The sequence below is a fragment of the Collinsella sp. CLA-ER-H3 genome (genome assembly GCF_040092425.1).
GTDB lineage: Bacteria > Actinomycetota > Coriobacteriia > Coriobacteriales > Coriobacteriaceae > Collinsella.
In genome coordinates this window covers 1-57,671 of sequence record NZ_JBBNLP010000010.1, presented here as the reverse complement: position 1 = coordinate 57,671, position 57,671 = coordinate 1, and the positions used below count along the sequence as shown (strand labels likewise).

Below are 57,671 nucleotides of genomic sequence, written 5' to 3'. Positions count from 1 at the left end.
GTCATGGGCATCACCTCCCATCGGATGGAGGGCTCTGCCCGGCACGAGGGCTGCCGACAGCGAAGACGATTCTAGCAGAGCGATTGATCCTCCCCGGTTCTCTATGTTTCTTACAAGATTGGCGATTCAAGATGGGCTGCAGACGCGACGCCCTGGCGCGTTGCCATTTCTCAAGCTGATACAATCTCTACAGCATCGATGACGCGCTCCATCACGTCGCCCAAGTCGTCGGTCAACGTGAACCGCTCGACCACGGTCACGTCGCGTTTGCGGCCCGTCTCCGTCTTCACCGTCTTGGTCCTGTTGGTGATCTGGATGGCGATGCCGTTGGGATGGCCGCTCCCCCCTCGTGCCACGGGATCTCCTCGCCGCGGGGCTGCAGGAACCCCTCGGGGAAGATGGTCCGCCAAAAATCGTACGGGCTGACCCATTCCCAGGACGGATGGTCGGATAGAAGGATGTCGTTCTCCTCGATGTAGGCATGGCGCTGGGCTGCCCACCAGGCATCGTCGTGCTCTGGTTTCTTCCCGCGATCGGCCGCTGAACACCACCCCACATACCAGCCGCCCCCGAGGGCTAAGGCCCTGCCTTTACACGACGTATATTGTCAATATAGGTATTGTTGGACACCCCTGCGGCAAGCGAAGTGCTAGAATGTAGGACATGTAATACAAGTGATTGAGAGGTGCGTCATGGCAACTGCTACCGCGGCATTGAGGCTGCCTGAGGACTTAGCAATCAGGTACGAGCGTTTGGCGAAATCAACGGGACGCACGAAGACTTTCTACATGACAGAAGCGCTCGCTGCCGAGATTGACAGGCTTGAGTACGAGTACGGCTTAATGAAGAAGGCCGAGGATTATAGGGCCGGCAGGCTTGAGACCGTGACGCTCGACGAGCTGGAGGAAAGCCTTGGCCTGGCGGATTGAAGTCGATAAGGATGTCCAGCGATCAATGAGAAAGCTGGACAAGCAGATCGCCAAAAGAATTGTGGCAAAGCTCCATGAGATTTCACAGCTCGAAGACCCGAGGAGCATGGAAAAGGGCTTGACTGAAAATAAGTCTGGTCTATGGCGCTACAGGGTCGGAGACCATCGGATAGTTGTCGATATCGAGGACGATGTTCTCGTCATCCTCGTTGTCGATGTAGACCACCGAAGCAGGGTTTACAGGACTCGCAGGTAGGCTGGACGACACCGTCAGCGCAACGGGCCCTAGCGCGTTGCCATCTATCAAGCTGTTACAATTAGTTTCACTTGCTGGTTGAGGCGGCAACCGCCCTAGCGCGTTGGCATCTATCAAGCTGTTACAATGAACCGGGAAGTGCGTTCAAATCAAAACCTGCCCTAGCGCGTTGCCATCTATCAAGCTGTTACAATCAGCAGGACGATGAGGGAGCGCACCCGAAAGCCCTAGCGCGTTGCCATCTATCAAGCTGTTACAATAACTGCGCGGCATCAACAAGGGTAAACCAGGCCCTAGCGCGTTGCCATCTATCAAGCTGTTACAATCAGAGCATCAAGGAAGACAAGGAGGCCTACGCCCTAGCGCGTTGCCATCTATCAAGTTGTTACAATCGCAGACCACGCCGCCCCGTAGTCACCGATGCCCTAGCGCGTTGCCATCTATCAAGCTGTTACAATAGATATCGCCGATATACTTTTTTCCAACGGGCCCTAGCGCGTTGCCATCTATCAAGCTGTTACAATATCCACCCATGAAAAAAGCCCCCTAGCTGGGGGCTTTCTGTTTTCAAATTGTAGAAAAGGTCGAAAATCAATCAATTTATTGTCGCTCCGGTGCGCTTTTCTGAAAAAGGAAGAAGAAGGAGATCACCCGCAGAGCGCGAAGAGCGCCCTGCGGGATATACTCCGCGAGTGACCCGTCTTTGACGGGCCCTCTTGCCCAAACGTTACTCGTTGCCACCTATCAAGCTGTTACAGATACACAGGGTAACGTTGATGGTGCCTATCATAACCGATAGACTAGGTGGGAGAACGGACGGCCCTCCTGTCATAGTTTCAACAGATAGGACCGCTTATGAAGCAAACGGTCACGATACGGAACCCTAGGCACTTAAGCCTAAGGGACAACAGACTGATTATCCGTGAGAAGGATCCCGTATCGCACGGCGATACCATGTTGGCCCAGATCCCACTATCCGATATCTGGGTGGTGATTATCGACAGCCCGCAGATAACTATGACATCGGCACTGATTTCCGAGATGAATGACGCAGGGATAGTCGTGATGTACTGCGGGAGGGACCATATGCCAAACGGCCTGTGCCTGCCCCTCGGCGCCCACTCGCGCCATGCGGAAATTGTCGAACATCAGCTTGCCATTCCGAAACCGTTGCGCAACCAGCTGTGGAAAAGAATCGTCGTCTCAAAAATCCTGAACCAGGCCAGGGCCCTCGAACTGAGCGGAGGCAATGCTACGGTCGTTGCAAGGATCAGGGGCTATGCCGCAGGGGTACACAGCGACGACAGGACACGCCGCGAGGCGCCTGCAGCAGCCGACTATTTCGCCGCGATGCTCCCATATGGGACGAGAAGGGAGGGGCCGATGGCCGCCCCACTCGATTACGGATACGCCGTCATAAGGGCAGGGATCGCCCAGTGCGCGGTATCGCACGGATGGCTCGTCTCGCGCGGTATCCACCATCACAGTGCCGACAACGCCTTCAACTTGGTCGATGACATGATAGAACCCTTCCGCGCGGCAGTTGACCTCCTGGTGGTCACAGAGAATATCCTTGACCCGCTGACCCCGGCCGACAAGGCGAAATTGACGGCGGTGACCTCGGTGATCATGCACATTGACGGGAAGGAGTGCCCAATCCAGGTGGCAGTGGACGTCTTCTGCGAGTCACTGCATCGCGCTATAGAGCTAAGAGATGCCGACATGCTGCTGACACCCGAGCTCATCGGGCTCGAGATGGAATCTGAAGACAGAATGAGGGCAAGGGGAAGGATATGAGGATCATGCGCTTGCTCGTTATGTTCGACCTGCCGACGAAGACAAAGCGAGACAAGGATCGCTATATCAAGTTCAAGAGGTTTCTCGAGGACGACGGCTACATGCGCGAGCAAAACAGCATCTACACGAGGTGCCTACTGTCGAGGTCTTCTGCGGCGGCACACAGGGATCGCCTGCGCGACCATATCCCGCCCGCAGGCAGCGTCGTGGCAATAGAGTTAACGGAGAAACAATACGTCGACCGCGAAATCTTGGTCGAGACACGCCCGCAAAATCAAACCGGGCCGAATTGCTCTGGTCAGCTCTTCCTGGAGTTCTAGCCGATAGAAATAGGGGAGGTCGTGACCTCCCCTCGCTATGGCTAATCCATCTGCGCGATCGCCCGATTTGAAAGGAATGAGAGCCAGCAGAGCCCAAGGCAGTCCTCCTGCATGACCCTAATATCATCACCCCACTTCGAAGGAGGCGGGAATGCCTCGGAGGAAAGGGGTCCGGTTGTCTGGAGCTGTTTCCCACCGCGCTGCGAATACAACCTAATAGCATTGACGGAGATATCGAAGCAATAGAATCTTGCTGCTTTCCCGTCGCATACGAGCACATCGCCACGTCGGATTCTCATCCGCTGCGCGTCCTCGGGAACCTTGATAGAATCCCACAGGTCGATCGCCCTCTCCTTCGAAAACGCCCTTATGGTTCGAATCTCATCCTCGCGGTGCGGGATATCGATACAGTAGACCGGGTCAAATGACCACTTGCCGCGCTTGCCGACCGAGGCATCGAACACGGCATCCAAGGCACACATAGACCCATAGGCCCGGCAGCCGCCCTGTCCGTCCTTCCACATCGTGGTGGCCTTGTTGACCTTCCTATCGACGATCCTGCCGTCCTTGTCCCTCTTTACGGTGAGATAGAGATCCTTGCCGGCATCGTCGCGTCCAAGATAGGGGTAGACCGTATCCTTGAGCACGCTGCCCGTGACGGTATTCGGAAGCGTGAGCGTCGGCACGATGCACGGGATCCAGGCGTTCACCTGCTCCTTGAACTCCGGATAGGGCAGCGAGTCGCGAAAGAGCCGCTGACGCACGTCGGCGCGAGCATGACCTTCGTTGACCAGCGCCACGTTCTTCACGATACCAGGGGTGCAACAGGCGATTACCGCCGCATCGACGGCATGGTGCCGATCGTCGTCGCGGTTCTTCTTGCCGTCCGGCCCGGTGATGCTGATGTCCCAGACGCTGCGCATGAGGGCGGTCGCGCCGCCGGCGACGCAGAACACATGCTCGTGCCCGTCCCTCGCAAATGGCAGGCACTCCCTCAGCCACTTGGCGAGCGCTACGGACATGTATCGCGTGTCGTTGAGGTTGCGGTCAATAAAGCCGCCGGCTCGCTCGGCAAGGTTCTCGCAGGTTAGGTTGGCGAGTTTCTTTCGGGCGTACCGCCTGGGCTCGCACATCTTCGCCCAGCGCTCCATCCGGCCGCAAAACTCGTCCCAATCAGGCGCCGTGGCCTCTCCCGAGGTCATCCATTCGTAGGGAGAGCGGTTCGACTTGTCCCTATTCGATTTGGTAAGGCATAGGACCTTGTTGGCTTGTGAGTTGTCACAGGTGCGCGATATTGGCAGGATATGGTCGATTTCGACATATCCGCGCTCCTCGAGCATACGCCCGAAGTCGATGCCAGTACCCGTATACGGATCTTTGCCGCCCTGCTCGCGATAGAGCTTGACCATGTCAAGGTCTCGCCCGCGCACGTGGTCGTCGTCGTGAAGCCCCAGAAACTCGACAATATCCCTCTTGGCCTGCTCGTTGAGCTCATGCCTCGCCCTGTTGCTCTCCGCAACAATCTCGCGCTCGTGCTTGGAACGCTTGAGGTCACGGGCGACCTCGACACGGATAACGTCCGGCAATCCATAATGTCTGATGACTGAGTTGACCATGCGCCGCACCTGCGCCGTCGCACGGAGCACGACGGGGTTCTTACACGTCGGGTCGTAACCGGAGAAGGCGCAGAGCAGCCCGTCCGCCGCCTCCCCGCGCTCCTCAGCGAGCATGGCGCGCGCCTGCGCGAGGCCGGAATCCTCCTCGGCCTGCCTGAGCGATGTGACGCAGGGGTCTTCGAGTGTGCCTCGGAGCATCTGGAGGGCCTCCAGGCTCGCGCTCGCATAGCCCGAGAACAGGCGCGCCGAATAGGGCAGGTCGATGATGGCCTCGACCTCATCATCGGTGAGGGCCAGCGGGGCGAGCCGTCCGGCGAGCGATGCCGCCGACGATGCGTAGGTGAGCGCCGAGCAAACTGCGTCGGCGTCCTCAATATGGTCATGCAGCCGCTCGAGCAGGTCGCGGTGGTCCTCATACAGCCCAGAGCACAGTACGGCCCAGGCCGGCAGGGCGATGCAGTCGCGCTTCTCCTCCTCGAGGGGACGCCCCTTGAACGAATCGCCATCGGAAAGCCCCAGCCTGCGGCGCAGCCCCGACCATTTCAGCGGCTTCACCGACTTCTTCACGGCGAAGAGCTCCCTCACGATCTCGATACGGGTGTTCCCGGGGATAGTGGACGAAGTGCCGTCTTCATGCAGGATAACCGTGTTGGCGAGCGTCTGGTGGGCGCGCACCATCTCGAACGAGGTTGTGGAGGTGGCCCCGCGCCTGTACGGCGCACCGCGGTAGGTGCAGAAGCCAACCTTGAGATAGGTCGACATGTCGCGCTTGCTCGTGTCGGTGAGCCATGTCAGCTCGGCGATATAGCGTTCCTCGAGCGCTTCGGTGGCGATCTCGCTGCCCATCTCGCGCTGCCGTAAGAAGATCGTGCGCACTTCATCGACCGTCATGCCGATATCGGAGGTAAAGCTGTAGTCACCGGCCCTGTTGCGCGAGCGCGGCTGCCCGGCGAGGTATTGCCCGAAGGTCTCGCAGCCGCCGCAGGCGAGCGCTGCATGGTTCGCGGCGAGCGCCTTCTTGACCTTGCCGGCATCGTCATCCTTATCCGACTTGCCGTGGTCGATATAACCGCGATGGCTCGCGAACGAGTACAGCACACGGGCGAGTTCGCGGGAGTTCAGCAGATGTCCGAGAGCCTTGGACCTCAGCTTGACGACCGTGCGCTCGTCGCGGCGCGCGGCGAACCACTCGCCGTCAGCATCGGCGGGAATGAGATCGGAATCGGCTAAAACGGCCCTGATGGCCTTCTTGCGCCGCCCCTCACGCATGATGTTCCTGCGGACCGAGCGGGCCCCTCGCCTCACAGACGCCAGGCTCTCGGGTGCCGCGGTCGCCTTCTTCTTGTCGACGACGGGCGACTTGAAGAGATGGCTTGCCATCAACACGATCTCATGGTTTCGGACATCGACGAGACACAGCCCCGTGCTGGCCACTCCGATATCGATACCCGCCCAAATCACCCTGTCCTTCGACCTGAACTCCTCTAGCGTCATGAGCGCCGTGGCGAAGGTTCCTGGGTCAAACCCGAGCTCCCCGATATCCGCTCCTTGGGCTTTATCCATACCGGTTTCCAATCTATCCGCGCAAGATCTTTTTCCTCTCGCGCATATCCAAAGTATTTATCCTGAATACCCAAAGCATGCGCCCGTAGAAACGGACGGCACTTCATCGGCGGCCCAAGATATGAAATCCCTTGGGTACGAAAGTGCAGTCCGCACGGTGAGCCCGCAAGATCCCTGACCTAATCGTAGTTGACCGTGGGGACATCCCACCGCGGCGTCGCTCGCCTTGAAAGTGTTGCCTTTCTTCCAGGGGCTGTCATGAGATTAGAATCCCTCAGCAGACGCTCTCGCGCAGGATCATCTGGTGCCAGCTGGTGACATATCAATCCATAGAAACAGCCGAGCCGCCTGATTAACGTAGCCTCTCAATAGCGCAATTACTTAATGAGATTGCTACGCGACAACGTAACTTCCCGATAACGTAACTACGGCATAACGTGACTACGTGATAACGAAATTGCGCAATAACGTAACTATGTAATATCCGACTACATGATTTAACGAACTGATGAATAGCGAAAAGCCCCTGGTCAGAACAGGGGCTCTTCAACTGGCGACCAGTTTAATGCCGCGTCGAACGCTCTCTCATCTCGAGGGATTTCGTAAGGCTTTTCGTGCCGGCGGTGCCATGGACCAAAAGGCCATCGAGTCCCGATCTCAGTGCCGCGACATCTGCCGGCGAAGCCGCGTCACGCAGGATCTTCGAGTCGAGCATCGATCTCATGAAGCGTTCCGGGGTCTTTTCCGAGATGATCGCCTCGACCTCCTTGGAGATTCGGTTCGGATCGCGGTCAATGGGAACCGTCGGCATCTCCTTGGATGAGACGGGGTGCGCCCCGTTGTTCCTGAGCCAATACCTGAACTCGATATCGACATCCTCGGGAACCTCGACCTTGATCTCGTTAGTTTTCCCATCGATCACGAGGGCGCCGTAAAGCGAGTCGCGCTCGGCGTTTTCGACCAGCCCCTCCAGTTCGAGAATGCCCATTAGAATCGGGAGCTCCATCAGCTTTTCGTGCCCGGCACTGTAACTCCCGATTCCCTTGGCCTCATCGTAACTGCCGGTAAATTCGACGGTATACCCGTTGGACGTAAGCTCCGGCCATCCGAGCGCAAGCGAGGCCTCTACCTCATGCGAGACATGGGCCACGGGAGAGATGCCGCCATATGAGAAGGGCTGAACGAAAACGCCGTCGCGGCCTTTCGGGTCCCTAGTGAGTTTGAAACAGACGTCATGGGGCCTCCTTGGATAGTCGCTGTACCGGGGCGTGTACTGCACGCTAAATAAGGCGACGTAAGGTTTCCCGCTGTCATCCACAAGGTACATATCAGCTCCTCCTAATATTCATTCGCTTGACCGCAGCGTTTTCGTCTAGCTCGATGCCGCGGGCGGTCTTCTGAGCGCGTTCCGCATCGAAGGCCCTGACAAGCGCAGGCGCATACTCTTCCGCTAGCGATGCGGCCTGTAGCTTAAACATACGGGAGATGACCCCGGCATCCTGCTTCGCTTGCTTGCCTGCGAGCGCGATGGCGGCCTCGCAGATCTCATTGGTCGTCGGCTCCCTTCCACCGAACTCCGCGAGCTCATTTTTCACGTTATCCAGGGATCCGCCGTCATTTCTGGCATAGGCGGCGATATAGGCCTGTTTGAGCGCCTCGACCAGCCTTTCGTCAGCCGCAATCCCGGTCTCGGTGCCACCGCCATCTCGATAGTAGGCCGTCGTGGCCCCTCAATCGATTCGGCGAGACTTTTCCCTACGTTCATCCCGTCTCCGTTCTCATTCAACCTCAATGGGCTCCATAGCATCCAAACGGCTAGCGCCTTTGGAGGCCGACTGTGACTGTCGTTTAAAATCCATGACCGCTCGTGTGGGGATGTGCGCCCCCATCGTGTCCCCCAACACTGACGGGAGACTCCGCAATGGCAGGGCCGTCCTCGTCCTGGTCACCATCTACGCCTGACTCGTGATGGCCTTTTTCAAGCTCCTTCTGCTCCAGCTCGGCAAGCTCGCCCTGCAGCTTATCGAGATTCTCCTCACCGTCCCAGGGCTCGACAACGATTCTCCTGGCATCCTCAAGCTGCTTGTCGGAGCGCTCCATAAGGGCCCTTGCCTGGTCTAGACCGCCCGCCTCTTTCTCGATAATGCCGTCCATCTGCTGCAGCACCGTATGTGAACCGGAAGTGGCCGACGGCAGCATATGATTCGACCAGTGCGCGTCGGCCGCACCCTTGACCCTAAGGCCGATGAAAGGGTCGTAACGGAAGGTGCCGTCTCGCTCGAGCAGCGTCTGCTCCTTCTTCACGACAATCTCAAGACCGCGAAACTCTCCGATTGCCCTGACGGGGCCGATGGGACAATCTCCGGCGGCCGCTTGAATCATGCCGATTGCGCCAGCTCGATCTAGCGCCGACACGCCTCCGACCGAGACCCTTACGATATCTGCGCCCTTGTCGAGCTCCCTTTGCCTGTTCGCGCGCTCGAGGACATCGTGGTCACGTTCGAGCAACTCGAATCGCCGGCGGTTGCAAGCGGCTGAAGGCTCATAACGAGATTCGATCTGGTGGCGCATGTTTGCCACCATCTCGTCATGAGACTGCTTGAGCATGGACTGTGCCATAATCTCGCTTCTCAGCTCCTGGATCCTCTTGATATCGGGGTTACCCGACGCCACGGCGGCAAGGTCTGAGTAGGAGATTCTCGTCTCATCGATGTCATCCATGCTGCGCACAGAAGGCTTATTCGAGAAGACCTGACCGATGAAGCGCTGTTTGTGCTCGACGGTGGAGTAGAGGAAGGAGTCGAACGTTCCCTGGGCGACGTACTTGAAGTCCCTGACGCTCTCGAAAAGGTTTCCCTGGCGCCTGATTCGACCAAGGCGCTGCTCGAAATCGGAAGGCCTCCATGGGCAATCAAGGTTATGGATGGCCGCGAGTCTCGTCTGGACGTTTGTGCCCGTGCCCAGCTTCTCAGTCGAACCCATGAGGACGCGCACCTCGCCCGAACGAACCTTCTCGAAGAGTGTTTCCTTCTTCTCCGGATCGTTGCCGGCATCGCTGACGCAAGCAACCTGCTCTGAGGGGATTCCCGCCTCGATGAGGCGTCTCCTCATATCGTCTTGGATATTCCATTTTCCCGAGGCCGGGGTCGAACGGTCGCAAAAGACGAGCTGCGCGCCGCGCATGTCGGCCGTCTCCTCCCAGATTTTAAATACCTCGCGTGCGCATACCTCACATTTGCCGCCCTCCATCGGCTCAAACTCGGGGTGCATCAGTTTCGGGTCGAGCGCGACCTTCATGCCGTCGCCCGTGATCGCAAGCAGGTTATCGTTGCCCTCTGCATTTCCGGCACGGACGCGTTCGCCGCGGATTCCGAGCTTTTTGACTTCCTCGAGCTGCTCAGGCGTGGCGGGCACGGTGATATGGATCTCCTCGCAATCGGGGACCTTGAGGTTCACGGTCTCCTGCGTGACGATGTCCGTAAAGGTCCGGTAGGCGCTCATGAGCTCGGGGAGGTTATGGAACTTCGTGAAGCGCTGTTTCAGCTGGAAGCCGTTGCCCTCAGGCTTGATCTCCATCGAGTCCTCTATCGTGCCGAACGTGAACGCCCAGGACGGGAACGATGACAGGCCCTGCCTCTCGAGGAGCTCGGGGGCGAGATAGCGCTGCATGTTGTACAGCTCGCCCATCGTATTGGTGACAGGCGTGCCCGTGGCGAACACGATGTTGCGTCCATGGCCGATCTCACGAAGGTAGGTGCACTTTTCAAGCAGGCTCTCGCTGCGGTTGGACTTCGAGGAAGTCATTCCCGCAATAGCGAGGCCATACGTAGGGAGATTCTTATAGTTGTGCGCCTCGTCCACAAACAGATAGTCGAAGCCGATCTCCTCGAACGAAAGCCCTTCGGTCTTCGGAGAAGAATGGAGCTTCGAGAGCTTCTCATTGATTTTCTTGACTTCTTCCTCGAGCTTTTTAACCGAGAAGGTTCCACCGTTTTCTTGCGCATCTTCTTTGGCCCGCAGGAATTCCATCCTCCGGCGTTTGAGATAGACCTCCTTTCGCTCCTGCGAAAGGTCGAGCATATCGAAGCGCGAACCCGATACGATCACGGCGTCCCAGTCACCGTTTGCCGCGCGGCCGAAGAACTCCCTCGCCGCATCCGCGGAATCCGACTCAGATTTACCCATATAGAGCACCCTCGACCCTGGATAGAGGTAGGCAAAATCCGATGCCCACTGTTCGGTTAGGTGCTTCGGCACGACGACAAGCGGCTTGTTGGCCCGACCGAGACGCCTGGCCTCCATGCACATGGCGATACCCGTATAGGTTTTTCCGGCGCCGACGACATGTGCCACAAGCGTGCCCTCATCTGCCTGCCCAGCTCGCGCGACGGCGGCACGCTGATGCGGCCTCATCTCCACGTCGGGATTCATACCGGGAAAAGTGAGGTATGAGCCGTCATACGTCCTGGGCGCCAATCGGTTGTACCTATCGTTGTAGATTTTGCACAGCACATCTGCCCGATCCGGGTCTGCCCACACCCATTTCTCGAAAGCCGACGAAATCAAGCGCCTCCTGTCCCATGCGGCCTTAGTCCCCTGGGGGTCGGGAATCTTCTTGCCCGTGGACAGGTCGGTCTTGTTCAGCTTCGTCTCGCTGCCGTTGAGGACGGCCGAGATGACCTTGAGCGGCGAATAGCTGCTGATCCCGTATCTGGTCAGCACCTCAAGCGAAAGCTCGGTCGCGTTTCCCGTCAGGCGCCATTTTCCGGTACGGGGCTCATGGGCAACCTCAAATTTCCTCTGCTTTGCCGCAGTCATCTCGCCATCAGTTAACTCGAGCTCCTCCTCGATGAAGCTCATGACGAAGGAGGGGGGAATCCAGGGAGAACCCAGGGTCGCCGCGATCTCTCCGGGACCCAGTTCGCGTGGAAGCACGGCTTTCAGTTTCTCTTCGCAGGTGCGCAGCGCGGCGAGCCTCTCGACATCCGACTCGGTTAGGCCGAAGGCTGCCATATGTCTCTCGCGTCTAGCCCTGTACTCGGCAAGGTCATCTGAGTTGACGAGCTCCTCGTGGGGAATGGGCTGTTCGACGTCGCCCATCCAGTCAACATGGGTAGTCCTCATCACGGCCTTCTCACCAGCCTGGCGATAGCCGAGCGAGATAAGGAATTCGGCCGGCACGGTGTCTGCCTTCATCGCAGCCGCCAAAACACTCGATAGGGGCTCCTGCTCCGACTTCCGAGCAACAGGGATCCCATACGCGCGCGCCAGGTTTTTGATCGGTTCGGGGGTCTGATATGTGTTGTCAGCATCGGCACGCCCAAGCGCGACGGCAAGGACATCGGGCCCCACGCGGGGATCGGTGGACAATCGCCAGAGAACCTCCTCCGTGTTCATCCCATCGGTCGCGAAATCTCGTTTACTTGCCAGATATCCGAGCGATCTCTCGACAAGCGTTGCAATGAGGGGGTTCGTTATGGCCGCATAGCCGTTCCTGCGCTCGGTGGAGATGCGAACCCCCTCATCGAGCTCTCCCAGGGCGGCGATTAACGCCTCTCCGGTCCACGTACTGAATGACCTGTCGCGCCAGCTGTCGGGGAGGCTGCCGACATGCGCCGAGGCAATAACGGCACGGTCGGCCGTCAAGGGATGGACGCATGTATCCCACAGGCCGCTTTTCATGAGAACGTTAACGGCTCTCGCCACCTCCGCACTCGTCTCGGGAGTACGGACAGGGGGAATCGATACCGACTCGAGCCAAGAGCTTTCCCCGGCGTCGACCCGATCGCTCTCTATCTTCTTTTGCATCGAATGGATCGCATCGAGCTTCTCGCCGATATCGCCGGAAAGATATGCCTCGGCGCTCTCGATCCTCGACGTGATCGGATCGCGGACGATGAGGTCGCCGAGCCTTTGCTCAGCCTCGTCGACACCGCAGCCGAGTAGTCGCCCGATGAGCGCCAGATCGACGCCGCCCGTCCGGTCATATGAGACGGCCAGGGCATCGGCAGGGGTCTCCGAACGGTCGGGGAGGGGTGCCTGGGGGCGCACCGTGCGCTTTGAGAGGATGTCGGCCTTGCGGACGAAGTTCTTCTTGGTGTCCAGCACCTCGAGACTGAAGAGGTTGATGCCGAGCGAGCAGTCGTGATAGCCCTTCATTGTGAGGACTCTGCGGTTCTTCGGATCATTCAGGCGACCGTAGCGCTCAGCGAAGCGGTCGTAGCGGTCGCTGAGGGCCTTAATTCCAGATTCGATTGCGGCATCGGTCGATTTGGGGTCGTGCTCGAGCGAGACAAGCGCTCGAGCGGCATCCCTGAGCTCAAGCATTGCATGCGCTCGGTTCTCTGCCTCGCGATCCGCGAGCCGGAAGCGCTCGACCGTGTCGCCGTTGCCGTACCAGATCGACCCGCCGTCGCCCAGCGTGAACTCATAGAGCGCCGGATCGGTGGGAACCTGCGCGACCTCGGGCGCGGCAGACCTGTCGGGCATCCCCTCAAATGTATGAGAAATCGCACCGATGGCCTGATTTGCCAGGGACTTCCTAGCGCTATCGGCGATTCCCGTGGCGTCCAGGCCACTTATCAATGCATATCCGGGGCCGTATGCGGTCATCTCCGAGCACTGTTCGCCGACGGCCATGGACGGGTTGGAGGCAAGCAGCGCGTTCACACGGAAGCCGTCCGCGTTCGTCTCCGTGCGGACCCAGTCCGGCGCGTTGTCGTGCGTGATCTCTCGCGCCTCGGCGAGCTTCCTCAGGATAACGAGGTCGCACAGCGCGCTCGTTCCCGCCTGGCTCTCGAAAGTCTCCTTGGGGAGCCGTGCCATGCCGACAAGATCGCACTCGCGAGCAAGACTTTCACGTGTGGCCTCTCGGGCCTTGTCCATGGTATAGCGGCTCGTCAGCACAGCGACGATACCGCCGGGGCGCACGGCGGCCACGGCCCTCTTGATCATGTAGTCGTGGAGCGGCACTCCGTCGATTTTTATCGCGTCTGAGTAGGGGACGTTACCTATGGCGGCATCAAACGACCCCTCGGGGATCTCGCATTTGGCGATATCGGCGGCGACGATCGTATGGTCGGGGCAAAGCACGCGTGCAAGTCCCGCGCTCACGGGGTCGATTTCCACGCCGGTCACATGGACGTCCATACCCGCGGGGACGCAGCGCATGAAGTTGCCCGTTCCGCAGCCCGGCTCCAGAATCTCGGCTGTGCCCTCGTCACAGATACCGGCATCCCTCAACGTCTCCCAGATAAGTTCCACGACAGGGCGGGGGGTGTAGAAGGCGGTGAGGACCGTCGCGCGCTGATCGGCGAACTCATCTTCACTCAAAAGCTCTTTCAGATCCCGTGATACCTCGGCCCAGCCACCGGTTGGGTTTTCGGCAAAGGCGTTCGCGGCACCGCCCCAACCGGAATAGGCCGAAATGGCATGTGCCTCCTCGAGAGTGGCGTCTCGCCCCTCGTCCATGATCGCCTTGAGGGCGCGTAGCGCGGCGACATTGAGCCTGGCGCGCTCCAGTGGCGAATGGCCGGCCTGGATATCAGGGTTCAGGTATTCGGTGTTGTGGTGAGCGGCTAGAGTGTGAACACCGTCTCGTTGAGGGCGATCTCCTCGGCCATCTTCTGGGCGCTGTTGGCCTTGCGGATGTAGTCGTCGTACCGGCACTCGGCCATCGTGATCTGCGCGAACTCCGGTGACGCCCCGCAGCTCTCCATGCAGCTGTCCTGCAGCTCCGCGAGTCTCGTCAGGTAGTTGTGCTCCACCGCCTTGAGATACTCCTCCGTCTCGCCGGCCGCCTCCATCCTGGCCAGATCCTCCGGAGCGTTCTGCTCCATGAAGGAATACCGGAGACCCCTCACGCCCTTGTACGGGTTTTTCAGCACCGACATGCGCTTCCTCCTCGAAATCATCCTTGTGGGCGAACTTGTCGCCTCCCGCTTGGCTTACATAAGATTCCTCTTGCGCCCCAAAGTCAAGGGCCAGGCTTTGCTGCGCTTTTACGTTATCGATTTGTTCTTCGGCGGGCGCCTCATAGATCGATGAATCATCCATCGCGAAAAGGGAGATTTGCCCCTCTGCCGCAACAAAGCGCCTCGACGCTCTCCTGGCCATGGCGCTACGCCCCCTTTCGAGAGTTATTGGAGGTTCCGCGCGCACCGGAATCGAAGGAGGCGAGCATGCTCTTTAATCGCTTGGTCGTCATGGTTGCTGACTGGCCGCGCTCGGCCCGGTCACCCTGCGAGGACCGCGTTCTCGGTTTGCACTCGAATCCCGCCTTCTTGAGGGCGCGGTCGATTCTGCCCGTGGCGCCTCTCACCTGGGCACAAACGCGCTCGATACGCGCGAGAAGCAGCTCGGTATCCTCCATCGGGACACGAACCTCCAGGCCGTCATCGATCCCGTAGCGGCGAAGCGTCACGTGGGAAGCCATCGGATCCATGCCCTCAAGGTCGACGTCTTCGGAGGCCTTCGAGACCGCATCGAGCGCGACCGCATCCCCCTCGACAACACTGATTGGTGCGGCGCCGGGGCACGAGGTGAGCCCTAAATAAGCGGAGGCAGGGTAGACCGTCTCGGGAACGAGTTCGCAATCGAGAGTCAGCTCATCGTCCACTCGTCTGGCGAAGGGAACGAGAATCTCGAATCCGGCCGGGTGCTCCATGATCTTTCCGCCCAGCATATCGGCGCGCTGCCTGCTGAGGACAGACGATGTATCGGCCTCGGGATGGTCGAGCTTGAATGCCGCAAGAGCGAGAATTCCCCTCGGGCCCAGTTCGGAGTGCTCGGCCATGGCGTCGAGAATCGTGTCCCAGCCGTGCGGATGACCCATAACCGTCGCGAGCATCTCGGCAGGCGCTTCAATGTGGCTCTGTTGCATTAATTCCTCCCCGTCTCAGTCAACTACCCATCGATGATGGGGGAGTGCGCCCATGCCATCAGGTGCGGGAACAAGTGTTCATCATGACGAGACTGCTGAGGTGCACCCAATCACTGCTGACAACGGTGCACCGATGCTCCGCAAGGGGCATCTAGTCCCCGTCCCTCATAGAAAGACGCATCTTGAAGCTCGTAGAAGCATATGACAGGTGCGCCCTTATAGACACATGATTTAGCTGATTTGCTATTCCACCTTCCGACACATGGGTCATGGGCGAGGTCAAATAGGGGAGGCCATTTCTGAATAGCAAGGTCGAGGACATCCTCCTCGTTATACTCGCCGTTATGAAGGAAGGAGAAGTGAGGCGCACCTTGTTTTGCGCCTCCGCAGATTTCGACAACTGAAACCTGGCTGAAAGATTCTGAGCTTTCGCCGTCGCCAAGCAATATCCAAGACGATGGGACGACAGCGAAATCATTGTCGGCAAGATCAATCCGCCGCATGTCGCGAGACTTATTCTCTGCCACGTCCATGTAGTAAAGGGAAAAGTGTTCGTGAAGGCGCAGGAGCTGATCATAGTCACGCTCAAGTTCCGCTACGGACAGTTCCTCTGACCCATCAAATGAGAGGTGTCTCATTTCCTGCGCAGTAAGTTGAAGCTCTTTTTGGCAGGCTTTATCCATGGCCTCTGCAACTCGAGGCGTAAGACCGGTAAACATAACGCTCAGATAATCAATCGCCTCACCAGTACTTCGGATTGATTCAGGGTTCTTGCTGCGTAGCTCCTTGATTCTATCCGGCGTGGTCACCTCAACGGTCGTACCGATTTTAATCTTATTCATCTTTGAGCCCTGCAACGGTAGTCTTGCCATGTCCTGTCCATTCTCAATCGGTATTTTCGTTGACCTCGCGCCCAACGATAGAAAGGCCGCCCGGGCCTTTAGTCCGATGCCTTATCTGCGTCCGTGCCCGCGGTCTTCGGCCCCGAGGCGATCTCCGCGAGTCTCGTGAGCCCCGAGGCTATCTCGACCGCGTCCGTGCCCAACAGCCAGTCTGCAGGTACGCCGAACGTCCTCGAGAGGGCCTTGAGTGAGACTGCCGAAGGCAGCCTGACACCCGTCAACCAAAGGGCGATCGAGCGCGGCGATTGGCCGATCGTTGCCGCAAGCTCATCCTGGCCGATTCCCGTCACCCTCATGAGGGCGGCCAGGCGTCGGCGAAAGAGCAGCAGGGATGGTTCTGTTGTGTACGGCCCGGGCGCGTTCTTCATTTAGATCAGTACGTCCCGACGTTAAAGCCCTCGCCCTTGGTGTAATCGACGGTCACAGGGATCTCCGTCTCATTGGGGAAGTAGACGCGGATGACCCAGTAGGGGATGTCTGAGCCCTCGGGGCCCATTCCATGATTGACATCGCTTGACTCGATGAGCGTCTTCTCGGGAATACCGTATTCGGGGGTCAGGGACGTGAGATATCTTGCAACCACATCCTGGAAGCCCGTCTGGGTCATTTCCTCGGGCAGGTTATCAGGGACGGCAACAATCGAGGGGTCGACCTGCGTAGTTTCACCCTTGTCATCCGTGGTGCCACCTTCCGATTCATCACCCGTGCCGTAGCCATCGGCACCGACTTCACCGTCGGAGGCAGCCGAGGATTCCACCGCCGAGCTGTCATCCGTCCTGCCTGTGGGCGGAAAGAGTGCGAACGCGACGTTGATTGCAATGCAGACTATGATGATGCCTACGCAAGCGAGGATAATCCCTTTCGAATCCAGCTTCTTTCCCTTTTTGTACATGGCGAACGTTCCTTTCCCTTGTTGGCTATTTGAGTTCGACTCCACCTATCCATCCCCAATAGACTCCTGAGCCCTTACCGTAGAAGGCAATGAACTCATCGAGCGTCTTGGTGGTGATTGCACCTTCGTTGCTCATGACCTTGCCGTCACCGATGTAAATGCCGACGTGGCCATAGAGAAGTCCTGGGGTGCCGGTGCCCGGGTGGCTCGCGTCGCCGACGATCATGCCGACTTTGAGGTCGGCGGGGTTGTTGCTGTGACACCATGCCTTGACCATGTCGCAGGCGTTTCCACCGAAGGAGCCGACACCAGCCGCCTTGAATACGTTTGTCACCCACGCGGCACACCAGTTCAGGCCGGGTGAGGGCGTTGACTTACAGGCGTTGACGACGGCGAGCTGGCTTCCCGTGGCGCCCGCCAGACCCTGGCCTGGGCCGCCGAGGGTGCCGGACGTGATGGCGTTGTAGAAGTACTGCGCGTTGGTGTATCTCGATTCCCAACCGGAAGGCTTGCCTCCCACCATGGCGCACCGCTCCCAGCCCATGGCGTAGATCTTCGTCGCGGCCTCGAGATCGGTCGCATCCATGAAGGTCTGATAGGTGTAGCTACCGTCGGCACTGGAAAACGACCCCCATTCGTCGTGATCAGACCAGAACTCGAGCTGGACATCGAGGTCGTACCAGTTCTTGCCTTTCTCCTTTGCGAATTGAGCCAGGCGAAGGCGGCGCCCTCCGTCCCATTGACCTATACCGGTCGCCTTGTTATATACAGAGCCTCTCGAAACGATCTCGTCGTTTGTTTTCGGGTTCTTTCCGTCCAGCCAATAGGCATGCGAACCCATTGCCTGGTCAGCCATCGGATATATCTTATGATTTGAGGATCCAGCGGACTCATGACAGTAGTTGCCCATGATGGCGGCGGCGTGGATGTCGTCGCAACCGTGGTCTTTGAGGTACAGGTAGATGGTGAGCTCGTCGCCGTCCAGGCTGCCGCCGTTGCTCGCCCCTCCCGCCTGCTGGCCGAACTGCACGAGCCCGAGCGACGAGGCGAGGATCGCCCCCATGAGCAGAAGGCCGCCGAGGGAGAGCAGCGAGGCGAATATGGCGATCCTGTTCTTCCATTCCCTGAGGGAGAGAAGCTGCTTTCTTCCCTTACGGCCCTTGAATAGCTTTCGGGAGAGCTTGCCGCCGGCGGCGCGCCCCGCCTTCTTGCTAAGGGAGGCCTGCTTGAGGGCGACCTTCCTCTTCCTATGCAAAACCATCTTGCGATGGTCCTTGAGCTTTTTGACGGCGGCCGGGTCCTTCTTGAATGAACCCGGACTGCGCCTCATAAGGATGTCGAGCTCGACCGCATTGGCGCGCTTAAGTGTCTTGGAGGCGCTACCGGCAATCGGGGCGACGGGGACCGTAGCCACCTTTTTCGCGAGCGATGAGGATGCCAGGAGCTGGGCCGAGGGCGTTGCGCCCGACACAGCGGCCCCGCGTCGGGAAGACGAGGCCATGCCGGAGGGGGAGAAACCCGATCCCTCCGAGGTATCTGTGTCGGGCGCATCGGCTTCGGATGCCCCTGCTATGGATGATTTCGCGACCGACGCGAAGGTGCCGCCGTAAGAGGCGGCGCCCGCGGCGGCGGATGCCGCACGCGAGCGCGTCGATTTCTGGGCGCTGAGACGGGAAAAGTCCGAGGAGCCGGATCGCGGCCTGTTCGGACGCGGCGAGGACCCTTCCCATGCGGAAGCGCGCCGCGACTCGGCTTCGAGCACGGCGGGCACGGTGCCCGTACGCCGGCTGGCGGCGGTACGGGAATCCGCATGGGCAAGGTTTGAGCTATATCTCGTCGAGCGCGGTTTCATCTACTAGCCTACGAAACCGGAGCCGTCGGCATATTCGTTGAGGCCCTCAGGGCTGATCTCGTCGGGGCTGGCGAACATGCCGCCGACGTCCTCACCGCTGTCATTCTGATATTTCAGCAGGGTAGACATAGCGCCTGCGACCGATGCGCTACCAAATTGCTGGTCCGCCTGCGGCTGGGGAGCGGCAGCTACCTGAGAAGCAACCTGGGCACGATGGCGCTGCGCTGCACGCTGGTTCGGATACATGCCGTTGGGCTGCGCGAAGCTCGTCGCGGGGTCCTGATGGGCAGGTGAGGAAGGAGCCGGCTGTGAAGGGGCCTGGGTCTGGGTGCGCGGACGAGGTGCCGAGTCCATCTGCTGCTGACGGGTGCCGTTTGACCAGGAACCCGGCTGCGCATTGAGGTCTTCAGCAGGTCGAGCTTGCTCGGGAGCGGGCGCGGGCTGAGGCTTCACCTCGGCCTCGAGCCCGTTAGCGCGCTCCGACATTGCCACGAGCGCCGGCAGCGTGTAGCCGACCTCGGAGCCGGAGAGGGCCACTGTGCCGTTCGAGAAGGCGATGTCGCCGGAGGGCTCGCTTCCGAGCGTGACCCCGACAGAGGACAGCGCAAGCGCGAAGTCGTCAAAATGGGTGTCGCTCTCGCGGGTGAAGACCTGATCGATTGCGTTCAGGACGAGGTCCTTGAGCTCAGATTCGGCCTGTGCGCGCAGCTCCTCCTCGGTCGGGAGTCGGCGAGTGTTGAAGCGCGAGAAGTCCGCGCCCTCCTGGAAGTCACGAATATCCATTTCTTCCATCCTTTCCTTATTGGCGGTAACCGCATTCCGGTTGCCGCCGCCGTTGAAACCAAATTGGCCACTCGCGGGCCGAGTACCGGGTCGTGGACGCGACGGGGGAGCCATGTGCGCAGGTGACGGAACGTTACGGCCGATCTCCTCACGCGTGGATCGCGGAGTCGAAGACGGGGCGTCCTCAGGCTCGTCGAGCGCGGCGACGTCTGGGTTTGCCGCCGTCGACTTGACTGCACGGCGCTTGATATCGGCGGGACGGGTCGTGCAGATGTCGTAGAGCGTCGGGCAGATCTTCGAATCAATCTGGAAGTCGAAATGCACCACGCGATTCTTGAACACATAGAGACCCTCGCCGGGATGGGCGGTTGCCAGGACCTTCGTTTGGCTCTCGGAGAGGTTGAACAGCTCCTGGAAGTCGGGGAGGAGGTCGCTTGTCTGCTGCAGAATCGTCACGAAGGGACTGTTCTGGAACATGTAGCGCGTCTCCTCACTGTTGAGGACGCGCGAGAGGTTCTGCGTGATGGCATTGATGTAGAAGTCCCATTTACCGCCGCGCGTGAAGAAGCGGTCGATCTGGCTGCGGGCGTAGGGGCTGTCGAGCAGGAGCTGGAACTCGTCGATGATGAGCCAGGTTCGCCTGCCGGCACGGCGGTTCGCCGAGACGCGAACCCAGATGTGGTCGAGGATGATGAGCAGTGCCAGCGGCTTGAGCTCGCTGGACAGCTCGTGCAGGTCGAAACACACGAGATTCGATTGGAGGTTCACGTTCGTCGGATGGTTGAACAGCGACAGCGTACCCGTGACGTAGCGGCGAATGAGCTTAGCCAAGTCGCGGGCGTCGCGCATGTCAGAGCCCTGCTCGGACATCAGGAAGTCGTAGATATCCTGGAGCGTCGGAAGGTTCTCGGGTCTCGGGTCGTCCAAGTACCGGTTGTATGCGTATGCGGCGGCGGCGTCGAGGACGTTTGCCTGGGCATCGTTGACGCTGCTTGCCATCATGCGGACGAGCGACTGGATGAAGGACACCTTCGCGGGCACGGGGGAGGACTTCGTCTCCGGATCGTCCGAGCCGTATGCAAGGGAGATGTCGAGGGGGTTGATGAAGTCGCCGGAATTCTCGGCGATGCGGATGACCTGGCCGCCCAGATACTCGGTGGGCGTGACGTACTCGCCCTCGGGGTCAATCGTGATCACGTCGTCGTCCGGATGCTTCAGGTGCACAGGGATAATGCGCGTGATCTTCGAATTGAATGACTTGCCGGATCGGGGCTGTGCCAGCGTGAAGCTGTTCGTGTGCTCATGGGACACGGGGTCGTAGACGATGAACGAGCGGGTCTCGGCGTTGAGGCCCATGATGTTACCGCCCGGATCGTTCATCTCGGCGGCAACGAACATCAGCATGTGTGACAGGGGGTCCGTGGTCAGCGTTCGCTCATACGGAATGTAGGGGGCGCCGATCGGCAGGGCGGTCGAGAAGGACTCCTCGCGAAGGGCCCGCCATGAATCGGGATAGGGCTTCCTGTGAGTGGAGAACACCTTCTCCACCTCGCGGCAGGCCTCCTCGAGTTCAGTCTCCGTGCGCCCCTGGACGGTCACGACGGTCGTGACGCCAAAGGCGTGCATCTCCGCGCTCTCAAGGTCGTCTCGGAACGCCTCGGCGTCCTCCTGGGCCTCGCGCATCGCGGGCGGCATGTTGTTCTGGTCGACGAAGTAGCCGACCTCGGGACGGCTCGTATTGAACTGATAGGTGTTGTTCTCCTCGGTAATCTCGTGCAGATGGTTCTCGGCGGCTGAAATTGCCGCGGAGAACTCCCAGGGACGGATATGCCATGCGACGGTGAGGTCGTAGGGCAGGCCCGTCAGATCCGAGATAAAGGAGTCCTTCATGGTCTTACCGTAACCGTCGAGGGTTACGTCGTAGGTCTTAACCCAGCGACGGCCGACGATCATACGGGGATCGCCACGGTAGCCGTCTGCGGTGAGGACGGAGGAGGGTGCCACGAGCTCGCGAGTCGTCAGGCCGACGGTCCCGGACAGGCGCTCGAAGTTCGCCGTGCCCGGAGTGTCATCCTGGCGCGTCATGGTCTGGATGATGTCAAGGCGCTGCTGGCCGTCGAGGACGTGTGCGTCGGAACCGAGGTCGCGCATGAAGCGCAGGAAGGAATCCGCCTCCTGGGACAGCCGAGGCACCGCACGCTCCAGCGTGTCGGCGGTAACGGCAATCGTGATGATGCGGTCGCGGCGCACCGAGCGGGATGACTTGGCGAGCATGGAGCGGGTCCACGCGTTGTACTCACGGCGCAGGACGTTGCCGCGCTCGTCACCTGGAACCTCGCGGAACAGCAGGTCAGAAGCGAACTCCTCCGGGCTCACACGCTTGTTCATGATGAAGATGCCGAGACGAACCGTATGGTCGAGCGAGTCGAGGTATCCCGCCCACGCCTCGCGAACGAGATACTGGTCCTCGGGTCGCGCCCCCTGATAGTTGACGTCATCGACGCGAAGGGCGATGGAGTAGGTCTCGCTGTCGATGCGCATGACGCCGTCAACCGTGAGCAACTCGTAGGGGACGAGTTTCGTGGTCGACCACTTAGGCTGGACGAGCTTCACATCGGTCGAGAGCGCAGTGTTGACGCCCAGCTCCATCTGTTCCTCGTCAGTCGCCCAAGAGGATCCGAGGGGGATGGATGGCACATCGGCACCGTATTTCGCGACATACTTGTCACGCTTCTTCTTCAGCTTTTTCAGGCGTTTGTCCATCTGACGCACGCCCTTCTGCCAACCGGCCTCGAGAGCGTTCGCGCGGCGCTGCTCGGCCTCGGCAATCTCTCGTTCGAGATCGTCAATAGTCAGTTTGCTCATCTAGGGTTTCTCCCATCGTTTCTCACGGAGGCCTCAGCCATCGCCTGGGCGATTCCCGCCGGCACGGCCTCCTGTTCCAACTTCCTCGCCTTCCTTGCTGCCTTATCGCGGCGTTTCTGATCGCGCACTTCGGCCTTCGTCTTCTTCGGAACAGCCACCTCGAAAGTCGGAACTGCGAGCGTGAGCTGATCGGGCTCGGCGCGGTCCTTCAGCATAAGAGGAAGCCATTTCTCGGACTTGAGGCCGTGGTGCGAATGGAGGCCAATGACGCCGATTGCCACGCAAATCGGTATCACCGTGTAGGTGACAATATCGAGGCTCCAGCCCCATGCGTAGACGCCGTATATGCCGACCGACACGACAGCGACGGCGCCGAGCGCGGCTATGGCTGAACGCTTGGAAAAGCGCCCGAAGATGTTTCTCGCGACGTAGTTGTTGATGTCGTCGCGTACGAATGTCTCAGCCATTTCACTACCTTCCCTAGACAAGGCCAAACAGGCTGTTGGCAACGACCTTTGACTTGTTCACGATTTCCATAATGCAAAGAACCGAACACATCGACGGAATGAGCGCGGCCGCGGCGCCCCCGAAACCATTTAGGGTGCTCGTATCGGACGTGATGGGGGCAATAAGTTCGGTTGCGACCGTATTGATGAGGGGAATCATGCCAATCGCGATGACAATCATCACTGCCTGGAAACAGACCGCAGCGAAACGCTTGAGATAGCCGACGCCCATGGGCCTTGATTTGTCGTCAGCAAAGAACGATAGGCAAAGGGGGCTTGCCGCGGCCCTTAAATAGATTTCACCTATACGTACGAAGATGGTCGTCAGCACGGTGAATAGACAGGCTACGCAGGCAACAAGTGAGACGATGGCGAGGATGAGAAGGATAAACGAAGTTCCAGCCTGTGCGTAAGTCAGGGCGTCGAATGATTTGATCACCTGGTCTTTTATGCCAATAGAGTTGGTAGTATCGATCCCCATTGATGCAAGCGTACTATTCACGATGCCCACAAGGTGTTGGGCGAGAACGTATACGGCTGCACAGATGTCCATCGCGTGGATGATGAGGGTGTAGCTCACCGCGAACATCATGACTACGAAGGCGAGGCTTGCCATGATATCGACGCCGGCCATCTTGCGGCGAACATCCAGCTGGTGCATGAGGGCGACGCCGAAGGTCAGGCCGAGAAACGCCATGGCATAGGGCTGGAAAGCGCCTTTCGAAAGCTTCGACGCCATAGTGTAGAACTGGGCGAAAGGACCATTGGTAAAGTCGGATGTGAATGCAGTATTCGCCGTAGAGGACACTAGCGAAATGCACCATTCGGCAAGGCTCGTTGCGCTTTCCGCAAGCCCACGGCAGAAGGTCCACACCAGATTTTCAGCCGCATATTTAAAGAAATTAAACGACAAGGCGAATTTTGGAGGGTTTTTACTAATTAGCTTATCGTCTAAATCGTCTTCTTCCTTTGCTACCGAGTCATTAGAGCCGCTGGGCTTGTTATTATCATTTCGGTTAACGCTGGTTGAGGCGGACGCAGCCTTTTCCCAACCATCGGGCGCCCATGAAGGCTCGAAGTTTTTCTTTAGGTCTTCCTTCTGTAAGCCACCGGTGTACTTCTTGCTTTTGCTATGTGACTTATCGACAACCTTGCCGTTTTTATCGTAGTAGACGGGCCCCTCGACGGTGTTTCCGTTAATGCCGATCGTTACGGTGTAGCCGATCTTGTAGGCCTTGATACCGCCATGCTCGAAGGTCACATACTTGTTCTTGTCGATGTCGCTCCACTTGATGGTAATTTGCTGACACTCGGGGGCCATGTTGTCAAAGCCGACGTTGACGTTCCACTGCCCCTTTTGCGCAGCATAAGCAATTGTCGCAATGGCGCAGGCCACAACAAGCGTCAAGACGCTGACGGTAGCAAAACGCAAGACGCGATCACCAAACGAAGTCGGCCTCTCGTCATATTCAAATTCGCCATACGGGTCTGTCGGCCTAGGCGACGTAGCACCACCGATGGGGGAGCCGGCCGCGAGGGCGAGCAGCCTCTCTTGGATATCCATTATCCGAGGATGCCGTTGAACAGCTGGGAGATGATGTGGGAGACACCACAGCCGGCAATAAAGACGCCGGCGAGAACCTGCCACCACTCGGTACCGTGGCCGGGGCGGCCCTTGGTCTTCTCCTCGAGTAGGTTGTAGACGCCCCACAGGGCAAACAGGGAGCCGCCAGCGATCATGACGTTCTCGAATTTGGTGACAAGGTCAGCAAGCTGTTCCATTGAAGTTTTCCTTCCCTTAAGGATAGTTGATGCCTATTCACGCGCCCTCAGGCGTCGATGACGATGGTTTTGGGGTTAGTGCGGTCTATGAGCACGACACCCTCCGGTGTTGACACGTCAGGGCTATCCGCGTGCCGCCTGGCGCGCGCCCACTCGAGCATGTCGGTCTTGCCGGCGCTGAGATACTCCTTGCGCCTAGGGTGAATCTCGGGATCGGCCTTGAGGTCGCGAAACCACATACCCTGCTTGTAATGGGTCACGCACTCGTCAGGGGACAGGCCGTCCTCCTCGTTGAAGCTGTAGAGCTCCTCGGGGCTCATAAGCGGGACCTTGACGTATCTCGTACTCTCCTGAATGGATTTGCCGCTCGCGGAGTTCGAGACGGAGTAATCCGTGAACTTCTTCGTGGTGTTGCCCATCTCGCGCGATATCTGCTCGCAATCGGAAAAGAGGGAGGAACCCATGTACATAAAAATGGCCGAGTTTGCTCGGATGGATTCCGACTGCTTGCCGTACCGGGCCTCGAGCTGCTTGCCGTCCTGCACGATCGCGCAGAGGTTGATCCAGAATTTGCGGCTCTCGGCGAAAAGCTTCTCGAGGTCGGGGATCTTGCCTATCTGGGCCAGCTCGTCGAGGTAGCAATAAAGGGGAATCTCGAGATGGCCGATTCCGTTCGTTGACCCGATATCCTTCGAGATATCGAACAACTGGTTCAGGGCCATCGCGGCGACGAAGTCATAGGGGCCGCCGCCGGACTTGATGCAGAAGAAGATTGCGCGCTTGCGCTTGTCGATAGACTGGAGATCGAGCTCGTCACGCCCCAGCATCTTCCTGATTGCGGGGTTGTTGAGCCTTTGCAGGCGTGCGGCACACGAGGACACGACCGCCGCCATCTGCTCGGGAGCGCCGGCGTTGGCCTTGAAAGTGCGGTAGTTGGTGAGGACCGAGTTCTCGGGGAGCGACTCGTCGTCCAGCGCGTCCTCACCGTAGGTATCGATGATGTACTGCGCGAACCCGTCGAAGCCGTCGCGTTCCCGTGTCCCCTCGAATACGAGGTCGAGCTTGTTGATGCCCTCGGCGCCGTCGGCCTTTGCCATCGCGAGATAGTCGATGATGCCGGGAAGGGTGCAGTCGGCGGTATTGCCGTTGGCCTTGAACCAGAAGACGAACATGCCGCAAACGCAGGTGTAGAAGTTCTTCTCCATATCGATGAAGAATTGCTGGTCCCCATGCGTATCCTCGCCCTTGGTGTTCGAGATAAACATATTGACCAGGGAGTTGATAGACGTGACGTCGCGGCAGTTGATGAGCGGGTTGTAAGGGGTCGAGGCCAGGATGTGCTCCTCATCGCGCAAGTCGATTACCTGCACGTCATAGCCATTGTTCTCCAAAAACGCCGCCGATGCACGGAACAGCTCGCCCGAAGGGTCGGTGAAGACCATGTTGCCGTTCATTTGCATAATCTGGTTGGTCACGAAACGGTATGACTTTCCGGCGCCCGATCCGGCCATGATGAACATGTTGCGGTTCGGCACCTGGCTCTCGCGCCTGATCGGGTCCTTCCTATCGTTGACGATGGATGTGCCGGCGACCTTGCTGTTGAGCGAGAGGATGATATTGTCGTCCTCGACCGTCTCACACCATTCGGGAACCGGCCACTCGGCTGTCGCCTTGTTGTGCGAGTACAGCAGACGCTCCTGGGCGGTCGAGAAACGCTGAGATCCATATTGCTTTGCAGGAGAGATGTCCTCGCCGGGCGCCTCATGCTTAAGGAAAACGGCAAGGGCGATTACGATGGCAGCGACGACTGAGGCCAGCAACGGAACACCACCGAAGTAGATACCAAGGGGCCGACGGGATGCCGCCCACGCGACGAACGCCACGACGTCATCGGACGTCTCGATACCGTTTGTTCCGAGCATGACCTTCTGGACCGTGAGGTTCACGATCCAGAAGGCGGCAGATCCCAGCACGACGGCTCCGACGGCTTTCGTTATGTCTATCCTTGGCGGCTTCATCGGCTACCTCTTGACCCGCTTGTTGAGGGTTCGGGAGTGCGTGGCCGGACGGTTCTGGTTTCCGATTTGGTGACGGTTGGCCTTGCGGTCGGCTGCGTCGCGCATATTGACGGCGCGGATGACCTCATGCGAGCCCATCTGCTTGGTTCGTCCCTGGCGCTGCTGGAGTCTGACTGACCCCTCAAAGGCCTCGCGGTCCTTCAGTGTCTCGATTTGGGTGTGGCACCGGACGATGGCATCGGCACGGTCCTCCCGAAGCACGCCCTTGTCATCGCCCTCGCAGATTTGGTTCCCGATTTTTGCCGTGCGACCGTCGGGATCGGTAATCCTGAAGGCTCCGGCCGTGGAGACGGCGGCGGTGTAGACGGTACCGTCCCAACCGGTGAACTTACGCTTGTACATACCATCGTTCTGGTCGAACTTCCAAGACTCCCCCAGATATTCGATATTCTCCGGTGCAGGCGGGAGCCCTACCGGGGGAAGGCCCACGGCGGGTAGCCCGATTGCCGGAAGGGCGGGGTACTCTTTTGGCTGCGAAGGCGACTGGATATCGTTTGGATTGGCGGGCGTCTGGACGCCGCTCTCGGCTGGGCCCCTCATCGCGTTGTCCACGTCGGCATTCGAGATCAGCTTCCTCTCGATTGCCGTCTCGATGCAGGCGGCGAGAGCCTCCTGGTCCTTCATCTTGTATTCGATTGCGAAATAGCCGGTCGCCGGGTCTTCAAAAACGGCGAACCCGATGCGGTGCTTTCGGCAGATATCGGAAAGAAGCGATAGGTCGCCACGGTCAAGCGCGCCCTCCTTGCCAAGGTTCACGAGCTTGATGACGTCGTTGCGGTCGCGCCTGAGCGTGTGCTCAGTAACGAGACCATAGCGGCCGAGCCCATTCACATGGCTGATCGCGTGGTTCGCGCCGCGACCGGCGATTCTGCCGGTACCCCCAGCAACCTTGCCGGTACCACGCGCGAGCGCTCTCATCGTGATGATGAGAACTTCGCGCGCCGGCGGCAGGACAGCCTGGCCGAGCATCAGCAGAACACGCATGGCCTCTTCATTCTCTCCGGGCATTACTGCTACCTCCCTCCGGCGACGTGTAGTTGGGGCCGCACATAAGCGGCCCAAACTACAGTTTTCGCCATATAGGCCACCCGTGCCGACCGGTTTGGTGCCACAAGGTGACAATTTCTCTATTTAGCTATGTCTGTGTACACCGGGGCGCTTGACATGCGTGCCTGGTTGCTTCTGGCCCTCGGTAACTGCAGTCGTGTGTCGATATAGACGCCTTGTAGCCAAGGCATCGGCGAGCGCATCGTGCGGAGCGCCCTCGAAGCAGTACCCCATGGCATCTGCCGCAGAGGTGAGTCTCCATCTGGTATGGGACTCCGAGAACGGGCCGTGCACGCGCCCGAATTCCTCCATCGCATCGACAATTTCCGCAGTCTGCGGAATGACGATGCCCTCATGCTCGAGGAATCCAAGGTCGAATCCGACATTCCATCCGACAATCTTTTCCGTGCGGTCGAATAGCGACTGGACGGCCTCGAGATAGCTCTTAAAAGGCTTATAGTTCACCACCGAATCGGGTGAGATGTGGTTCACGCGCTCCGCGGCAGGCCACTCGGTCTTATGCTGCGGCTTGACGCGCAAATGAACCGACGAAGGAGACTCCCGATGCTCGATGTCGAGAACCATAGCCAGTGTCAAGATCTCATCGCCGTCAAAGGGGTCGAGCCCCGTCGTCTCGGTGTCGATCGTCATGCACTCGATTGGAGAGTCGAAAGGCACTAAGGTAATGCTCATCTTGTCGCCCCCTATGCCTGTCCGTAATGGAAATAGCCGGTGCGATTGGGAACCGTGGTATGGAGTGCGCCCTCGGCACCGCCACCCAACTTACGGCTGATCTGCGCGATGAGGCTTTTCGTGCCGGGCATCTCGTGGGCGCGCTCGGTCTTGATATCGCTCTTTTGGACATAGCCCCCGTCGACAGACTCATCCCACTCGTCCTGGGTCGCCTCGGTGTAATAGACGGGCGCATCGGGATCGTTCTCGATAGCCTGGGAAGCAAGCGAATCGATGTGGTCGGAGTTTCCCATCACGGCGGCATGGACAACATCATCGGTGAGTGCACCGCCGTTCGAGATGTACTCATAGAGGCTCTGGTCGGCCGGGTCGGGAATCACTCGGCCGAACTGCTCGTCCGTCACATAACCCTCATCGCCGATTCTGAATTGGCCATAGGGGCCTGCCGGCCAGGGCATGGCGATGCGCGAGAGCTCGGTGTCCGCCATGACATAGAATTTCATGACGGCGAGCTTCTCATCTCGAGAGATATAGTCCTGAACGGCGATGGGGGCCTTCGGGTTGATATGGGTTCGATCAGACGGCGAGAGCGCAAGGCCTCGTTCGATCTCATATTCGGCCTGAGCAGTGGAGGCCGTGAACAGGGCCTGCGCGATCAGCCAGGACTTCTGACCCGCATATGTGTCGGGAGCGATACCGTCAAGAGCGACCTCGGCCACAACCGAGAGAAGGTTGGGCTCTGCCATAATCGCGCCGAGCGCGGCGACAGCCGGCCACTTAAGGTATCCCTCGCATTGCTGCGGGTCCATGATCATTTCGCGCGCAGCATCGAAAACACGGTCGAGGTCGAGCAGGCCCAGCCCCGCTGCCACCGCCGACCTATCCAGGTTGTCCATACGGCTCTCCCTTCGGTCATAGTTCCGTTGGTTGTATCGTCCGCCCTTGGGCCTGTCGATGAGAGCCGCTGAACAACTGTTCCTAGATTTTGATTCGTTAATGTTTAAGCGATTGAGCGTGGGGGAGGGTCACGTCGCGCTCCATCGACACGACTCCATCGGGCGATGCCGTGCTTTTGGTCGCAAGTCGAAGCGAGTCAATGATCTTTTTCGTGCTGGGACTGCAATCGACTCTATGGGGGGCCACGCTCAGCTCTTCATACTGATCAAGGATCGCGTCCACCTTCCGCGACTCGTCGAAGGTCTGGCCGCGGTAGAGCTTATAGTCGTGTCCACCGATGCTGACGAGGCCGTCGGACATGAGAGCAATGCCTTTCGCTTCAATCGCAGGCACAATGGCGAAATTTACACCTGCGGCGATGGCAATATCCTTGTATTCATTGGGAATGACCATCTCGCGAAATTCGGACAGATCCCTCATCGAAAGAAACGCATTTAGGTTAACTTCAACGGCGTCATATCCACCCCGTCCGGCGCCATCTATAACAGAGCCGAATATCTCCGAGTCCATGAGAATGCCAGGCAGCGGATCCGCACTTGACCTCTGCATGTAAACAGTGCGATCTCCTTGGGCGGGCCCGTCGAGGTTAACGGTCACGTCGGACCAAAGTTCACCAAACGAGTCGGAACCATCGGTCACATCGAAGGCTTGGATGCAGAGTGTATCGTTCTCCTCGTAGAACTGCTTCACGAGCTCAACGGTCTTCGGCTCGCCGTCAACCGAATAATTGACCTTGATGCCGCCCTTGGTGGTTGCATCTACATAGAGGCTGCTGTCCTCGATGCGCTTTTTGAGGTTCTCCCCATAGGCGACCAACGATCCCGGGAGCGCCTGAATTTGAGATAGGCCTTTTTCCAATTGGTCAATATCGACAACGACTGGCTGCTCGATTTTAGGGAACGGACCCAGCTGAAACGCTTTCATCGCATAGTCGCTTCGGTCTTCCCTAGCCGTCATAACGAGGGCGGCGTCGCTTGGAAACAGAGTAGTACCGTCAACCCTAACGATCCTGACGGTATCTCGCCTTGTCGCCGATGCCACAGACTGAAGAACATGCGACGAAGCCTGGTCGATATTTCCGAGAACGATGGCGCCGCCGCTTGCGGCAGAGATTACACCCGGCCTAATTGGGCGCCCGCCGCCGATAATACCTGCGATGCTCGCTGTCCCGATATCAGAGATTACGGCAACGTTACCCTTCGCACCGACACCGGCAAGGTCCCTCATGAGCGTCGCCTCATCGCTTTCGCCGACGCGGAAGAACGCGCGAAGTGCCTCCCCCGCACGCTCCGGGCTATCCGTCTCAATTAGGATGGGAATGCGCGTCGCAAGGGCTTCGGCCACAGTAGAGACTGCAGCGGGCGGGTAAACCGGACTCAATTGATCTGGTTCAGCCGGCATAGACCTTCCGAGAAGATTCTCAGGATTTCCCAATGAATCTGATGAAATCGAGTCCAAGACCTGAAGGCTCGGATGAGCTGGCCTCAATCCGAGGGGAGTTGCCGCGGAGACGACTCCCTGGAGATTCAACTCATGGCAGAGATTCTCGACTGCAATGGTGCCCCGACACGACGTCACGTTACCGCCGAAGTCAAGCGATCCGAATAACAGCTTATCCTTGATATACGTAGGATCGAGCTGCCCCGAGGCGCTCAGGATTCCAAGTGCGATGGGCAGCGCGAGAGAGCCTGCATCTCGGATTCGACCCGAGAAGGCCCTGCTATAGGCGGGTGAGGGCATGACCTCGATAGAACCGCTTTCTCGTGGCAAGGTGTATCCCTGCGCCCTGAGTGCGCACCTGACAATGCCCCGCAACTCAACGGCGGCGTTGTCCTGAATGCCTAGAATGTTCATACCGGGAATTCCCGGTTTGAATTCAATCGCGATGTCAATGGGTACCGCCGAGGCGCCCTCCACAATGGCGCCATGGACAACTGTACGATTGCTCATAACTTGCTCCATTCCTCAATGGTCCTGAGGTAAGTTTGATGGTGGACCGCACGAGCATGGCCTCAATGAACAACTGTTCAACCGGTTCAGATGTGATTTTGTCAATACAGTACAGGGCTTTCCGATAGCAAGATGGGCTAGATAAGTGATCAAATCGGCAAACAGAGAAACGGGCCGTAATAAAAATAGATTGTTTGCACCGAATAAAACTATCGTTAGCCAAATTTGGAATCCGCTTTTATCCACACTTTTCGTTATATTTCTGCTTTTAGTTTCGGTTTTAAAAATGGACTCATAATCCCTGGGTTCTGGGTTCGAATCCCGGAGGGCCCACCAGAGAATCAAGAAGCCGGGCAAATAGCCCGGCTTCTTTTTGCTAAAATTCCCACTCCACATGCCTGCGAAATTGTCTTGATAAACGTTTTCGGTCAAATCCACGCAATAGTTAATGCTGATTGACAAGAACCATTTCAAAACCATGCCGGATTACGGGGCTGGACCCGGACCGGCCGTCCATGCCCTGCATTTCGCTGAATGCGCAAGTCGTCTACCTGCGGTTTTTATTTTACCGATTACGGCATGCTCGGGGGTTCCCGGCCTGGCCCCGTAAACCGGCATGGTTTTGAAATCGCCGGGTCGGCGGGAGCGCGATTGGCCCCGATAATGGGCCCGGCGCCGGCGGGATGGTCGTTGGGCGGATGGCGGCCCGTGGGGTGGAAGCGAAAACCGGCGAGCGGCGGAACCCGAGATGCCCTGGGGGCGCCGGGGAGGAGGGCGGCGGCAGCGCCGCCGCCTGCGGCGCGCGCCCCGCGGGCCGGATCCGGCATCGCGGGTCCCTTGCCCTCGAGTCCGCGCCGCGCTCTCGTCCCAGCGGCGCCCGCGCCTCCGGAAAGTTTTTCCAAAATTGTCCTTGCATCGGCGGGGGAGTTCCCGTATAGTACTTCTTCGCACGGGGGCGTAGCTCAGCTGGGAGAGCGCTTGACTGGCAGTCAAGAGGTCAGGGGTTCGATCCCCCTCGTCTCCACCCGAGCATTGAATGAGGCTCCAACGCAAGTTGGGGCCTTTTTTCATATAGGCACACAAGGTCAAAGGCGGCACCATGATCCTCCTGGTCGACAAGATCGAAAAAAGCTTCGGCGCACGCGTCCTCTTTAGCGGCGCGTCCTTCCAGATCAACCCCGGCGAGCGCTTCGCGCTCGTGGGACCCAACGGCGCCGGCAAAACCACCATGCTCAAAATCATCATGGGCATCGACAGTCCTGACGCCGGCCAGGTCCAGTACGCCAAGGACTGCCAGGTGGGCTACCTAGAGCAGGAAACCAACCTAGAGCAAAAGAACACCACCATCCTTGCCGAGGTCATGGCGGCCGCCAAGGAAATCCGCCGCATGGGAGAGCGCGCCAACGAGCTGCAGGCTCAGATCACCGAGCTCTCCGAGCAGGGCAAGGACGTCGATGCGCTCCTCAACGAGTACGGCCAGGTCCAGGACCGCTTTGAGCATCTGGGCGGCTACGAGCTCGAGAGCAACGCCCGCAAGATCCTGTCCGGCCTGGGCTTTAAGGTCACCGACTTTGAGCGCCCTTGCTCCGAGTTCTCGGGCGGCTGGCAGATGCGTATCGCGCTCGCCAAGCTCTTCCTGCGCCACCCCGACCTGCTGCTGCTGGACGAGCCCACCAACCACTTGGACCTCGAAAGCGTCCAGTGGCTGCGCGGCTTTATCGCCAACTACGACGGCGCCGTCCTCATCGTCAGCCACGACCGCGCCTTCATGGACGCCTGCGTCGACCACGTCGCCGCGCTCGAAAACCGTCGCGTGACCACCTACACCGGCAACTACAGCAGCTACCTCAAGCAGCGCGAGGACAACCTGGAGCAGATGCGCGCCAAGCGTGCCGCTCAAGAGCGCGACATCGCCCACATGCAGGTCTTCGTTGAGAAGTTCCGCTACAAGCCCACCAAGGCAGCCCAGGCCCAGGAGCGCATCCGCAAGATCGAGCAGATCAAAAAGGAGCTCGTCATTCTGCCCGAAGGCCACAAGCACATCGACTTTAAGTTTCCCGACCCACCGCGCTCCGGCGATATGGTCGTGGGCCTCGAGGGTGTGTCCAAGTCCTACGGCGACAAGCACATCTACAGTGACATCGACCTCAAGCTCTACCGCGGCGAGCATGTGGCGCTCGTCGGCCCCAACGGCGCCGGCAAGTCCACCCTCATGAAGATCCTCGCCGGCCTGGAGCCACCCACTACCGGCACCCGCGACCTGGGCACCAACGTGGGCGTGGCCTACTACGCTCAGCACGCACTCGAGGGCATGACCGAGTCAAACACCGTCCTGCAAGAGATCGACACCGTCACGCCCAAGTGGACCGTGCCGCAGCAGCGCAGCCTGCTGGGCGCCTTCCTGTTTAGCGACAACGATTCCATCGAAAAGCAGGTTCGCGTCCTTTCCGGCGGCGAAAAGGCGCGTCTGGCCCTGGCAAAGATGCTCGTGGCCCCCGAGGCGCTCCTGTGCCTGGACGAGCCCACCAACCACTTGGACATCGACTCGGTGGACATGCTCGAAAACGCCCTGCAAAACTTCCCCGGAACCATCGTGCTGATCAGCCACGACGAGCACCTGGTGCGCGCCGTTGCCAACCGCGTGATCGACATCCGCGATGGCAAGGTAACGGTCTACGACGGCGACTACGACTACTACCTCTACAAGCGCGAGGACCTTACGGCCCGCGCCGCCGCCGAGGCGGCAGGGGAGAGTGTGCCGGCCACGGCCAAGTCCGCCAAGGTCACCGCGGCCCAGCCCGATGCGCCCGCCGCTGCTTCCAAGCCGGCCGAGGGCAAAAAGACCAAGGAGCAAAAGCGCGCCGAGGCCCAGGCCCGCGCCGCGCTCAACAAAAAGCTCAAGGGCGTGCGCAACCAGCTCAAGAAGATCGAGGCGGAGCTCGACAAAAAGCGCGCCCGCTACGACGAGCTTATGGAATTGATGGCAAGCGAAGAGCTTTATGCCGATCAAGACAAGTTCAACGCCGCACTGGGGGAATATAACGGCCTTAAGCAAGAGCTACCCAAGCTCGAGGACGAATGGCTGGAGCTTTCCACCCAGATCGAAGAGGAGACCGCGCGTGAACTCTCGTAAGGCCGCCGCCGTGGCGATGAGCATCATCGCCATCGCTTGTCGCATCTGCGGCATTTTTATGAGTGCGATGACTGTGCTGCTGTGCTTTAGCGGCCTCACCGCCAAGCTGCAGATCGTCGGCTTTGTCGTCGAGCTTTCGCGCGCGCTGCCGAGTGCCATCGCCGGCTACGGCGTTATCACCTCGCCCTTTGGCGGCGTGTTCCGCTTGGATTACGCCATCGTGGCCGTCATCCTGTTTGTGGCCGACTACCTGCTCGCGCGCGCCTCGCGCCGCGTCCGCTAGGGGAGTGCCATGTCCAACAGCTACTTCATGAATCTGCTCGCCAGCGCCGTCGCCGTCATCGTAGGTATTGTTATCCACGAGAGCGCGCACGCCGCCGCTGCCTGGGCGCTCGGCGACAAGACGGCCCGCTCCCGTGGCCGCGTCTCGCTCAATCCGCTCAACCACATCGACCCGTTTGGCACCGTCCTCCTGCCGCTGCTGATGCTCGCGGCCGGCGGCCCGGTCTTCGCCTTCGCCAAGCCCGTGCCCGTCTACCTCAACAACCTCAAGCACCCCAAGCGCGACGAGGTCCTGGTGAGCGCGGCAGGCCCCGCATCGAATATCGCGCTCGCGTGCCTGGCCGCAGCCCTCATGCACTTGGCCTACGGCAACCTCTACACCAGCATGTCCTTTGCCGTAGCGTCGCAAATCATGAACTTTGGCGCCACGTTTATCGTGGTCAACCTGTCGCTCGCGTTCTTTAACCTCATCCCGATTCCGCCGCTTGACGGCTCGTCGATCATCGTGCCGTTCCTCAAAGGTAAGGCGCTCTCCAACTACTACCAGCTGCAACGATACGCCATGCCTATACTCATCATCGTGCTGTATCTGCTGCCCATGTGGACCGGCATCGATGTAATCGGCCGCTATTTCGACGTTACCGTGTATCCGCTGGCCGAGTGGCTGCTCAACTTCGCAATCGCCGGCATCTAAGGTAAACTTACAGGTCGACCGCGCAAAACGGTCGCAACATGCACCCAAACCGCGCCGCGAAGGCGCCGTCAAAGGAGGTCGAAGATGTCGTATCGCGTGTCGACGCAGGTCTACAGCGGACCGTTCGACCTGCTGCTGCAGCTGGTAACCCGCCAAAAAGTAGATATCGGCGCCATCTCCATTAGCGAGGTGGCCGAGCAATACCTGGCCGAGGCCGAGCGTATCGAGGCGCTGGACCTAGACGTGGCGAGCGACTTTTTGCTGGTCGCAGCGACCCTTTTGGACATCAAGGCTGCCTCGCTGGTGCCGCAGGAGGCCCCGCGCAAAGCCGACGACGATGACGAGTTCGACGATGACCTCGAGGAACTTAGCGCGCTCGACGGTGACGCCCTGCGTGAGGTCCTGATTCAGCGTCTGATCGCCTACAAGCAGTTTAAGGGCGCGGCGGCGGCTCTCGGGGCCCGAATGCAGGCCGAAAGCCGCATGCACCCTCGCGTGGCCGGCCCCGACCCCGAGTTTTTGGGCCTCATGCCCGACTACCTGGCCGGCATCACCCTGCGCGGCCTGGCCGTCATCTGTGCCGACCTGGACGGCAAGCGCCAGACCTTCCTGCTGGAGGCCGAGCATGTGGCGCCGCATCGCGTGCCGCTCGACCTGACCGTGGCCTCAGTCGACCGCTTTACCATGGCGCACCAAACCTGCACCTTCCGCGAGCTACTGGACGGCGATGCCACCACCGAGCAGCTCGTCGTCACCTTCCTAGCTATGCTTGAGCTCGCCAAGCGCGGCTCGCTCACGCTGAGCCAGGACGAGATCTTTGGAACCATCCGCATCAACCGCGTCGAGGGCGCCGAGGCCTATGTGCCCGGCGAGGGCCCCGAGCTCACCGAATAGGAGCCGCAACCATGTCAACCCTTTCCACGCTGGAGGCAAACAGCCTCAAAGGCGCCCTCGAGGCGCTGCTGCTGGTGTCGAGCGACCCGGTGAGTGCGCCCGCGCTGGCCGGCGCACTGGATATCGCCCCCGGCGAGTGCGCGTCACTGCTCGCCGAGCTCAAGGTTGAGTACGAGGAGGCCAACCGCGGCTTTCAGCTGCGCGAGGTCGCCGGCGGCTGGCGCCTGTTCACGCACCCCGCTTACCACGACGTGGTCGAGGCCTATGTGTTGAGCTGGGACACGCAAAAGCTGTCCCAGGCGGCGCTCGAAACCCTGGCCGTCATCGCATACCACCAGCCCGTGACGCGCGAGGTGGTCAAGGGCATCCGCGGCGTCAATTCTGACGGCGTCATCGCGTCGCTCGTGGACAAGGGCCTGGTGCGCGAGCTCGGCCGCGACCCCCAGCGCGGTCAGGCCATCATTTACGGCACGACCAACGCCTTCTTGGAAAAGTTCGGCCTGCGCTCCACCCGCGACCTGCCCGATCTGGAGCAGTTTGCCCCCGACGAGCAGTCGCGCCAGTTTATCCGCGAGCGTCTGAGCGGCCGCAGTATTCAGTCCACGCTCGAGGAACAGGCCGAGGACCTGGACGAAGAGCGTGAACTGCTCGATACCGATGTTGAAGATGTTGAGGCAGTCGAGGACTTGGAGACCCTGGTCGTCGACGAGACCTCGGAGGATTTGCATGACGAGGACTAACGAAGTAGGGGAGACGCGCGCCATGGGCAACACAGCACCCGCAACCGACGCCCAGCCCGTCTATCCGCACACCATGCGCCTGCAGCGTTTTTTGGCGCGCGCGGGCGTGGCGAGCCGCCGCGGCTCGGAGGACCTGATGACCGCCGGCCGCGTGACCGTCAACGGCCAGGTCGCGACCGAACTGGGCACCAAGGTCGACGTCGACCGGGATCACATCGAGGTCGACGGCATGCCCGTCAAGCTCAACCAGGGCGCCGTGTACTTGATGCTCTACAAGCCGACCGGCTACCTCACCACCATGAGCGATCCGCAGGAGCGCCCTTGCGTGGCCGACCTGGTCCCCCGCGACCGCTTTCCGGGACTTTTCCCGGTGGGCCGCCTGGACCGCGACACCACAGGCCTTTTGCTCTTTACCACTGACGGCGACCTTTCGCAGAACCTGCTGCACCCGAGCAAGCACGTCTACAAGACCTACCAGGCACTCGTGGACGGGCAGCTGACCGACCGCGACTTGGAGCCGCTCCGTCGCGGCATCGAGCTCGACGATGGCCTATGCCAGCCGGCGATCTGCCGCGTCATCACCGCACGCGAGGCCGAGGCTGTAGCTCCCCAGGGCGTCAAGCCCGGCACCACCGCCGTGGAGGTCATCATCCGCGAGGGTCGCAAGAATCAGGTCAAGCGCATGCTGAGCAAGATTCACCACCCGGTAATCCGTCTGCATCGCCGCAACTTTGCCGGCCTGGAGCTCAAGGACGTGTCCAAGGGCTCGTGGCGCGAGCTCACCGACCGCGAGGTACAGATCCTTAAGGCCGGCGGCATCCCGCCCAAGCAGGCGAGCGCCAAGCGCAACGGCGGCAAGCCCCAAGACACGCCCGCCAGCCGCACGCGTCACCACGGCAGCCACGGCTCCGCACCCAAGCGCAACACCTACCGCGAGCGCTACACGGGCTAGGCAACCCGCCGCACCCCAACGCCCGCGAACCATACCAGCACGCCAACCATCGAAAGGAAGCATTGCATGATCGTCGCCATCGACGGCCCCGCCGGTTCCGGCAAGTCCACCATCGCCAAGGAGATCGCCCGCCAGCTGGGCTTTAACAAGCTCGACACGGGCGCCATGTATCGCGCCGTCACCTTCGCCGCGCTCGATCGCAGCATCGATCTGGATGACGAGGCGGCCATCGACGCCCTCGCCGAGCAGATCGAGATTCGCTTTACCAACGGCACCGGTGAGGATACGCGCCTGACCATCGACGGCCAGGACGCTTCGGCTGCCATTCGCACCCCGCAGGTCGACGCCAACGTGTCCAAGGTCTCGGCCTACCCGGGCGTGCGCGCCGCCATGCTCATCCACCAGCGCCGCGCCGCCGAGGACCGCGATATCGTGGCCGAGGGTCGCGACATCGGAACCGTCGTGTTCCCTAACGCGCAGGTCAAAGTCTTCCTGACCGCCGACCCGCGCGAGCGCGCCCGTCGCCGTGTGCTGCAGCGTCACCAAAACGATGCCCAGCCGCTCACGTCCGAGCAGCTCGAGGCCGAGGTCGACGAGACCCTCGACGCCCTTAAGCAGCGCGACAAGCTCGACAGCAGCCGCGAGGTCGCCCCGCTCGTGCCCGCCGAGGACGCCGTGCACGTCGACTCCACCGCTCACACCATCGACGAGGTCGTTCGTATCATCGAGGACATCATCAACCAAAGGAGGTAGCCCATGCGCCTGTTTAAGCAGACGCCCGAGGATTATTACAACGCTCCTTATGCAGAGTTCCCAGTGCTCATCCGCGGCACCGTCGTCGTAGTCATGGCCATCCTTTGGGCCTTCTCCAAGCTCATGTGGCGTTGGAAGGTCGAGGATGCCGATCTGCTGTTTGAGCGCCAGGACGGCCGCGGGAGCGTAGTCATCTGCAACCACACCTCGATGGCCGAGCTCTTGGCCGTGGAGACGGCGCTGTTCTTTGGCGGCCGCCGCATTCGCCCCATTTTTAAGTCCGAGTTTGCCAAGAGCAAGATCGTACGCTGGGCCTTTAGCCGCGTGGGCGGTATTCCCGTCGAGCGTGGTACCGCCGACATGAAGTGCCTGCGCGCCGCCCAGCATGCGCTGCAGCGCGGCGAGGACGTCCTAATCTTCCCCGAGGGCACGCGCATCCGCTCGCGCGAGATCAAGCCCGAGGTCCACGGCGGCTTTGCACTCATCGCCCAGATGGGCAAGGCACCTGTGAACCCGCTCGCCATCTGCGGCTGGTCCGACATCACGCCCGCGGGCAAAAAGATCATGCGTCCCAAGAAATGCTGGATCCGCGCCGGCAAGGCCGTCTCGCTTTCCGACGCACCGGCCGGGCTTAAGCGCACGGAGCGCCTGGAATGGTTTGAGTCCGAGGCCATGAACCGCGTCTACGCCATGCGAGACGATCTGTGCGACGAGCATCCGGGTAGGTTCTAGCCATGAGCGAGAACGTGACAAACACCTCCGCGACTGCGTCCGACCAGGACGGCGCGCCCACCATCGAGATCGCAGCCCATGCCGGAACGTGCTACGGCGTGCAGCGCGCGCTCGACATGGCGTTGGCCGCCGCGCCGCAGGCAGGGGAGTGCGCTCAGGTCCATACCTTGGGACCGCTCATCCATAACCCCATCGTGGTGCGCGAGCTTGCTGAGGCAGGCGTTGGCCTGGCCGAGACCCTGGACGACGCAGCATCGGGTACCGTGATCATCCGCGCACACGGCGTAGTGCCGCAGGTGATCGATGCTGCCCGCAAGCGCGGCCTCAACGTGGTCGATGCCACCTGCCCCTACGTGAAGAAGGTCCATGTGGCGGCCGAGCGCCTGGTGCGCGAGGGCTACCGTGTGATCGTCGTGGGCGAGCCGGGGCACCCCGAGGTCGAGGGCATTCTAGGCCACGCAGGCGACGATGCGCAGGTCGTGAGCTGTGCCGCTGACGCCAACGCCTTGTCGCTCAAGGGCAAGGTAGGCCTCGTCGTGCAGACCACCCAGACCGCGCAGAACCTCGCCGAGGTCGTGGCGGCTATCACCCCGCGCGTGCAGGAGCTGCGTGTGATCAACACCATCTGCGCCGCCACGAGTGAGCGTCAACAGGCAGCAGCCACACTTGCCAACCGCTGCGACTGCATGGTCGTCGTGGGCGGCAAGAACTCGGGCAACACCCGCCGCCTGGCTCAAATTTGCGCAGACGCCTGCGAGCACACGCATCACATCGAGGAAGCTTCCGAGCTCCAGGGCGCGTGGTTTACCGACGCTCACCACATCGGCATCACCGCCGGAGCCTCCACCCCGCAAGAACACATCGAGCGCGCCGTCGAGCGCATCAAGGAGCTTTACCGCTAACCATGGACCAGACCGTACCCGCATACGCCGCCGAGGTGGCCGATTACGGGCGCAGCCGCGACCCCGAGCCGGGTGAGGGCGCGCTCGTAAAGAACGTGCGTCCCGAATCGCCCGCATGGGATGTGGGTATCGAGCCGGGCATGCGCGTGCTCACGGTCAACGGCGAGCAGCTCACCGACATGATCGTGTGGCTCTGGGAGGCAGACGACGACACCGTCGACCTCGAGGTTTTCGACCCGCGCGACAACAGCGTCACCCCAGTCGAGCTCGACCGCTTCCCGGGAGAGGACTGGGGCCTTGAGTTCGATGGCCCCATCTTCGACGGCATGCGCACCTGTGTAAACGCCTGCGTGTTCTGTTTTATGACGATGCTGCCCAAGGGCGGCCGCTCCACGCTCTACATTCGCGACGACGACTACCGCCTGAGCTTTTTGCAGGGCAACTTTGTCACGCTCACGAACCTTACCGACGAGGACGTGCAAAACGTCATCCAACGCAACATGAGCCCCATGAACGTGTCGGTCCACGCCGTGAGCCCCGATGTCCGCCGACGCATAATGGGCCGCAACGCCCAGCGCGGCATGGATGTGCTCGAGGCCATCATGGCCGCCGGCATCGAGATTCACGCGCAGATCGTGTTGTGCCCCGGCATGAACGACGGCGAGGAGCTGGAAAAGACCCTGCGCTTTTGCGAGGAGCACGAGCAAATCACAAGCCTGGGCATTGTGCCGCTCGGTTTTACCAAGCATCAGAACCGTTTTAGCTGGTCCTACAGCGACAAGCCCGAGCTAGCACGCGAGACCATTGCCATGATCCGTCCCTACCAGGATCGTGCCTACGAACGCTTTGGCCGCCACACCTTCCAGATGAGCGACGAGTTCTATCTGGACGCCGGCATCGATCCTCCCGAGGCAGACTTTTACGACGGTTACCCGCAGTACTACGACGGCATCGGCATGATCCGCTCGTATCTGGACGAGACCGACGACGTGCTGACTACCGACGCCGAGCGTCTGGCCCGCGTCCACGAGGCCGTCGCCGCCCGCAACCAGCGGCTTCTATGTCTCTCAGGCGCCAGCGCACGCGACACCGTGGCGCGCTTTGTGGAGTCGCCGTATGGTCTCGCCGGCACCGTCACAGCCATCAAGAACCGCTACTTTGGCGGCAATGTGGACGTGACCGGCCTCATCGTCGCGTGTGACATCTTGGAGCAGCTGCCCCAAGACCTGTCGGGGGTTATGCTCTTTGTGCCTAAGCTCATGTTCAACGCTGACGGCATGACGCTTGACGAGTATCATCGTGACGATTTACTCGCAAGCCTTACCAGTCGCGGCGCCGAGGTTCATGTGGTGTCGACCATGCCGCATGAGCTGCTCGATACCCTGGAACACATCCTTGGCATTGTGCCCGCAGACTCTAACACTTCCACTGACCCTACCCATTAAAGGAGAGCAGATGAAACCTATCGTCGCCGTCGTCGGACGCCCCAACGTGGGCAAGTCCACGCTCGTTAACCGCCTGGCCCAGACCTCGGACGCCATCGTCCACGAGTCCCGCGGCGTCACGCGCGACCGCTCGTATCACACGGCCGATTGGAACGGCCGCGAGTTCAACATCGTCGACACGGGCGGTATCGAGCCGCTCAAGAGCGATGACGTCTTCGCCACGTCCATTCGCGACCAGGCCCTCGCCGCCGCCGAGGAAGCCGCCGTCATCCTGTTTGTGGTCGACGGCCGCACCGGCGTTACCGAGGAGGACGAGTCGGTCGCTCGCATGCTCAAGCGCTGCGACAAGCCGGTCTTTCTGCTGGTGAACAAGCTCGACAACCCCGATCGCGAGAACGACAGCATCTGGGAGTTCTATTCGCTCGGCATCGGCGAGCCCACGCCGCTCTCGGCCCTGCACGGCCACGGCACGGGCGACCTGCTCGACGACATCGTGGCCCTGCTTCCCGAGGAAGAGGACGAAGTCGCCGACGAGTTCCCCGATGCGCTGAATGTCGCCATCATCGGCCGTCCCAACGCCGGTAAGTCGTCGCTGTTCAACCGCATCCTGGGCGCCGACCGCTCTATCGTGTCCAACATTGCCGGCACGACGCGCGACGCCATCGACACCGTCGTGGAGCGCAACGGCAAGCACTACCGCATGGTCGACACCGCGGGCATTCGCAAGAAGAGCACCGTGTACGAGAACATCGAGTACTACTCCATGGTCCGCGGACTGCGCGCCATCGACCGCGCCGACGTGGCGCTGCTCGTCGTCGACGCCTCCGTGGGCGTTACCGAGCAGGACCAGAAGGTCATGGGTCTTGCCATCGAGCGCGGCTGCGCCATCGTGGTGCTGCTCAACAAGTGGGACCTGCTCGACGATGACCGCAAGCGCGAGGCCTGCATGGAGACCGTCGACCGCCGTCTGGGCGTCATGGCTCCCTGGGCCCAGTACCTGCGCATCTCAGCCCTAACCGGCCGTAGCGTCGAGAAGATCTGGTCGATGGTCGACGCGGCCGAAAAGACGCGCTCGCAAAAGATCAGTACCTCACGCCTCAACACGTTCCTCACCGACCTGCGCGAGTTCGGTCATACCGTGGTGGACGGCAAGCGCCGCCTGCGTATGCACTACGTGACCCAGACGGGCGTCAACCCGCCGACGTTCACGTTCTTCGTCAACCATAGCGACCTGGTCAACGACACCTACCAGCGCTACGTGGAGAACCGCATGCGCTCGACCTTCGACTTTGCCGGCACGCCCATTCGACTCTTCTTTAGGAAGAAGGAGCAAAAGGATGCATAATCCGATTCTTCTGACCGCCATCTGCGCCGTGGTCTCGTTCTTTATCGGGGCGATTCCGTTTGGTCTGATCCTGGGCCGCGTGTTCAACCACACGGACATTCGTAAGGCAGGCTCCGGCAACATCGGCACCACCAACGCCCTGCGCGTGGCCGGCCCCAAGGTGGCCGCGCTCACGCTGCTGCTCGACTGCCTTAAGGGCGCCATCTGCGTCCTTATCGCGCGTCCGCTCATTGCCGACTTGGGCTATGGCTTCCCCGTGAGCATTATGGCCCCCGGTGCCGCCGGCGACTGGATGCTCGGCGTCATCTGCCTGGCAGCCGTGTGGGGCCATATCTTCTCGCCCTACCTCAACTTCCATGGCGGCAAGGGCATCGCAGTTGGTCTGGGCATCATCCTCGCCTGGTACTGGCCTATTGGCCTGTCGCTGCTGGGCATGTTTATCGTGGCCGTCGCCATCACCAAGTTTGTGTCGGTGGGCTCGCTTGCCGCGGCCATCGGTCTTCCCATCGCTGCCTGCACGGTCTTTCCGTACAGCAGCCTCGGACTTAAGTTTTGCATGGCGCTGATCGGCATTACTGTGGTGTGGGCCCATCGTGCGAACATCAAAAAGCTCATGACGGGTAAGGAGTCCAAGCTCTCGTTTACCAAACGCGTCACCGAGCCCGACGATAAGTAGGAGAGAGTCATGAATGTTGCGCTGATTGGCTCCGGCTCCTGGGGAACCGCCGTCGCGGGCCTTGCTGCAGCGCGAGCCGAGCGCGTGACCATGTGGGCCCATAGCGAGCAGACGGCCGCCGGCATCAATGGCGAGCACCGCAATCCCCGGTATCTGGTGGACTACGAGCTGCCCGGCAACGTTGTCGCCACCACGGACCTGTCGCAGGCGCTCGACGGCGCCGACTCCATTATCTTTGCCGTGCCCTCCACACACCTGCGCAGCGTATGTCATCAGGCAGCACTCTTCATCGCCGCCGGCACCCCGGTGCTCTGCCTCACCAAGGGCATTGAGCCCGAGTCTGGCCTGCTCATGAGCGAGGTCATCGCCAGCGAGATCGGCAACGAGTCGCGCGTGGCGGCGCTCTCGGGCCCCAACCATGCTGAGGAAATCTGCCGCGGCGGACTTTCTGCTGCCGTCATCGCAAGCAAAGATCCGCAGATAGGGGAGACCTTTAAGGACCTGCTCCTATCCACGGCCTTCCGCATCTACCTGTCGCAGGACATGACCGGCGTCGAGGTCTGCGGCGCCATGAAAAACGTTATCGCCATCGTGTGCGGCATCTCCGCCGGCACCGGTGCCGGCGACAATACGCTTGCCCTTATCATGACGCGCGGCCTGGCCGAGATCAGCCGTCTGGTGCACGCCCGCGGCGGTCAAGCTATGACCTGCATGGGACTCGCCGGCATGGGCGACCTCATTGCCACCTGCACCTCGGAGCATTCGCGCAACCGCACCTTTGGCTACGAGTTTGCCCACGGCGTGTCGCTCGACGAGTATCAGACGCGCACGCATATGGTGGTCGAAGGCGCCGTCGCGGCCCGCAGCGTCAGCGAGCTCGCCCGTTCACTGGGCGTAGACATTCCGCTCACCTTTGCCGTGGAGCAAACGCTCTACAACGGTGTTACTTTGGATAGGGCGCTCGAGATTCTTACCGACCGCGTACCCTCTCAAGAGTTCTACGGACTCACCGACTAGCGCAGAAAGGCTTCTCCCATGGGTTCCATCAAAATCGCTCCTTCGATTCTTTCGGCCGATATGGCTAACCTCAAAGGCGACCTCGACAAGATCGCCGGCGCCGACTTTGTGCACTTCGACGTCATGGACGGTCACTTTACTGGCAACCTCACCTTTGGCGTTGACATCCTCAAGGCCGTCAAGCGCTCAACTGACGTGCCGGTCGACGCGCACCTGATGGTGTCGAACCCCGACGAGACGGTCGATTGGTATGCCGACGCCGGTGCCGATATGATCACCGTGCACTACGAGGCCTCCACGCACCTGCACCGCACGCTCACGCACCTGCAGCAGCGCGGCGTTAAGGCCGGCGTGGTGCTCAATCCCGCAACGCCTGTCTGCGTGCTCGAGAGCATCATCGACGTTGTCGACATGGTGCTGCTCATGAGCGTGAACCCCGGCTTTGGCGGCCAGAGCTTTATCCCCGGTACCATTGCCAAACTGCACGAGCTCAAGGCCATGTGCGAGCGCCTCGGCGTTTCGCCCATGATCGAGGTCGACGGCGGCATTTCTTCCAAGAACATCGCCGAGGTTGTCAAGGCTGGTGCCAACGTTCTCGTGGCCGGTTCCGCCGTATTTAAGTCCGAAGATCCCGCCGCTGAGGTTGCGCTGCTGCAGAAGCTGGGCAACGAGGCTGCACAGGAGGCATAAATCCTTATGACCGCAGGTCAAAACCGCATACCCGTGAATCTTGACTATGCCGCCTCGACGCCCATGCGCGCCGAGGCGCTCCTTGCGCAGCGCGAATATGACGACAGCGAGCTTGCCGGCGTCAACCCCAACTCGCTGCACTCGCTCGGCCGCAAGGCCGCCGCGCGCCTGGAGGTTGCCCGTCGCGAGATCGCCCATAGCTTTGGCGCACGCGTCCGCCCGTCCGAGATTGTTCTGACCAACGGCGGCACCGAAGCCAACCAGCTGGCGCTGCTCGGTCTTGCCGAGGGCGCTCGTCAGCGCGATCGCAAGCGTAACCGCGTGATCGTATCTGCCATCGAGCACGATTCGATTCTGGACAACCTGCCGCTGCTGCGTGCCGCCGGCTTTACCGTCGACCTGGTGCAGCCCTGCCGCGCGGGCTACATTGAGCCTGCCGCGCTTGTCGAGCTACTAGGCGACGACGTGGCGCTCGTGAGCATCATGGTTGCCAACAACGAGACCGGCGTGGTGCAGCCCATCCGCGAGCTTGCCGCGGCCGCGCATACCGTGGGCGCCCTGTTCCACACCGATGCCATCCAGGGCTACTTGCATATTCCGCTCGATGTCACCGAGCTGGGAGTTGACGCCATGACCGTTGCCGCGCACAAGATCGGTGGCCCCGTGGCATCTGGCGCACTCTACCTTAAGAGCCGCACGCCGCTGCGTCCGCGCATCTTTGGCGGAGGACAGGAAGCCGGCCGTCGCGCCGGTACGCAGGATCTGCGCACGCAGCTGGCCTTTGCCGCTGCCGCCCGCACGCTGGTGCCCCATGTGGCCCAGGAGCGTGCGACGCTGCAAACCCTTTCCGACAAGCTCTACGCCACGCTTACGGCCCATCCGCGCATTCACGCCACGATGGGCGACTACGCGCAGACCGATCGTCTGCCGGGTATGGTTTCGATCTACGTCGACGGCATGGACTCCGAGGAGCTCATCGTCAAGCTCGACGCCGCCGGCTTTGAGGTATCGGCAGGCTCGGCGTGCTCGAGCGGCAGCATGGACCCGAGCCATGTTTTAAGCGCGATGGGCATCGGTCGCGAGCAGGCATTGGGCGCACTGCGCATTTCCTTTGATGACCGCGTGAATCCGGGCGATCTGGACGAGTTTGCCCAGACGCTGCTCTCGATCGTGGGTGCCGCATGATCGTCGCTGAGCTTGAACGTGCGCTGCTGGCGCGCTACCCCAAGGCGGACGCCGAGGGCTGGGATCATGTTGGGCTATCTGTGGGAGACCCCGCTGCTGAGATCACCGGCGTTGCCTGCGCGCTCGATGCGACCGAAGCTAATGTTCTCCGCGCCCAAGAAGCCGGTGCAAACGTGCTGCTGACGCACCATCCTGTCTATATCAAGGCGCCCGAGGCATTTTGTCCGGCGGATGCTGCACGCCCCCAATGCAGTGCGGCGCTCTACGAGGCAGCGCGTTGCGGCGTGAGCATTATCTCGCTCCACACCAACCTGGACCGCTCGCACGAAGCCCGCATCTGGCTGAGTGAGCTGCTGGGTGCCGCACCCGTCAGCTCACTGGAGCACGTGGACGACCCCGAGACCACCGGCCTGGGCGCGCTTGCAACGCTCAACGACCCATGCACGCTGCGCGATCTTGCCACCCGTGCTGCCACGGCCTTCGGCAGCGACCCGCGTGCGTGGGGCGAAGCCGAGCACGCATGCCGTACCGTCGCTATTTTAGGCGGCTCCCTGGGCGACTTTGGAGCGCTCGCCATCGCCGCGGGCGCAGATGTCATCGTAACCGGCGAGGCGGGCTACCACGTGGCGCAAGACCTTGCCTTGCGCGGGCTGCCGGTGATCTTGCTCGGCCACGACCGCTCTGAGGAGCCGTTCGTTGATATATTGATGAACTCTGCAGTTGACGCCGGGGTCAACCCCCGTCATGCGATTAAAATACTGAACCCTTGCCAATGGTGGACTGTGACAAAAGGAGAGAACTTATGAGCGCCGGCGCTACGCTACTCAAGCTGCAACAGATCGATTTGGAGCTCGCCCGCAACAAGAGCGAACTTGCCAATATGCCGGAGCTCAAGGAGCTCGCTTCCAAGCGCAAGACCTATGTGAAGCTCAAGTCCGAGATGACCAAACTCTACGCCCAGCGCAAGGATCTGGACATTGAGCTCGACGATCTCAACACCACCGAGATTCAGACCAACAACGCCATCGAGGCCGCCAAGAAGCGCCACGTCGACGGCTCCGACTACCGCGAGGTTCAGGACCTGGAGAATGAACTCGCCACCCTGGCCAAGCGTCTGGACAAGATTGAGCACACCCGCAAGGACGTCGTTGTCGCCCATAAGGAGGCGCTCGACCGCGAGGCCCGCGCACAGGCAATCATCGCCAAGTTCGAGGAGGGCGTAAAGGCCGATACCAAGGCCGCCCGCGCCAAGGCTGCCGACCTGCAGGCTCAGATTGACGCCGCTACTAAGGAGCGCACCGCGCTTGCTGCCACGCTACCGGCCGACGTGCTCACCGACTACGAGCGTCTGCTCAAGCAGTTCCGCGGCCTGGCCGTGGAGACCATCCAGGGCAACATCCCCACGGTCTGCCACACCGCGCTGCAGGCATCGTCCATGAGCGACCTCAACCATGACGGTAGCGAGATTACGCACTGCCCGTACTGCCACCGCCTCCTGGTGCTCCCGAGCAAGGAAGCTTAAACGATGGCGGCACCCAACAATTCAATGCAACTTGAGGGAAAAACGATCCTGCTGGGCATTACCGGCGGGATCGCCGCCTATAAGTCGTGCAATATCGTGCGCCTGTTGCAAAAGCGCGGCGCGCGCGTCAAGGTCGTTATGAGCAAGCATGCCACGGAGTTCGTGGGGCCGCTTACCTTCCGCGCACTCACCAATGAGCCGGTCGCGGTGGGCCTATTCGATGATCCCTCCGACCCCATCCACCACATTTCGCTGGCGCAGGAGACCGATCTGGTGGTCGTAGCGCCCGCGACGGCTAATATCATCGCCAAGATGGCCAACGGCATCGCCGATGACCTTATTTCCACCACGCTACTAGCCACACCGCGACCCATCGTGATCGCACCCGCTATGAATAACGGCATGTGGAAGGCACCGGCGACGCAGGCCAACATGGCCACGTTGCGCGAGCGCGGTGTCCATGTGGTGGGTCCGGGCAGCGGCTACCTTGCCTGCGGCGACGTGGACACGGGACGCATGAGCGAGCCGGGAGACATCGTCGAGGCTGTCTGTGAGGTGCTCAACCCCGCGCCTCAGGACCTGGCGGGCAAGCGCGTCGTGATTACCGCCGGCCCCACGCACGAGCCGATCGACCCCGTGCGATTCATCGGCAACCGCTCTTCGGGCAAGATGGGCATCGCCCTGGCGGGGGAGGCCGCACGCCGCGGTGCCGAAGTCACGCTCGTGTTGGGACCGACATCGCTCGATGTTCCCCGCGGCGTGGAGTGCGTGCGCGTGCAAACCGCCGCAGAGATGCTCCAGGCGGCACTGAGCGCCTTTCAGACGGCCGATGCGGCAATTTGTGCGGCTGCCGTCGCCGACTATACCCCGGCGGCCCCTGCCGACCATAAGCTCAAAAAGGTTAACGAGCGCCTGGATCGAATCGAGCTCGTCGAGACCGTTGACATCTTAGCCGAGCTTTCGCGTCAGAAGGGCGAGCGATGCGTGATCGGCTTTGCGGCCGAGACCGATAACGTTGTCGAGTACGCCGAGCGCAAATTGGCACGCAAAGGTTGCGATGCCATTATCGCCAACGATGTCTCACGCGCCGATTCGGGCTTTGGAACCGACACTAACAAGGCCTGGATTGTAAGCACAGCGGGCACGCAAGAACTCCCCGTGCTAACAAAACCCCAGCTCGCAAATACAATTTTGGACTTGCTTCAAAATATTTAAAAAAGTTCTTGCACAAGGGCAAAGTTTCGGGTTAATATATTCACTGTTGCGAGCGAGAGCAGAGCAACAAACAAAAGCTTCGGGACGTGGCGCAGCTTGGTAGCGCACTTGACTGGGGGTCAAGGGGTCGCTGGTTCGAATCCAGTCGTCCCGACCAGAAGTTTGCAGGTCAGGCACTTAGTGCCTGACCTTTTTTGTTTTAAGCAATTGCTTAATTTTGATTAATCAACAGGGTGCCAAAAATCTACCTACGCGATAATCGCCTTTTGCGGCTACTTGCGCGTTTTGCACGCGCTTGAGCCGATTTATTAACGCGATGTGAATCTACATACGCGTAGCTGGTATACAGCCGAGTACGGGCTGTATTTATCACGGCGATTTACACAGATATAGCGACTATAGTGAACAAGCGTGTCGCTGTATTTATTCCAGTAGTTCACTTGATCGGTGGACAAGTGGGCTGCTGCAACGAAACGCCAAGCGGGACGGGCTCTATACGAGGACGCCGCAGGGGTAATGGCGGGGGAGTGCGGCGGGCGCTCTGAGAGCCGCTGTATGACCCCATTTCACCTCAACCCGACAACTATGCTTCAAGACGAGAATCGTTCGTTTGGTTGCCAAAAGAAAAGCCCGCACAGCCTGTGCGGGCTTAACAGCTGAGGCTAGAAGCACCAGGCGGGGCGGACGCAATTCGAGACCGTCGCATTGTCACTGATCGCCGGATCGCCGCCGGCGTGGACACGGAGGAAGAACGTAGAGTGGTCCGGACGCACCGAACGTTCCCACCAATAGCTGCCACTGGCAATGGCAGGGTTGTCCGAATAGCTATTCATCACCTTGCCCTTGAAGGCCTCGTACTGGGTTCCCTCGGAGGAGCTCCAGGGGTAGTCGGAAGCCCAATAGGAGGTGGGGACGATCTCGGAGTAGCTGAGCAGAAACAGCTTGTCGGAGGTAGCCGTCACGGCGGCATTCTTGTTCGCGTTACCGCCGCCGACGTTGTTCGTGAGCTTCCTAACCGATTTAACCTTGGATTGGAAATCGGCGGGCATCAGGTTCCAGATCTCGCCCGAATTCATCTTCGCACGGAGTTCGGATGCCTCCCATCCGCCATCGCTGGTTTTCATGGCGTTCATGCGGGACGAAATATCCGTCGAGGTGGTGAGGAACGTCAGTCCCGCCTTGCCGGTGCCGTCGGCCAAGTCGTCGTGGTTGATGCCGATGATACGGTACTCGAGCGTCTGTCCGTCCGTCAGCTTCATCGAGAACTTCGTTCCCGCATCCATCGCGGCCTTTGCCTTGGCGTACGCCGGCGATGCCTCGCCCTTGGAGGCGATGTCCTCGGCAACCGCTTTCTGCTCCTCGAGCGTCCAGTCCTTCGCGTCCTTGGCGACGGCCGCCTGGACGGTCGCGGAATCGGCCCCGGCGGAGCCTCCACCGGACGCGCCTCCCTCTACGCCGCCGGTCGTCCCGTTGTTCACCGTATTGCCGACCAAGTTGAACTGGTTTCGGATGGCCCCCGCCACGCCGGGTCCCGCGAACACGATGACCAGGCCGATGATCGCGATGATCAGGACGTACTCGATGACACTTTGCCCTCGGAGAAGAGTACCTCTAGGAGATACCCCCCCCCGAAGGTTAATTGCCGCTGCATGCATATGCGGCTCCCTTCGCTCAGGGTTTGTAGATACGGCTCGAGGGTAGGGCTATTTCAGATTTCTGCACCGGTCTTGCCGCTGCGGCAACGGAGCTCGTAGGGGAGTGTGGCAGGTGCTCTGAGAGCCGCTGCATGGCCCCATTTCCCCTCAACCCGATTACCTGTGCCACGAACTTCAAACCGTTCGTTCGGTTGCCAAAAGAAAAGCCCGCACGACTTCGCGCAGGCTTTTCGCTAGACAAGCTAGAAGACAAGCTAGAAACACCAGGCGGGACAGACAACCTTTGAATATTTTGCGTTTTGAGCATTTGATGCCAAACCTCCTGAAAGGACATCAAGAAAATCCGTCGGATTATAGTAGGTCGGACGAAGAGAGCGCTCCCAAAAGGCGTCGCCGTTACTCAAAGAATTCCCAAGTTGACTTTTATTCTCGGGTGTTCTGAACACTTCGTACTGAGTCCCTTCTTTACTGAGCCAACTGTTCGGCGGCCATTTAGCGCCATTTTCGGTTACTTCGGGGTTATCAACTATTTCCGAATAGCTAAGCAGGAACAGTTTGTCGGTGGTAGCCGTCACGGCGGCGTCCTTGTTCTCGATACCGCTGTCGACGTTGTTCGTGAGCTTCCTGACGGATTTCACCTTGGACTGGAAATCTGAGGGCATGAGGTTCCAGATTTCACCCGAGTTCATTTTCCCGCGGAGCTCTGACTTCTCCCAACCGCCGATAGTCTTGCCATCGGGATTCATGCGTGAGGAGATATTCGTTGATGTTGTAAAGAATGTAAGACCTGCCTTGCCGGACCCGTCCGCGAGTTCGTCGTGGTTGATACCGATGATTCGGTAGGTCAGCGTCTTGCCGTCCGTCAGCTTCACCGAGAACTTCGTCCCAGCGTCCATCGCAGCCTTTGCCTTGGCATAGGCGAGAGACGAAGTCCCGTTTTTGGCGAGGTCTTTGGCAACCGCCTCCTGCTCGTCGAGTGTCCAGTCCTTCGCTTCCTTGGCGACGGCCGCCTGGACGGTCGCGGAATCGGCGCCTGTGGAGCCGCCGCCGGACGCGCCTCCCTCGGTGCCGCCGGTCGTCCCATTGTTCACCGTGTTGCCGACCAGGTTGAACTGGTTGCGGATGGCTCCGGCCACGCCTGGTCCCGCCAACACGATGACCAGGTCGATTACCGCGATGATCAGGACATACTCGATGATAGATTGGGCTCGGAGGCGGACACCTCTAGGAGATACCCCCCCCCCCGAAGGTTCTGCGCCGCTGCATACATATGCGACACTCCCTTCGTATGGGGATTGATATTGCATGCAGGAGCGTACGTTAGAGCGAACCGATCAGCCCGTAACGTGCCGCTGCGGCAACGGTAGCGGCGGGGGAAAGAGTCAGGCGCTCTGAGAGCAGCCATGACGCCCGCTTCGGGCGTTGCCCGCATTCCTATCGAGTCAACCGCTTCATACCTTTAGACAGACGAATGAAAGCCATAGAAAAGCGGGATCCGGCTATAAGCCGGACCCCGCCCAAGGCCTCGTTGTAGGCCTCGGTGTCCGCCATGTCCTCAGCCTTCTCGAGCGCGGCCCTTCTCACGAACTCGGAAAAGGACATGCCCGCGGCGTCCGCATTATCCCGAATCGAAGCTCTTTCGTCCTCATCGAACTTGACCGCAATCTCGCACATCGCCATGGCCGCTCCCGTCAGCGCCGTCATCTGAGTGAGTCAATTATCCACCCACCGCGTACTTCCCGAACTCGAAACGCCAAGCAGGATGAGGCTCTACACGAGGACGCCGCAGAGGTACTGGCGGAGGAGCGCGGCAGGCGCTCTAAGAGCCACTGTATGACCCATTTTCTCCTCAACCCGATAACTATGCTTCAAGACGACAATCGTTCGCGCGGTTACCAAAAGAAACTAGAAACACCAGGCGGGGCAGACGTAACCATAGCTCGACGCAAAGATGTTGCTCGACGGAGTGCCGTGGTTGTCGACATAGAGGAAGCGCACAGAGTTGTCTGGAAGCACCGAACGCTCCCACGAACCGCCGCCTGTGGCAATGGCAGGGTTGCCCGAGTGGCTATTCATCACCTTGCCCTTGAAGGCCTCGTACTGGGTTCCCTCTTGTCCAATCCATGAATAGTCAGACCAATCGCTATATGGGGTCTCGACGATTTCGGAGTAGCTGAGCAGGAAGAGCCTGTCGGAGGTCGCCGTCACGGCGGCATTCTTGTTTGCGCTGCCGCCGCCGACGTTGTTCGTGAGTTTCTTGACGGCCTTCACCTTGGACTGGAAATCGACGGGCATCAGGTTCCAGATCTCACCGGAGTTCATTTCCTTACGGAGCTCCGACTTCTCCCAGCCGCCGGCGTTGGTGTCCGTGGCGTTCACGCGGGAAGCAAAGCTATTCGAGGTGGTAAGGAACGTCAAGCCCGCCTTGCCGCTACCGTCGACAAGGTCGTCGTGGTTGATGCCGATAATGCGGTATCTGAGGGTCCGTCCATCGGTCAGTTCCATCGAGAACTTGATGCCGGCATCCATGGCGGCCTTCGCCTTGGCGTACGCAGGCGATGCCTCGCCCTTCGCGGCGATGTCCTCGGCCACGGCTTTCTGCTCACCGAGCGTCCAGTCCTTCGCGTCCTTGACGACGGCCGCCTGGACGGTCGCGGAATCGGCGCCTGTGGAGCCGCCGCCGGATGCACCGCCGCCCTCGGTGCCAGCGCCAGTCCCGCTGTTCACCGTGTTGCCGACCAGGTTGAACTGGTTGTGGATGGCCCCCGCCACGCCGGGTCCGGCGAACGCGATCACCAGGCCGATGACGGCGATGATTAGGACGTACTCGATGATTGATTGGCCTCGGAGAAGAGTACCTCTAGGAGATACCCCCCCCCGAAGGTTAATTGCCGCTGCATGCATATGCGACACTCCCCTCGCTCAGGGTTTGTAGATACATTGCCGAGCGTAGGGCTATTCCATAATTCTGCTCCGGTCTTGCCGCAGCGGCAACCGCATCGCAAAAATAGCCAAAACGCCCATTCGAAACCAAACGCCCAGGTAAACGGCTTAACACAATCGCGAATACGACCCCAAAAAAAACCTACTTGGATACCCGCTAGGGGTACCTGTTTTCAGGCACCTTAAATCGCCTCTCGTTGCCTCGTTTTTTCGGCTACTCAGTAAAAAATAGGGGAGTACGCCAGTACTCCCCCTAAATCGTTTATATCCCGGTTGCTGCCTGCCAGTCTGCTCTCTCAAGCCTAGGCTTGAGCGCGGGGGGCTTAGGCCCCTAGGCTTGAACGTACTTGAGGTCAAGCTCTCCAGGCGCGTCCACGCACACCGCGCCGAACGTCAGGTTTACCAGCCGGGGCTGAGCTCCATAAGAGCAAAATCATTCTAGCGCTTACTATCAAGGATATCCGTCGTAGTGGCGGCTATCCGGCAAACGATCGTACTCTCGTGGTCCCGTTTCGAGTAATTCTTTGGCACGGTCAGGAGCATAGCGAACGGTTTCCGCTGTTCCGCTCATGTACATGGACGATGAATGAACTTCGATAGCAAACGCAATTTGGTTTTTGAAATATGGACGAATTCCTTGTCAGGAGGGTAGAATGATGCCAACGGCAGCCCAAGTTGTAGAGAGCTGGGCAGAGCCGTTGCTTAATGAAGTTGGGTCATCGTCTTAGCGACGGTGGCCTTTCTTTTTGGGCTTCGAGCCCTGCTTGAGTGCCTTGGAAGGGCCGTGAGGAGCGAGACCATAGCGGTCAGGAGCTTCACGAGCTCGGTGAAATCGGTCATGGGCATCACCTCCCATCAAATGGAGGGCTCTGCCCGGCACGAGGGCTGCCGACAGCAAGGACGATTCTATCAGAGCGGCTGACTCCCGCCCGATATTACCATCCCACCGCGCCTGTGCAAAAAAGAGGGCCGCCAAACAGCGACCCTCCAGCGAAAGTGCAGTTATTTAGGACAGTCAAATTCTTTGAATAACAAATGACTGCTGTATAATTACATAATAAAGTTCACCCGGAAGGAGCGATCGATGAAAAGCAAACGATTTGCCCTGAATGCACTTCTGGTAGTAGCAATATTGACGCTCTTCGTCTTTTCGGACTCATACATGAATCAGCCAAGATTTGGATATGCTTTATACGCTGTGTTTTCCGGCGAAACAACTTACAACACTTACAACACTATTGGCTTCATTGACGCAATCTTTTTCTATGTAGTCGGCCCCTTATCAAGCGAACTGGTCGCTTTCCTTGTCTGCCTCAACCTGAATCAACGAAGCCAAACTCATTCAGCGACTTCGGCCAAACAAGGAATCAATCTCTTCGCAATAACGATAATTCTGCAAATTCTGACAGTGTTGATTATCGCCCTGACCGCAACAAACGTTTTGAAGTATGAGTTCGGATTCATCGCGAGTTGCCTGATGGCAATTGCCGCGGGTATAGCGGTCTCGTATACGACACCGGCAAAGAAGTGGCTCAACTAACAGGGCCTATTTGGAATCCGAATCGTCCATGGAGCCGTCGATGCCGGTTTTGGTGTCGTCGTCCGTATTGGAATCGTCATCCTTGGGGCTTATAGGACAAAATGTGTATATCTCATAATGTATACGTTGCACCATGAGAGAGGGGTCTGTCATGAGCTGGAAACCGAGAAAATGCGTTATCGCCGGTCTCGTGACAACCGGTCCCGGCGGCGGCTTGTTTGTAACCGCAATGACATCGTACCGACTTTTCACTTGCATGTTCTGAAAGGAAGTTGCCATGCTGTCGCAAAATCAATCGAGATACTTGACCACAATCGGCTTTGCCCTGCTTGCATTACTCTTTGCTAGCGACCTTTTGCTGAAACCGCCCAAGGAACTCGTTTCGCTTGCCATAGCCTGCATTTCCGCCCTTTACTTTACGGCAACCCTATTCGTCGGACTAAAGGAGAGGAAAAAGGGCGCAGTCGTTGCATCTGCCGTAGGCGTGATCATAGCCATTGCCTCATTCTTTATCTGACACATTGGTGATCTAGGGGCGATATCGTAGGAATACGACCGTGAGAGCCGGGACCAGATTGCCCGGGTTGCCCGGTCGGCTCGCGCGACGGCGCAGCGGTTCCACAGAAAGCTCTCCGGACTTCACGCCGTTTCTGATCGCATTGTAGACAGCCATCTCGTCTTCGCAGTCGGCGAGCACGCGGTATGCGTCGTCGTTTTGGATGTCCAGTAAATCTCGAAGGTCCTCCATGCACCAGCGTCCGAGATTTGGCCATGCGCGTTGCGCGAGCTGATAGGTGTCGATTGCGATGTTGTAGTTAAAGTCCAGGCCAAAGCCGTCCCAGGCAGAACGGCTTTGTTTCCTTGATTATCAACTTCATCCGGACACTTCCCGCATTCATCCGTGTGTGTACGGATGAATGCGGGGTTCAATACCCCGGCGGCCTTATCGGAAGACCGCCGGGAATTCTCACTCCTCGATAAAAGCCGGCACTCGGTTAGTCCCGCGCATCTTGAAATCGCCAGACTCGTGGGAGACGTAGAGAATGCCGTCCATCCCATCTCGCGATGCATACGACAGGTGAACAGAACCGCAATCCGCTCCATCATTGTCGAGAAGATCGAACGAATTCGGCTCGCTCGTTGCGGCCAAACGACCACTCAGACAAGAGCCATCGTCATTACAGATTTGCCATTCCATGTCTTCGCCTGCAAGAATCGCCATAGACGACCTGGTCACGCCATCGTTGACATACATCCCGTCTATGCCAAACCCATTTTCAGCGCCATCGATGAACGACTGCTCGGACCTATACCTCGCAAATGATGCACATAGCACCATTGCAAGACAAAGTACAAAGCCAACAATCGCCATCTTTGCATAGCTCTTGCCTATCATGTCATTCACCTCCTTCGTATGTATCGAGGTATTCCTGCTTGAGCGTCTGCGAGGACGACTCGATCTTTTCCACGAGCGTGCCGGCCTCGATGAAGTAGAACGAGTTGGTGAGGTCTGCCAGGTCGTCGAGCAGATGGCTTGAAATGAGCACGCTTCGTCCCCGTGCCACCTCGCTGCGCATCGCGTCGCAGGAGGTTTTCCGTTTTCCCGGATCGAGGCCGTTCAGCGGTTCATCGAGGATGAGGTACGGGCAATCGGTCGATATCGCCATGGCAAGCTTTACCTGCTGCT

Annotated in this window: 50 protein-coding genes, 2 tRNA genes, 1 pseudogene and 1 CRISPR repeat array (1 of these 54 running past the window's edge); of the genes and pseudogenes, 26 read left to right on the top strand and 27 right to left on the bottom strand. The window is 59.8% G+C overall.

What is annotated here, in order from left to right; genetic code table 11:
* Both AAAX32_RS08775 and AAAX32_RS08770 read right to left on the bottom strand, forming a co-directional pair.
* Positions 1-5 carry the 5' portion of a hypothetical protein gene (locus AAAX32_RS08775; RefSeq protein WP_349100574.1) on the bottom strand. It extends 121 nt beyond the left edge of the window, so only the first 5 of its 126 coding nucleotides appear in the window; it begins with the start codon at positions 3-5; the stop codon falls past the left edge of the window.
* Positions 6-170: 165 nt separating this feature from the next.
* Positions 171-356, bottom strand: a complete 186-nt coding sequence (locus AAAX32_RS08770; RefSeq protein ID WP_349100573.1) for a hypothetical protein — start codon at positions 354-356, stop codon at positions 171-173.
* 336 nt (positions 357-692) lie between these two features.
* On the opposite strand from AAAX32_RS08770, the gene AAAX32_RS08765 reads away from it, so the two are divergent.
* The 4 genes from AAAX32_RS08765 to cas2 all read left to right on the top strand — a co-directional run bounded on the left by AAAX32_RS08765 (position 693) and on the right by cas2 (position 3,302).
* Positions 693-929, top strand: coding sequence for an antitoxin (locus tag AAAX32_RS08765; RefSeq protein ID WP_349100572.1), 237 nt, complete (start codon positions 693-695; stop codon positions 927-929).
* A gap of 25 nt (positions 930-954) precedes the next feature.
* A complete protein-coding gene (locus tag AAAX32_RS08760) occupies positions 955-1,185 on the top strand; it encodes a type II toxin-antitoxin system RelE/ParE family toxin (RefSeq protein ID WP_349100571.1) in 231 nt (76 codons plus the stop codon).
* Between the two features lie 26 nt (positions 1,186-1,211).
* Positions 1,212-1,709: direct repeats of the CRISPR family, unit length 36 nt; unit sequence GCCCTAGCGCGTTGCCATCTATCAAGCTGTTACAAT.
* Between the two features lie 331 nt (positions 1,710-2,040).
* Positions 2,041-2,982, top strand: a complete 942-nt coding sequence (gene cas1, locus AAAX32_RS08755) for a type II CRISPR-associated endonuclease Cas1 (RefSeq protein ID WP_349100570.1) — start codon at positions 2,041-2,043, stop codon at positions 2,980-2,982.
* Positions 2,979-3,302 (top strand): CRISPR-associated endonuclease Cas2, encoded by a 324-nt coding sequence (gene cas2 / locus AAAX32_RS08750; RefSeq protein WP_349100569.1) that lies wholly within the window; start codon positions 2,979-2,981, stop codon positions 3,300-3,302. The genes cas1 and cas2 overlap by 4 nt, the downstream gene beginning before the upstream one ends.
* A 41-nt stretch (positions 3,303-3,343) precedes the next feature.
* Here cas2 and cas9 read toward each other — a convergent pair whose 3' ends face one another.
* The 18 genes from cas9 to AAAX32_RS08660 all read right to left on the bottom strand — a co-directional run bounded on the left by cas9 (position 3,344) and on the right by AAAX32_RS08660 (position 31,669).
* Positions 3,344-6,481: a type II CRISPR RNA-guided endonuclease Cas9 gene (gene cas9, locus AAAX32_RS08745; RefSeq protein ID WP_349100568.1), complete on the bottom strand. Its 3,138-nt coding sequence runs from the start codon at positions 6,479-6,481 to the stop codon at positions 3,344-3,346.
* Between the two features lie 562 nt (positions 6,482-7,043).
* The gene (locus tag AAAX32_RS08740; protein WP_349100567.1) at positions 7,044-7,808 is read right to left on the bottom strand and encodes a hypothetical protein; all 765 of its coding nucleotides are present in this window, start codon (positions 7,806-7,808) and stop codon (positions 7,044-7,046) included.
* A 1-nt stretch (position 7,809) separates the two neighbouring features.
* A complete protein-coding gene (locus AAAX32_RS08735; protein WP_349100566.1) occupies positions 7,810-8,076 on the bottom strand; it encodes a hypothetical protein in 267 nt (88 codons plus the stop codon).
* A gap of 253 nt (positions 8,077-8,329) precedes the next feature.
* Complete coding sequence (locus tag AAAX32_RS08730; protein WP_349100565.1) at positions 8,330-13,951, bottom strand: DEAD/DEAH box helicase family protein; 5,622 nt, start codon at positions 13,949-13,951, stop codon at positions 8,330-8,332.
* Positions 13,952-14,058: 107 nt separating this feature from the next.
* A complete protein-coding gene (locus tag AAAX32_RS08725; protein WP_349100564.1) occupies positions 14,059-14,373 on the bottom strand; it encodes a hypothetical protein in 315 nt (104 codons plus the stop codon).
* Positions 14,374-14,600: 227 nt separating this feature from the next.
* Positions 14,601-15,362 (bottom strand): hypothetical protein, encoded by a 762-nt coding sequence (locus tag AAAX32_RS08720; protein ID WP_349100563.1) that lies wholly within the window; start codon positions 15,360-15,362, stop codon positions 14,601-14,603.
* A 110-nt stretch (positions 15,363-15,472) separates the two neighbouring features.
* Positions 15,473-16,204 (bottom strand): hypothetical protein, encoded by a 732-nt coding sequence (locus AAAX32_RS08715; RefSeq protein ID WP_349100562.1) that lies wholly within the window; start codon positions 16,202-16,204, stop codon positions 15,473-15,475.
* Between the two features lie 433 nt (positions 16,205-16,637).
* Entirely contained in the window at positions 16,638-17,156 is a 519-nt protein-coding gene (locus tag AAAX32_RS08710; protein WP_349100561.1) for a hypothetical protein, read from the bottom strand.
* Positions 17,157-17,181: 25 nt separating this feature from the next.
* Positions 17,182-18,627 (bottom strand): phage tail tip lysozyme, encoded by a 1,446-nt coding sequence (locus AAAX32_RS08705; RefSeq protein WP_349100560.1) that lies wholly within the window; start codon positions 18,625-18,627, stop codon positions 17,182-17,184.
* 384 nt (positions 18,628-19,011) lie between these two features.
* Positions 19,012-22,656 carry a VirB4-like conjugal transfer ATPase, CD1110 family gene (locus tag AAAX32_RS08700; RefSeq protein WP_349100559.1) on the bottom strand — a complete coding sequence of 1,215 codons (3,645 nt, stop codon included), beginning with the start codon at positions 22,654-22,656 and terminating at the stop codon, positions 19,012-19,014.
* Positions 22,653-23,123, bottom strand: a complete 471-nt coding sequence (locus tag AAAX32_RS08695; protein ID WP_349100558.1) for a PrgI family protein — start codon at positions 23,121-23,123, stop codon at positions 22,653-22,655. The genes AAAX32_RS08700 and AAAX32_RS08695 overlap by 4 nt, the downstream gene beginning before the upstream one ends.
* A gap of 13 nt (positions 23,124-23,136) precedes the next feature.
* Complete coding sequence (locus AAAX32_RS08690; protein ID WP_349100557.1) at positions 23,137-24,726, bottom strand: hypothetical protein; 1,590 nt, start codon at positions 24,724-24,726, stop codon at positions 23,137-23,139.
* Positions 24,726-24,944 (bottom strand): hypothetical protein, encoded by a 219-nt coding sequence (locus AAAX32_RS08685; RefSeq protein WP_349100556.1) that lies wholly within the window; start codon positions 24,942-24,944, stop codon positions 24,726-24,728. Before AAAX32_RS08685 ends, AAAX32_RS08690 begins: the two co-directional genes overlap by 1 nt.
* Before the next feature lie 47 nt (positions 24,945-24,991).
* Entirely contained in the window at positions 24,992-26,917 is a 1,926-nt protein-coding gene (locus tag AAAX32_RS08680; protein WP_349100555.1) for a VirD4-like conjugal transfer protein, CD1115 family, read from the bottom strand.
* Positions 26,918-26,965: 48 nt separating this feature from the next.
* Positions 26,966-28,030 (bottom strand): hypothetical protein, encoded by a 1,065-nt coding sequence (locus AAAX32_RS08675; RefSeq protein WP_349100554.1) that lies wholly within the window; start codon positions 28,028-28,030, stop codon positions 26,966-26,968.
* Between the two features lie 123 nt (positions 28,031-28,153).
* On the bottom strand, positions 28,154-28,762 hold the full coding sequence (locus AAAX32_RS08670; RefSeq protein WP_349100552.1) for a 3'-5' exonuclease: 609 nt from the start codon (positions 28,760-28,762) through the stop codon (positions 28,154-28,156).
* An 11-nt stretch (positions 28,763-28,773) separates the two neighbouring features.
* Positions 28,774-29,658 (bottom strand): hypothetical protein, encoded by an 885-nt coding sequence (locus AAAX32_RS08665; RefSeq protein ID WP_349100551.1) that lies wholly within the window; start codon positions 29,656-29,658, stop codon positions 28,774-28,776.
* A gap of 97 nt (positions 29,659-29,755) precedes the next feature.
* On the bottom strand, positions 29,756-31,669 hold the full coding sequence (locus AAAX32_RS08660; RefSeq protein WP_349100550.1) for a magnesium chelatase domain-containing protein: 1,914 nt from the start codon (positions 31,667-31,669) through the stop codon (positions 29,756-29,758).
* A 951-nt stretch (positions 31,670-32,620) separates the two neighbouring features.
* Between AAAX32_RS08660 and AAAX32_RS08655 the strand changes: the two genes are divergently transcribed.
* The 20 genes from AAAX32_RS08655 to AAAX32_RS08560 all read left to right on the top strand — a co-directional run bounded on the left by AAAX32_RS08655 (position 32,621) and on the right by AAAX32_RS08560 (position 50,003).
* Positions 32,621-32,693, top strand: a tRNA-Ala gene (locus AAAX32_RS08655).
* A gap of 75 nt (positions 32,694-32,768) precedes the next feature.
* Positions 32,769-34,802, top strand: a complete 2,034-nt coding sequence (locus AAAX32_RS08650; RefSeq protein WP_349100549.1) for an ABC-F family ATP-binding cassette domain-containing protein — start codon at positions 32,769-32,771, stop codon at positions 34,800-34,802.
* The gene (locus AAAX32_RS08645) at positions 34,789-35,085 is read left to right on the top strand and encodes a hypothetical protein (RefSeq protein ID WP_238057677.1); all 297 of its coding nucleotides are present in this window, start codon (positions 34,789-34,791) and stop codon (positions 35,083-35,085) included. The genes AAAX32_RS08650 and AAAX32_RS08645 overlap by 14 nt, the downstream gene beginning before the upstream one ends.
* A gap of 9 nt (positions 35,086-35,094) precedes the next feature.
* The gene (locus AAAX32_RS08640; protein ID WP_349100548.1) at positions 35,095-35,778 is read left to right on the top strand and encodes a site-2 protease family protein; all 684 of its coding nucleotides are present in this window, start codon (positions 35,095-35,097) and stop codon (positions 35,776-35,778) included.
* Positions 35,779-35,862: 84 nt separating this feature from the next.
* Positions 35,863-36,672 carry a segregation/condensation protein A gene (locus AAAX32_RS08635; protein ID WP_349100547.1) on the top strand — a complete coding sequence of 270 codons (810 nt, stop codon included), beginning with the start codon at positions 35,863-35,865 and terminating at the stop codon, positions 36,670-36,672.
* Positions 36,673-36,683: 11 nt separating this feature from the next.
* Positions 36,684-37,412 carry an SMC-Scp complex subunit ScpB gene (gene scpB / locus AAAX32_RS08630; RefSeq protein ID WP_089571912.1) on the top strand — a complete coding sequence of 243 codons (729 nt, stop codon included), beginning with the start codon at positions 36,684-36,686 and terminating at the stop codon, positions 37,410-37,412.
* Positions 37,413-37,434: 22 nt separating this feature from the next.
* A complete protein-coding gene (locus tag AAAX32_RS08625; RefSeq protein ID WP_349100607.1) occupies positions 37,435-38,364 on the top strand; it encodes a pseudouridine synthase in 930 nt (309 codons plus the stop codon).
* A 66-nt stretch (positions 38,365-38,430) separates the two neighbouring features.
* Positions 38,431-39,117, top strand: coding sequence for a (d)CMP kinase (gene cmk / locus AAAX32_RS08620; RefSeq protein ID WP_349100546.1), 687 nt, complete (start codon positions 38,431-38,433; stop codon positions 39,115-39,117).
* Between the two features lie 3 nt (positions 39,118-39,120).
* A complete protein-coding gene (locus tag AAAX32_RS08615) occupies positions 39,121-39,849 on the top strand; it encodes a lysophospholipid acyltransferase family protein (RefSeq protein WP_349100545.1) in 729 nt (242 codons plus the stop codon).
* 2 nt (positions 39,850-39,851) lie between these two features.
* The gene (locus tag AAAX32_RS08610; protein WP_349100544.1) at positions 39,852-40,751 is read left to right on the top strand and encodes a 4-hydroxy-3-methylbut-2-enyl diphosphate reductase; all 900 of its coding nucleotides are present in this window, start codon (positions 39,852-39,854) and stop codon (positions 40,749-40,751) included.
* Between the two features lie 2 nt (positions 40,752-40,753).
* Positions 40,754-42,196, top strand: a complete 1,443-nt coding sequence (locus AAAX32_RS08605; protein ID WP_349100543.1) for a DUF512 domain-containing protein — start codon at positions 40,754-40,756, stop codon at positions 42,194-42,196.
* Between the two features lie 10 nt (positions 42,197-42,206).
* A complete protein-coding gene (gene der, locus AAAX32_RS08600) occupies positions 42,207-43,541 on the top strand; it encodes a ribosome biogenesis GTPase Der (protein WP_349100541.1) in 1,335 nt (444 codons plus the stop codon).
* A complete protein-coding gene (gene plsY, locus AAAX32_RS08595) occupies positions 43,534-44,217 on the top strand; it encodes a glycerol-3-phosphate 1-O-acyltransferase PlsY (RefSeq protein WP_349100540.1) in 684 nt (227 codons plus the stop codon). Before der ends, plsY begins: the two co-directional genes overlap by 8 nt.
* Before the next feature lie 9 nt (positions 44,218-44,226).
* Positions 44,227-45,234 carry an NAD(P)H-dependent glycerol-3-phosphate dehydrogenase gene (locus AAAX32_RS08590; RefSeq protein ID WP_349100539.1) on the top strand — a complete coding sequence of 336 codons (1,008 nt, stop codon included), beginning with the start codon at positions 44,227-44,229 and terminating at the stop codon, positions 45,232-45,234.
* Between the two features lie 18 nt (positions 45,235-45,252).
* A complete protein-coding gene (gene rpe, locus AAAX32_RS08585; protein WP_349100538.1) occupies positions 45,253-45,924 on the top strand; it encodes a ribulose-phosphate 3-epimerase in 672 nt (223 codons plus the stop codon).
* Between the two features lie 6 nt (positions 45,925-45,930).
* On the top strand, positions 45,931-47,109 hold the full coding sequence (locus tag AAAX32_RS08580; RefSeq protein ID WP_349100536.1) for a cysteine desulfurase family protein: 1,179 nt from the start codon (positions 45,931-45,933) through the stop codon (positions 47,107-47,109).
* Entirely contained in the window at positions 47,106-47,915 is an 810-nt protein-coding gene (locus tag AAAX32_RS08575; protein WP_349100535.1) for a Nif3-like dinuclear metal center hexameric protein, read from the top strand. Before AAAX32_RS08580 ends, AAAX32_RS08575 begins: the two co-directional genes overlap by 4 nt.
* A complete protein-coding gene (locus tag AAAX32_RS08570; RefSeq protein WP_349100534.1) occupies positions 47,912-48,631 on the top strand; it encodes a hypothetical protein in 720 nt (239 codons plus the stop codon). Before AAAX32_RS08575 ends, AAAX32_RS08570 begins: the two co-directional genes overlap by 4 nt.
* Before the next feature lie 3 nt (positions 48,632-48,634).
* Positions 48,635-49,846 (top strand): bifunctional phosphopantothenoylcysteine decarboxylase/phosphopantothenate--cysteine ligase CoaBC, encoded by a 1,212-nt coding sequence (coaBC, locus tag AAAX32_RS08565; protein WP_349100532.1) that lies wholly within the window; start codon positions 48,635-48,637, stop codon positions 49,844-49,846.
* 80 nt (positions 49,847-49,926) lie between these two features.
* Positions 49,927-50,003: transfer RNA gene (locus AAAX32_RS08560), tRNA-Pro, on the top strand.
* Between the two features lie 505 nt (positions 50,004-50,508).
* On the opposite strand, the gene AAAX32_RS08555 is transcribed toward AAAX32_RS08560, so the two are convergent.
* The 4 genes from AAAX32_RS08555 to AAAX32_RS08540 form a co-directional block, all read right to left on the bottom strand.
* Positions 50,509-51,369 (bottom strand): DUF6273 domain-containing protein, encoded by an 861-nt coding sequence (locus AAAX32_RS08555; RefSeq protein WP_349100530.1) that lies wholly within the window; start codon positions 51,367-51,369, stop codon positions 50,509-50,511.
* Between the two features lie 386 nt (positions 51,370-51,755).
* A complete protein-coding gene (locus AAAX32_RS08550; RefSeq protein WP_349100529.1) occupies positions 51,756-52,637 on the bottom strand; it encodes a DUF6273 domain-containing protein in 882 nt (293 codons plus the stop codon).
* A 298-nt stretch (positions 52,638-52,935) separates the two neighbouring features.
* Positions 52,936-53,181: a DUF6290 family protein gene (locus AAAX32_RS08545; protein WP_229071678.1), complete on the bottom strand. Its 246-nt coding sequence runs from the start codon at positions 53,179-53,181 to the stop codon at positions 52,936-52,938.
* Positions 53,182-53,406: 225 nt separating this feature from the next.
* The gene (locus tag AAAX32_RS08540; RefSeq protein WP_349100528.1) at positions 53,407-54,273 is read right to left on the bottom strand and encodes a DUF6273 domain-containing protein; all 867 of its coding nucleotides are present in this window, start codon (positions 54,271-54,273) and stop codon (positions 53,407-53,409) included.
* Between the two features lie 1,255 nt (positions 54,274-55,528).
* Here AAAX32_RS08540 and AAAX32_RS08535 point away from each other — a divergent pair.
* Positions 55,529-55,984 carry a hypothetical protein gene (locus tag AAAX32_RS08535; RefSeq protein ID WP_138341014.1) on the top strand — a complete coding sequence of 152 codons (456 nt, stop codon included), beginning with the start codon at positions 55,529-55,531 and terminating at the stop codon, positions 55,982-55,984.
* 277 nt (positions 55,985-56,261) lie between these two features.
* Positions 56,262-56,501, top strand: a complete 240-nt coding sequence (locus AAAX32_RS08530) for a hypothetical protein (RefSeq protein ID WP_022093933.1) — start codon at positions 56,262-56,264, stop codon at positions 56,499-56,501.
* Between the two features lie 12 nt (positions 56,502-56,513).
* Here the strand turns inward: AAAX32_RS08530 and AAAX32_RS08525 are convergent, their stop codons facing one another.
* The 3 genes and pseudogenes from AAAX32_RS08525 to AAAX32_RS08515 form a co-directional block, all read right to left on the bottom strand.
* Positions 56,514-56,732, bottom strand: a complete 219-nt coding sequence (locus tag AAAX32_RS08525) for a hypothetical protein (RefSeq protein WP_349100527.1) — start codon at positions 56,730-56,732, stop codon at positions 56,514-56,516.
* Positions 56,733-56,951: 219 nt separating this feature from the next.
* Positions 56,952-57,380, bottom strand: a complete 429-nt coding sequence (locus tag AAAX32_RS08520) for a hypothetical protein (protein WP_349100526.1) — start codon at positions 57,378-57,380, stop codon at positions 56,952-56,954.
* A gap of 1 nt (position 57,381) precedes the next feature.
* A pseudogene (locus AAAX32_RS08515) lies at positions 57,382-57,671 on the bottom strand (ABC transporter ATP-binding protein); the annotation flags it as partial.

Excerpts from the sequence above, each read along its gene's own strand:
- AAAX32_RS08765 (WP_349100572.1), top strand. The coding sequence starts at position 693 with ATGGCAACTGCTACCGCGGCATTGAGGCTGCCTGAGGACTTAGCAATC.
- AAAX32_RS08760 (WP_349100571.1), top strand. The coding sequence starts at position 955 with ATGAGAAAGCTGGACAAGCAGATCGCCAAAAGAATTGTGGCAAAGCTC.
- cas1 (WP_349100570.1), top strand. The coding sequence starts at position 2,041 with ATGAAGCAAACGGTCACGATACGGAACCCTAGGCACTTAAGCCTAAGG.
- cas2 (WP_349100569.1), top strand. The coding sequence starts at position 2,979 with ATGAGGATCATGCGCTTGCTCGTTATGTTCGACCTGCCGACGAAGACA.
- cas9 (WP_349100568.1), bottom strand. The coding sequence starts at position 6,481 with ATGGATAAAGCCCAAGGAGCGGATATCGGGGAGCTCGGGTTTGACCCA.
- AAAX32_RS08740 (WP_349100567.1), bottom strand. The coding sequence starts at position 7,808 with ATGTACCTTGTGGATGACAGCGGGAAACCTTACGTCGCCTTATTTAGC.
- AAAX32_RS08730 (WP_349100565.1), bottom strand. The coding sequence starts at position 13,951 with ATGGACGAGGGGCGAGACGCCACTCTCGAGGAGGCACATGCCATTTCG.
- AAAX32_RS08725 (WP_349100564.1), bottom strand. The coding sequence starts at position 14,373 with ATGTCGGTGCTGAAAAACCCGTACAAGGGCGTGAGGGGTCTCCGGTAT.
- AAAX32_RS08720 (WP_349100563.1), bottom strand. The coding sequence starts at position 15,362 with ATGCAACAGAGCCACATTGAAGCGCCTGCCGAGATGCTCGCGACGGTT.
- AAAX32_RS08715 (WP_349100562.1), bottom strand. The coding sequence starts at position 16,204 with ATGAATAAGATTAAAATCGGTACGACCGTTGAGGTGACCACGCCGGAT.
- AAAX32_RS08710 (WP_349100561.1), bottom strand. The coding sequence starts at position 17,156 with ATGTACAAAAAGGGAAAGAAGCTGGATTCGAAAGGGATTATCCTCGCT.
- AAAX32_RS08700 (WP_349100559.1), bottom strand. The coding sequence starts at position 22,656 with ATGAGCAAACTGACTATTGACGATCTCGAACGAGAGATTGCCGAGGCC.
- AAAX32_RS08695 (WP_349100558.1), bottom strand. The coding sequence starts at position 23,123 with ATGGCTGAGACATTCGTACGCGACGACATCAACAACTACGTCGCGAGA.
- AAAX32_RS08690 (WP_349100557.1), bottom strand. The coding sequence starts at position 24,726 with ATGGATATCCAAGAGAGGCTGCTCGCCCTCGCGGCCGGCTCCCCCATC.
- AAAX32_RS08685 (WP_349100556.1), bottom strand. The coding sequence starts at position 24,944 with ATGGAACAGCTTGCTGACCTTGTCACCAAATTCGAGAACGTCATGATC.
- AAAX32_RS08675 (WP_349100554.1), bottom strand. The coding sequence starts at position 28,030 with ATGCCCGGAGAGAATGAAGAGGCCATGCGTGTTCTGCTGATGCTCGGC.
- AAAX32_RS08670 (WP_349100552.1), bottom strand. The coding sequence starts at position 28,762 with ATGAGCATTACCTTAGTGCCTTTCGACTCTCCAATCGAGTGCATGACG.
- AAAX32_RS08665 (WP_349100551.1), bottom strand. The coding sequence starts at position 29,658 with ATGGACAACCTGGATAGGTCGGCGGTGGCAGCGGGGCTGGGCCTGCTC.
- AAAX32_RS08660 (WP_349100550.1), bottom strand. The coding sequence starts at position 31,669 with ATGAGCAATCGTACAGTTGTCCATGGCGCCATTGTGGAGGGCGCCTCG.
- AAAX32_RS08650 (WP_349100549.1), top strand. The coding sequence starts at position 32,769 with ATGATCCTCCTGGTCGACAAGATCGAAAAAAGCTTCGGCGCACGCGTC.
- AAAX32_RS08640 (WP_349100548.1), top strand. The coding sequence starts at position 35,095 with ATGTCCAACAGCTACTTCATGAATCTGCTCGCCAGCGCCGTCGCCGTC.
- AAAX32_RS08635 (WP_349100547.1), top strand. The coding sequence starts at position 35,863 with ATGTCGTATCGCGTGTCGACGCAGGTCTACAGCGGACCGTTCGACCTG.
- scpB (WP_089571912.1), top strand. The coding sequence starts at position 36,684 with ATGTCAACCCTTTCCACGCTGGAGGCAAACAGCCTCAAAGGCGCCCTC.
- AAAX32_RS08625 (WP_349100607.1), top strand. The coding sequence starts at position 37,435 with ATGGGCAACACAGCACCCGCAACCGACGCCCAGCCCGTCTATCCGCAC.
- cmk (WP_349100546.1), top strand. The coding sequence starts at position 38,431 with ATGATCGTCGCCATCGACGGCCCCGCCGGTTCCGGCAAGTCCACCATC.
- AAAX32_RS08615 (WP_349100545.1), top strand. The coding sequence starts at position 39,121 with ATGCGCCTGTTTAAGCAGACGCCCGAGGATTATTACAACGCTCCTTAT.
- AAAX32_RS08610 (WP_349100544.1), top strand. The coding sequence starts at position 39,852 with ATGAGCGAGAACGTGACAAACACCTCCGCGACTGCGTCCGACCAGGAC.
- AAAX32_RS08605 (WP_349100543.1), top strand. The coding sequence starts at position 40,754 with ATGGACCAGACCGTACCCGCATACGCCGCCGAGGTGGCCGATTACGGG.
- der (WP_349100541.1), top strand. The coding sequence starts at position 42,207 with ATGAAACCTATCGTCGCCGTCGTCGGACGCCCCAACGTGGGCAAGTCC.
- plsY (WP_349100540.1), top strand. The coding sequence starts at position 43,534 with ATGCATAATCCGATTCTTCTGACCGCCATCTGCGCCGTGGTCTCGTTC.
- AAAX32_RS08590 (WP_349100539.1), top strand. The coding sequence starts at position 44,227 with ATGAATGTTGCGCTGATTGGCTCCGGCTCCTGGGGAACCGCCGTCGCG.
- rpe (WP_349100538.1), top strand. The coding sequence starts at position 45,253 with ATGGGTTCCATCAAAATCGCTCCTTCGATTCTTTCGGCCGATATGGCT.
- AAAX32_RS08580 (WP_349100536.1), top strand. The coding sequence starts at position 45,931 with ATGACCGCAGGTCAAAACCGCATACCCGTGAATCTTGACTATGCCGCC.
- AAAX32_RS08575 (WP_349100535.1), top strand. The coding sequence starts at position 47,106 with ATGATCGTCGCTGAGCTTGAACGTGCGCTGCTGGCGCGCTACCCCAAG.
- AAAX32_RS08570 (WP_349100534.1), top strand. The coding sequence starts at position 47,912 with ATGAGCGCCGGCGCTACGCTACTCAAGCTGCAACAGATCGATTTGGAG.
- coaBC (WP_349100532.1), top strand. The coding sequence starts at position 48,635 with ATGGCGGCACCCAACAATTCAATGCAACTTGAGGGAAAAACGATCCTG.
- AAAX32_RS08545 (WP_229071678.1), bottom strand. The coding sequence starts at position 53,181 with ATGGCGATGTGCGAGATTGCGGTCAAGTTCGATGAGGACGAAAGAGCT.
- AAAX32_RS08535 (WP_138341014.1), top strand. The coding sequence starts at position 55,529 with ATGAAAAGCAAACGATTTGCCCTGAATGCACTTCTGGTAGTAGCAATA.
- AAAX32_RS08530 (WP_022093933.1), top strand. The coding sequence starts at position 56,262 with ATGCTGTCGCAAAATCAATCGAGATACTTGACCACAATCGGCTTTGCC.
- AAAX32_RS08525 (WP_349100527.1), bottom strand. The coding sequence starts at position 56,732 with ATGGAGGACCTTCGAGATTTACTGGACATCCAAAACGACGACGCATAC.
- AAAX32_RS08520 (WP_349100526.1), bottom strand. The coding sequence starts at position 57,380 with ATGATAGGCAAGAGCTATGCAAAGATGGCGATTGTTGGCTTTGTACTT.